Consider the following 40,972-nt stretch of genomic DNA (forward strand, 5'->3'; position numbering starts at 1 on the left):
GCGCTCCGTTTCGGTCCATCTTTCTCGTTTTTTTTAAGATTGTGGACAAACAATGACCAAGGCCACTAAAAGCCTCCGGCGGCAAGGTGTGCCACCTTGAAAGCGGGTCAAGAAGCCGGCGCGCCCGCAAACGTTGTTGGGCATGACCATCAGGAAAACCATGGAAAGGGGCCGAGGGACCCTTCACTGTTTACCAAGCATAGAATGCGCTTGCGCACCAAAACGGCTGGCACCCTACCTCCAAATTCATGTGGAAAATCATCGACACTCGCCCTGATTTTTATCAGCCGGAGCGTAGCGACCCCACAACCAAGAACCAAGCACCAACTTTAAGGAACACCCATGAAACTTCACATCTGGCCCCCGGTCTGGCTCACTCTAATGGCCACCCTGGCCTTCTTCACCGACCGACTGCTGCCCGGCCTTCGCCTCCCCGGAGCCCCCTTTTACCTCACCGGACCCATCTTGTGGATTCCGGCCCTCTGGCTGTTCTGGCATGCCTGCGACCGATTCCATTCAGCCCACACCTCCACCCACCCCTTTACGCGACCCAACGTCTTCGTTATTCGTGGGCCTTACACAAACAGTCGAAACCCCATGTACGTCGTGGCCCTTATGGTCCTGACCGGCTGGTGCGCGGTTCTTGGAAACCCCGCCACCCTGCCCTTTGTCTGGCTGCTGAAAAAAGTCCTGTACCAATTCGTTATTCGTGAAGAAGAGAAAATGCTCGAGGAGATGTTTAAGGGGAACTACCGGGACTATTGCCAAAGGGTTCCGAGATGGGTTTAAAAATGATTCGGCTGAGTGATTGATGATAATGTTGAGGTGTAACTCAAAACCGAGCATGGATCCCCGGCCTACGGCAATTCGGCGTGTAAGAGAAAGAGAAGGATGAGGTCAATAATTCGTCTTCGGTAGCCCCGAAAAGCCGGGGATGACGAACGCCTGAGTTATTCCTGTTAAAACCAATGGCTGAATTGGATTCTGCCCACCGACAGCTCGTGCACTTGTGACGCACTGTGCGTTTCCTTACACTTCACGCGAATGCGGACGCATTTCAGCCTTAATAAACGACGCCCGATGCGCAGTCGCAAACCCGCTTTCAAGGTGGCTCACCTTGCCGCCGGAGGCATGCTTTTATCTATCAATCGGGCCGCTTCTATCAACAGCGCCTCCTTTTCATTGAGTTCCGGGGTCTCGATGACCAGCTCCAGGAGGGCCTTTAGAAGGATTCCCACCTGGGGTCCCTGGGGAACCCCCACCTGGGTGATGAGGTCCTGGCCGCTGACGGCAAGATGGGCCAGGGAGAAGCCCCCTTTATGCCTGGCGGAAATTTCGGCGTAGACGGCACGGACCATAAGGCGCATCTCAGCAAGGGAGTACCCCCCCTTTTTCTTTCGATTGGCCTTGCCGTCGGCGAACACCCCACGCATCCAGTCCCGCCAGGGAAGCTCGCTGTCGTTCAGGTCCCTGAGGATTCGGCGCACCGCCTTGGGAGTGGTGTCCGCATCGATACGACGCATATGGTGGCGCACTATTTTAGAGACAAAGGCACGCTGTCGATTGCTGAATCCCAGGCGTTCCAGGGTTTCATCCACCAGGGGCTCCCCTGCCTTTTCATGACCGATAAAGCGGATGCCGTTTTTTCCCTGGTCCACGCACCGTGGCTTGGCCACATCGTGGAGGGCCATGGCAAGCCGCAGCAGGGGGAATTTGGGAGAAATGGCATCGGTCGCCATCATCATATGCTCCCACACCGTCTCCTCGTGATGAGGCCCCCCGTCGTGCCCCACACTCTTCAGCATCTCAGGGAAGAGATACTTAAGAAGGCCGCCTTTTCGCAGGGTTTCAAAAAAAAGAGAGGGCGTCTCCCCGGCCATGGCTTTCAGCATTTCATGATGAATCCGCTCCGGGGCCACAGCCGTCACCGCCTCGGCCCGGGCCACCATAGCAAAAAGGCTCTCTTCATCCATGGAGCCGGAAAGTTCCGAGACAAAGCGCGCCGCCCGCAAAAGCCGTAAGGGGTCCTCTTCGATCCGGGCTTTCGGGTCTCCGGTGAAACGAACGAGGCGGGCCTTCACATCGGCCATGCCCCCCCAGGGGTCGATGACATCAAGGGTCTCTGGACACCACGCCATGGCATTAAAGGTCAAATCTCTTCGCAGCAGGTCCTCCGTCAGACTCTCACCACGAAAGGTGGCCACCTCCACCCCATCCACGAGCACCAGGGGAAAGCTCCGGCCCACCGACTCGACCCGGCGGTCACTGAAAAGAGCCACAATGTCACGAGGGTGGGCATCCGTGGCAATATCGAGCTCTCGCACCGGACGGCCCAGCAGGCAATCCCGCACCGCGCCTCCAGCCACGACCGCTTCAAAACCCCGGCCCCGCAAGCGCGCCAGCACACGTAAAGCCGTCCCATGCGCCGAGAAGGCGTCCTGTTCAATCTTCACTCCATCCATCCCCGATATCCTAAATAAAGTCCCAAAAACCTGCCTCTGCGGCAAGGGTGGCAAAGCCACATTCGCCCTCAGCCTTTCGCCTCTCGCCTCTCGCCTTTAGCCTTTAGCCTTTAGCCCTTCGCCTTTAGCCCTTCGCCCTTCGCCCTTAGCCTTTAGCCTTTAGCCTTTAGCCCTTAGCCCTTAGCCTTTAGCCCTTAGCCCTTAGCCCTTCGCCTTTAGCCCTTAGCCCTTAGCCCTTCGCCTTTAGCCCTTAGCCCTTAGCCCTTCGCCTTTAGCCTTTAGCCCTTCGCCTTTAGCCTTTAGCCTTTAGCCCTTAGCCCTTAGCCCTTAGCCCTTAGCCCTTAGCCCTTCGCCTTTAGCCTTTAGCCCTTCGCCTTTAGCCTTTAGCCTTTAGCCCTTCGCCTTTAGCCTTTAGCCTTTAGCCCTTAGCCCTTAGCCCTATGATTTACAGCGGATCAGCCACAAATTCAAGCCGCAGAATCCCGGCCCATCCCTCCTTTCTTGTTGAATACGACGAAACGATTTTGTCGAGCCTAAAAAGTTGAGGTACAAAAAATCTTTTCCCTAATGCCTTGAAGAAATCTGGATTTGCATTATATTGGGACTTCCCCTGATGGACGGCAGGGGAAATACAACCGTTTTTACAGTCCCCACGAAACGAGGTGTGATCTTCATGTGTCGCTCGTGGAGAGTGTGAAAACCCGGACCATTTATCCGGTGACCTCATGACCCCTCGGGCTGAGAGCCAAGACGGCAAAAGCCTGTAGACTGAACTCACGAAGGAGCGTTAAGCACCATGATTCACGACAGTGTGGATAAGGCTAAAAAAGCCAAAGGCGGAAAATCCGACGCCGCCCAGGAACAGGAAAGGATGATCAAGGGCACTCTCTCCAAGATCAAAAACAAACTCTTTGTCATGAGCGGTAAAGGAGGGGTGGGCAAAAGCTCTATCTCCGCCAACCTCGCTGTAGGCCTGGCCGAAAAAGGCTTCAAGGTCGGACTCATGGATGTGGACCTCCACGGCCCCAGCATCGCTCAGATCATGGGACTCAGCGAACTTCTCGACATCAACGAAGAGAAAAAGCTGATCCCGGCCCAGAAAGGGCCCAACCTTAAGGTCATCACCATGCAGTGCCTCATGCGCGAAGCCGATCAGGCCGTCATCTGGAGAGGCCCGGCCAAGGCGGGGATGATTCAGCAGTTCGTCACCCAGGTCGAATGGGGCGAGCTTGATTTTCTGGTTATTGATGCCCCTCCCGGAACCGGCGACGAGCCCTTGACGGTGGTTCAGACCATTCCCGAAGCCAAGGCCATCGTGGTCACCACGCCTCAGGAAGTGGCCCTTGCCGACGTACGCAAGTCCATCAACTTCTGCCAGACGGTCAAACTTGACGTGGTTGGCCTGGTGGAAAACATGGGACCCTTCACCTGCCCCGGCTGCAACACCAAAATCGCCCTCTTCAAAAGCGGCGGAGGCCTGACCACAGCCACCAAAATGGGCATCCCTTTCCTCGGCACCATCCCCTTCGACCCGGCCGTAGTGGAAGCCTCGGATGCAGGCACCCCCATTTTTACCAAGGACAAAAACAACGAGTTCTCCGTAGCCATTGAGACAATTATCGCAAAAATTGTCAAACAGCTGTAAGAATGAAGCCTGCCGGTCCGTGATTTTCCGGGCCGGCCCGCCCAGCCTTACCCCAGATCCTCTTCAAATAGTGCGGTCATAAAAATATGGACCCATCCGGCGCCACAATCAGACACCGCCTTGAACGGGTGGAAGAGCACCTGGCCTCCTTTGCGTCCAGATCCCGGAGTGCCCTTCGCCGACGGCCCGACAAAGCCGAGTCCACCGGCTACCGACCCTCCTACGCCGTCGACGTGGACCGAATCATCAACTCCCAAGCCTACACCCGCTACATCGACAAGACCCAGGTTTTTTCCCTCATCCAAAACGACCATCTTACCCATCGGGTGCTTCATGTGCAGTTGGTGTCCAGGATTGCACGGACCGTGGGCCGAGCCCTGGGCCTGAACGAAGACCTCATTGAAGCCATCGCCCTGGGCCACGACATCGGCCACCCCCCCTTCGGCCACGAAGGAGAGCGTATCCTCTCCCTCCTCTCCAGGAATGCCGACCTCGGCCCCTTCCGTCACAACCTTCAAAGCGTCCGTTTTCTCGACACCATAGAAAAAGCGGGGAGAGGATGGAACCTCACCCTTCAAACCCTGGATGGCATCTTCTGCCACAACGGAGAGAGTCATGATGTGCCGCTCTCCCCGGATCTGACCAAAACATTCACCCGTTTTGATGAAGAGCTCAGGCGCATGGCGGAAGGCGAGCGTATCACGCCGATCCCCCTGACCCTGGAAGGGTGTGTGGTCAAATTTGCGGACACCATCAGTTACATCGGCCGAGACATCGAAGACGCCATCCGGCTTGGAATTATCCAGCGCACAGAGCTTCCCGCAGACTGCACACGGGTCCTGGGGCAAACCAACGGCACCATCGTCTACACCCTGGTCACCGATGTCATCACCCACAGCACCGGGGAGGTCATCCGCTACTCCCAGGAGGTGGCAGATGCCATGAAAGCCCTGAAATTATTTAACCTCGAGCGCATTTACATGAGCAAGGAGATCAAGAAACATCTCGGCAACCTGACCGATCTTTTTACCCTCGTCTTCGATCGTTGCCTCAGCGACCTGCACCAGCAACGCGGGGACTCCCTGATCATCAAAAACTTCGTCAAAAAAATGCCCCCCGAATACCTGCAGGCCACCCCGCCAGCCATGGTGGTTCGAGACTTTGTCTCCGGTATGACCGACAACTATTTCCTGCGACTCTGTCCGGAAGAACGACGCCCCACGGTCATTCACCTCAAGCCATAAACCCACATCCTGAGAAGCCTCGATCCATGAAAAATCCACTTTTTAAAAACCGGACCTATCGCCGTCTCTGTTCCAGGGAGAGCCTCATCTCCTTTCATGTCACCGTCAAAGAGACAGACCTGGCCATTTCCGCGGCCCGTGACCTCAGCCACGAGGCCATCCATGCCATCCTTGACTGCCGAACTCCCCTTGAGACATGGATTGCCGACCACCCCTCATTTGCCACCTCCCTGGCCCCCATCCCGATCACCGGGCCGGCACCGGCCCTCATCCGCACCATGGCGGAGGCCTCGCAAAAAGCCGGGGTCGGCCCCATGGCCGCTGTGGCCGGAGCCCTCTCCGAAGCTGTGGGGCGCGCGCTCCTCCCCCTCTCTTCCGAGGTGATCGTGGAAAACGGCGGGGACACCTTCCTGGCTGTCACCGGAAACACCACCGTGGCCCTTCATGCGGGAGACTCCCCCTTTTCCATGAAGGTAGGTCTCTCGTTTAAAGACGTGCAGAGCCCCTTTGCTGTTTGTACCTCCTCCGGAACCCTGGGACACTCCTTAAGCTTCGGTAAAAGCGACGCCGTCTGTGTCGTCTCCGCCTCGGGAGCCCTTGCCGACGCAGCCGCCACGTCCATCGGAAACCGGGTCAAGGATGCCGGGTCCATTGATCAGGCCATGGACTACGGAAAAACCATTGAGGGCGTCAAGGGCCTTGTGATTGTGGTGGGCTCCCGCATCGGGTTCTGGGGAAACCTTGAGCTGATACGCCTCTGAACGTGGACTCATTTCCTCCATGAACCGGCACGAAAGAGCCCGTCCGCCAAGCCCCTCCAAGAAAAAAAGGTTGAATTCTTCAGACAAAAAGCGTATGTGAATCGAACAGTATTTTTGTCAAATTGCCTGCCGATTCGATACGCCAAACCCGTCCGCCACCATCCGACGGACCGCGCCCCTTACGCAGGCCACGTAACCCCTGCCGACGGACAAAACCGGGCACGACACTATGGAGACACACCATGAAAAAATTCAAAATCGCTCTGTTATTTTTGATTCTCGCCGCTCTGTTTGTCGTTGTCTATCAAAACTGGACCTTCTTCAGTGCCAAACAGATATTGGCTGTCGATCTCAAGATGAAAACCTTTCAGACCCCTGACATCGCCACCGGGCTCTATTTCCTCGGGTCCTTTCTTATTGGTTTTCTTCTGGCATACACCGCCGGCCTCATGGCCCGATTCAAGACCAAGAAAGCGGCCAAAGAACTCAACGCCGTGATCGACTCTCAGCAGGAAAAAATTTCCACCCTCCGCGGTGAAATGGACCTCCTGAAAAGACGCCCTGTAGCACAGGAGACCACCCCTGTTGAAGAAGCCATGATACCCGGAGAGACGGAAGCGGCCCCCCAGCAGGGCTGATTTCCTCGTCCCGTTTCATCATTGTAATTAAACGCCCAGGGGATCCGCCCGTTTTAAGCGGCCGCTGATATATGAGGCCATTTCTTTCAGGTGGCCCCGGCTATAATCCATTCCAGAGCCGTTTACGCCGCGCCCAATCAGCGCGGCGTTTGTTTTCGGCGGGAAGCAACACCCAAAGCAAACATGACGCAAAACAAAACCACACCCATGATGGCCCAGTATCTTGAGATCAAAGCCAAGCACCCGGATGCGATCCTCTTTTACCGAATGGGTGATTTTTTTGAGATGTTCTTTGACGATGCCGAAAAAGCATCCAAGGTTCTTGAAATCGCTCTCACCTCCCGGGACAAGAAGTCCAAAAACCCCATTCCCATGTGCGGGATACCTGCCAAGGCAGCTGACAGCTATATCGCCCGCCTCATCGGAGCCGGTCTCAAGGTGGCCGTCTGTGAGCAGGTCGAAGACCCCAGGGAGGCCAAGGGGCTGGTAAAACGAGACGTCACTCGCATCGTCACCCCCGGCATGATCCTGGACACCGCTCTCCTGGATGAAAAGAGCAACAACTTCATTCTCTCCATCCATCGCAACAACGGCGCTGCCGGGTTGGCGTGCCTGGATATTTCCACGGGCTCCTTTCGGCTCTGCGAGTCTCGGGATCTCTCCGCCCTCTTTGATGAATCCATCAAACTGTCTCCTTCCGAAATTCTTCTGCCCGAGGCGCTTCGGGACGATGACGATCTGGGTCCCCTGAAAGAGGCTCTCCAGAACAGCTCCTTCACCTACCTGGAAAACCGGGAATTTGACCTCCGGGGAGCAAAAAAACGCCTCACCGACCAGTTCAACACCCGATCTCTGGAAGGTTTCGGCTGCGAAAATTTAAAGGCCGGTGTGGGTGCCGCCGGAGCGATCCTTGCCTACGTAAGCGAAACCCAGCTCCAGAAAATTGAGCACATAGACCGGATCGAAACGTATGGCCTCAACGACTATCTCATCATGGACGACTCCAGCCTGCGAAATCTGGAACTCCTTTCCAATTTGAGGGACGGCTCACGCAAGGGGACCCTCGTCGGAACCATCGACAAGACGGTCACCGCCATGGGCGGGCGCCTTCTCAAGAGCTGGATCCGCTCTCCCCTGCTGGTCCCTGCGGGCATCGAAGCTCGACTCGACGCCGTCTCCGAAGCCAAGGAGCATATGACGCGCCGCAGCCTGGCACGCGAAGACTTGAATGGAGTCTTTGACCTGGAGCGCCTGGCCAGCCGCATCGCCATGAATCAGGGCAACGCACGAGACCTTACCGCCCTGAAGAACTCCCTCTTCGCCCTGCCCCGACTGCTGGAGCAGCTCACCGACTTCCACTCTGCCCTTTACCGCTACGAAGGTGATCTCAGCCTGCTTTCCGAACTGGCAAATCTTCTCCACAAAGCCGTGCGAGAAGACGCCCCCCTGGGCCTCCAGGACGGGGGCATCATTCGAGAGGGCTATGATGAAGAGCTGGACGAATACATCCGTTTGACCACCGACGGCAAGAGCTGGATCGCCGAGCTGGAAGTTTCGGAACGGAAAAAAACCGGGCTTTCGTCCCTGAAAGTCAAATACAATCGGGTCTTCGGGTACTTCATCGAGGTCTCCAAGGCCCAGTCCACCCAGGTCCCGGACAGCTACATCCGCAAACAGACCCTGGTAAACGCCGAACGCTACATCACCGAAGAACTCAAGGAATTCGAAACCAAAGTCCTTCATGCCGAAGAGAAACGAAGCAGCCTCGAATATCAGATCTTCTGCGCGTTGCGAGATGCCGTCACAGCCCGCAACGCGGAGCTGGCATCCGCCTCTCGCTTTATCGCCCGGGTAGACGTGCTCCTGGCCCTGGCCGAGGTGGCCGATCACAATGGCTACACCCGCCCCCTCATGACAACCGACGGAGTCATTGATATCCGGGATGGCCGCCACCCCGTGGTGGAAAAAATGATCACCGCCGAACGGTATGTCCCCAACTCCATCCGCCTTGACAACACGGACAATCAGGTGATCCTCATCACCGGTCCCAACATGGCCGGTAAATCCACTGTCCTGAGGCAGGTGGCCCTCATCACGCTCATGGCACAGTTAGGCTCCTTTGTTCCGGCAGCCAGAGCCGTGATCAGCGTGACCGACCGTATTTTTACCCGCGTGGGCGCCCTGGACAACCTCTCCCAGGGCCAGAGCACCTTCATGGTGGAGATGGAAGAGACGGCCAATATTCTCAACAACGCCACCTCCGACAGCTTGATCATCATGGATGAAATCGGCAGGGGAACCAGCACCTACGACGGCCTCAGCATTGCCTGGGCCGTGGCTGAGTACCTCCATGATCTTTCAGGAGCCGGCGTAAAGACTCTGTTTGCAACGCATTATCACGAATTGACAGAGCTCGAAGGGCTCAAGCCCAGGGTGAAAAACTTCAACATTGCCGTCAAGGAATGGAATGAAAACATCATTTTCCTGCGAAAACTGGTTGAAGGCGGGACCAACAGAAGCTACGGTATCCAGGTAGCACGCCTTGCCGGCGTACCCCACAAGGTGATCAAACGAGCCAAAAAAGTGCTCTCCGTCATCGAAAGTGATGAAAATGGCGACCAGAAGAACCTGGGCCGTCGACTGGGTGAAGGCCTTCCGGAGGCCCGAGGCAGCAAAAAAACAAAGCCGCCAAGGAAAAAAAGCAAAAAAGAGAACGGTTTTGTTCAACTGGCTCTTTTCCCTTCCAGGGAAAATCCCATTTTAGAGAAACTTCAGTCGGTGGACATCAACGCCACCACCCCCCTTCAGGCATTGGCCCTGCTGAACGAGCTCAAGGCTCTTTCTGAAGAGGAATCAAAAAGTTAATACGGGAGACCGGTTGCAGCAGATCAGAGTGAGCCACCAGAGAGCAAACGCCCCCTCAAAATCCCACGGGTTCCCGTGGGCGGTCGCCGTGGTCCGTCTCCTGCTGCTGGTATGCCTGCTCACCGGACCGCTCACGGTCTCCGCCGCCCCGGCCCAGGACGAGGCAAAAAAAGCCTACCTATCGGCGGAGAGCTACCACCGCAAACTGCTGAAAAAAATATCCTGGAAAAACAGACGGGACAAATGGGAAGTCTGCGCCGATAAATATCTCGATGCCTGGCGAAAGGACAAACGTGGCCCCTGGGCCCCGGCCGGTCTCTTTCAGGCCGGTAAATTGTACATGGAACTGGAGAAATTTTCCGGCAGGCGAGCCGACCTGGAACGCGCCCGAGACCTTCTCACCCAAACCCGTGGCTTTGAGTCCAGCCGGTACAGCCAGGAAGCGACAAAGCTCTTAAGGCGTCTCCCAAAAGTCACCGTTAAACCGGCCCCGGCCAAGCCTCAACCGGTCGTCAAATCGCCTGAGACCCGAAAAACAAACAAACCGGTGACAGTCCCTGAAAAGAAGACCGCCCCCCCACCCGTCAATGGGGCCATCACCCATATCCGTTATGGCACCCTCCCATCACGCACCCGCATCGTGCTGGACACCCGAGGCGCCCTTGTCTTCACCCACGGCATGCTCCGTCACGACCCAAAGACCAAGAAACCCAAACGCATCTGGATCGACATCAAGGGTCATGCCCAAAATACGCTGAAATCAAGCATCACCCTTGAGAGCGATCCCCGGGTGAAACAGGTCCGCTCGGGCCTCTTCAAACCCGGCGTTGTCCGAGTGGTGGTGGACGCCGTCAACTTCAGTCACTACAAAGTCTTCCCGCTGAAAAAACCCAACCGCATTGTCGTCGACATCTGGAGTGGCTCTCAGCCCACGCATCCTCCGATCAAAAACGAGACGAAACCGGCAATCGATGAGCTGTTCACCCCCGAAGACCTGGCCCGACAACTGGCCCTGGGGGTCCGCCGCATCGTCATCGACGCCGGACACGGAGGCAAGGACAATGGTGCCCCGGGATATTACAAAGGGGTCTCTGAAAAAAACATCGTCCTGTCCCTCTCCAAGCGGCTGGCCGTCAAACTCCGCAAGGAGCTGAAATGTGAAGTGATCCTCACGCGAAGCAATGACCGGTACCTGAGTCTGGACGAACGAACCACCCTGGCCAACCGAAAACGGGCCGATCTCTTTATCTCGATCCATGCCAACGCCTCACGAAATAAAAAAGCCTATGGCGTGGAGACCTACTTCCTCAACCTCGCCAAAGATCGAGACTCCATCAACGTGGCCGCCCGGGAAAACGCCACCAGTGAAAAGAACATCAGTGACCTTCACACTATCTTGAACAGTCTGATGAAGAACGCCAAGATTAACGAATCAAGCCGCCTGGCTCAATACGTCCAGAGTTCTCTGGTTTCCAGCCTGAGCAAAAACTACACACGCATTCGAAACAAAGGCGTCAAACAGGCTCCCTTTTATGTCCTTCTGGGCGCACGCATGCCGGCCATTCTCGTTGAAACGGGGTTTATCAGCAACAAAAGCGAGTGCAAGCGGCTCACCTCCGCAACGTATCAGGATAAAATCTGCGAGGGCATCGTCAAAGGCGTCAAACGCTACATCGACTCCACCCACCCCTCTTCCATTGCCCATGGCACGCCTTAATTTCAGGGCATCTCGCATCAACACTGAAAGGCGACCCAGTGAGGAACACCCCAGCAAAAAAAACGCGAAAGAGTTGAAATTACCGCTAAGGTAAGATAACCATAGGTTATAAACACTCACACCATACAATAAACAACGCTCACAACCCCCTTTCCCGCCCCAGAGGAAGGGGTGGAATCCGTCACGCCGAGCAGCCTCAATTTATGGTGATCGGATCTCCGGGTGATGCGTCTGCCCATGCCTTTACCGGAGGATTGATCGTTGTCAGATTCCATGCAACATGAACCACCGAAGGAAGCCATCCCGCATGTGGAAACGGAGTTGAAGGAAATCAGGGAATCCCTTGCTCTGAAGAAAACGATGATTGAACACGCAAGTGACGGAATCGTTGTGGTCCAAGACGAGTGCTTCGTCTTCTCCAACCGCAAAGTGGTGGAGCATCTCGGGTGCCCGGTCAAGGATATCATCGGACACCCCATTGCCGAATTCATTCACCATGACGACACCCTTCGGGTCCTGGCCAACTATCGCCTCACCATCGGAGAGGCCTCCGGCGACGATTTCTCCCAGTATACCTTCCGCACTCAAAAAGCAGATGGCACCTTCGGCGTGGTTCGCCTTCGATCCTCCGGGATCCTCTGGAAGGGGCGCCCCGCCACCCTCTCTTATCTTCGTGACATCACCCGGAAAATAAAAAGCCAGAGCGAGCTGGAAGAGTACCGAAACCAACTCGAAGAGAAGGTGGAAAACCGCACCGCTGAGATGGTGTCCGCAAACCGAAAACTTCGGGAGGAGATTGCCAAACGCAAGCAGTACGAAGAAGAACTGATTAGAAGCCGGGACTCCTACCAAACCATCTTAGACAGCATCCAGGAGGGTTTTTTTGAGGTCAACCTCGGCGGCAAGCTGGTCTTTTTCAACAACTCCATGTGTGAGATCTCCGGGTACTCAAGGCAAGAGCTGATGGGGCTCCACTACAAAGATTACACCAGTAAAAAAACCGCCGATGAGCTTTTCACCGTCTTCAACATCATCTACAAAACCGGTAAATCTGGAAAAATAAGCGATTACGAGATGGTGGGGAAAAATAATTCCAGCGCCGTGCTTTCCATCTCCGCCACCCTCATCCGCAATCAACACGGCGAGCCCACCGGATTCCGGGGGGTGGCCCGAGACATCACCGACCGCAAACGAGCCGAAGATGCCCTTGCCACAGCACGCAATGACCTGGAAAAGCGAGTGGAGGAGCGGACGGCGGAGCTGATCCGGACCAATGAAAGCCTGACACGGGCCAAGGAAGAAGCCGACCAGTCCACACGGGCCAAAAGTGAATTTCTCGCCAACATGAGCCATGAGATCCGTACGCCGCTGAACGCCATCGTGGGGATGTCGGATCTCCTCATGAAAAACAACAGCACAGAAAAGCGAGGGGAGTATCTCAACATCATCCGCACCTCCTCCCTCTCCCTGCTGGAACTCATCAACGACATTCTCGATTTTTCCAAGATCGATGCAGGCAAGCTCACCTTTGAGAGCATCCCCTTCTCCCTGCATGAACTCATCGATGAAAGCGCCGACATGTTTTTAGAAAAAAACATGGCCAAGCAGCTGGAGATGATCATCGATATCGACCCCCGAATCCCCAGGCAGCTCATTGCCGATCCTCTGCGCCTTCGCCAGGTGCTCTCCAACCTGGTCAGCAATGCCTTTAAATTTACGGAAGAGGGAGAAATCTGCATTCGAGTCTCCCTGAAGGAGATGAACGGCACCAACGCCGTCCTCCTGTTCGAGGTCCGGGATACCGGCATTGGTATCGAGCCCAAGCTGGTGGAAAACAGCAAAGGAGATATCTTTGATGCCTTTGCCCAGGCCGATGGCTCCACCACCCGTAAATATGGCGGCACCGGGCTGGGCCTTGCCATCTGCCGAAATATTGTCCGCATCATGGGAGGCGACATCTGGGTCGAGAGCGAAAGGGGAAAAGGCAGTCTTTTTGCCTTCACAGCCCGTTTCAAGGCCGTGCTCCACAGCATCACCCCCACCCCGACCCTGCCGCCCAACATGCGTGAAATGTGCGCCCTCATCGTGGATGACAACCCGTCCACTCTCATGGTGATCAAACGGTACATGGAGTCCTTCGGGTTCCGCACCGAGTTGGCAGAATCCGGAGAAAAAGCCATCGATCTCTATCTGGCGGCTGCCGAAGGGCGCCCCTATGATTTGGTGGTTCTGGATGTCCGTCTGCCCGGAGTGGACGGCATCGAAGTGGCCCAGCGCATCAAAGAAACCCCCCAGATAAAAGCACCGCCCATTGTTATGATCAGCGCCCTGGGCAACGAATATGAAATCAGGCGGGCCAAACAGATCGGCGTGGACAGCTTTCTGCTCAAGCCCATCAAGCAATCCCTGCTCTTTGACTCCATCATGGAAATCTTCGGGTACGAATCCACACGAAAAGAGACGCCCTCCCGACAACCCGCCCCGTCCAACGAATTTTCAGATGTCACCATTCTTCTGGTGGAAGACAACCCCATCAACCGGATGGTGGCCATCGAAATGATGCGGGGCTCCGGCGCCCTGATCGACACGGCCGAGTACGGAACCGAAGCCGTGAAAAAGGTGGCGGCTAAAAACTACGACGTGGTACTCATGGACATTCAAATGCCCGAGATGGATGGTTTCCAGGCCACTCGGGCAATCCGCCACGACCTGAAACGCATCAGCCTGCCCATCATCGCCATGACGGCCCACGCCATGTACGGAGACCGGGAAAAATGCCTGGCCGCCGGCATGAACGACTACATTTCAAAGCCCATCGACAGAAACCGGCTTTTTTCCGCCATCCGGAAAAATATCCGCCTCTCCGAAGCCCTGAAGATGCAATCAAGTTACCCCGCCGAAAACCAGTCCAGTCATTCCCGCCAAGAGCTCCCCTTCACCCTGCCCGGGCTCAACCTGGAGGAGGGAATCCACCGACTGGGAGGCTCCTGGGAAAGCTACATACGGATTCTTCAGGAGTTCAAAACACAGTACGCCGTGTTCTCCACAGAATTTCGGACCTTTATCGCCGATAACGACTTAGAGAGCGCCAAACAATGCGCCCACGCCCTGAAGGGAGTGGCCGGCAACATCGCAGCTGGAGACCTGATGCTTGCCGCCCAATCCCTTGAAACGGCCATCCTCGCCGGAGAAAAGGACCCCATTCTCGGGAGGCTTCCCCTGGTCGAGTCCTCCCTGTCCGTGATTATGGAATCCATCAATAAACTCGGCCGAAAAGCACTCCAGGACAAGGACGGCACCCTGACAGTGGCCCCACCTCCCGGTGGACCCGAGACAGCGATTATCCTGATGCAGGAGTTGGCCTCTCACCTTGCCAAATTTGATCCCGTGGAATCCGAAGAATCCTTCCACACCATCAAACAAGCGCTTAAAGGAAGACGCTTTCTGGATGAAGAGCTCGGGGAGCTGCTCGCCTCGGTGGAAAAGGCGATTCACGGGTACGATTTTGAACGTGCCTCGACCCTGACGGATACCCTCGCAAGACACCTCAAGCGAACCCTCTCCCCCCAAACGAGAGAGTCATCTGAACCCAAGCTGCTCAAGGACCAATCCCATGATTGAACATGCCAACAGGAGAATTCTCCTCGTTGACGATACCAAAGCCAACATCGATATTCTCGTTGAGACCCTCAAGGATGATTACAAACTCGGTGTGGCCCTGGACGGTAAAAAAGCCATTGAATATTCCCACGCAAACCGCCTGGACCTCATTCTCCTGGACGTCCTGATGCCCGGAATGGACGGATTCGATGTCTGCAAACGGCTGAAAGAAAATCCCGCCACCTGCGATATCCCCATCATTTTCATCACCGCGATGGACGCCCCCGCAAACAAACGCAAAGGTCTGTCCATCGGGGCCGTTGATTACATCACCAAGCCCTTTGATATCTCCGAAGTGAAGGCACGGGTCAAAACCCACCTCACCCTCAAAGTGATCCAGGAGAGCCTCAAAAACAAAAACCTCATCCTCGAAGAAAAGGTCAAGGAGCGCACCCGCGAACTGAAAGAGACCCAGGTCGAGATCATTAACCGCCTCAGCCTGGCCTCCAAGTTCAGGGATTACGGGACAGGACAAAACGTCATTCGGATCAGCTACCTGGCTGAAATGCTGGGCCGACAGGCGGGCCTCTCCCCTGAGGAGATCGAACGGCTGGCCCTCTCCAGCACACTCCATGACGCGGGAAAAATAGGGATCTCTGATAATATCCTCATGAAAAAAGGAACACTCACCGAGGACGAATGGATGCTGATGAAAGAGCACACCACCATCGGCTCCCGCCTCCTGGCGAACAGCAACTCCCTGCTGATCCAGGAAGCCCAGATCATCGCCCTCACCCACCATGAATGGTGGGACGGGAACGGATACAACCGAGGACTGGCCGGCGAAGAGATCCCCCTCATCGGGCGCATCGTGGCCATCTGCGATGTCTTCGACGCCCTGATCTCCGAGCGCCCCCACCGAGCACCCTGGCCCGTAGAAAAAGCCTTCCAGGAGATTCAATCTCGAAGCGCCACCCAGTTTGACCCACGCCTGGTGAAACACTTCATGGAGATGAAAAAGGATATCATTGACCTCATTAATAAAACCGATTAAAATAGCTTCGTTTACCCACGGCCACTTGTTCACAACCCGCACGGGACACAACGGACTTCATGGATAAAAATCGACTCACACGTATTTTGGAAAACCTGCAGCGCGGTGACCTCTCTATTGAGGAGACCGCCGGCAAGCTCACCCACTTCATCAACGAAGACCTCTCTTTTGCCAACATCGACCACCACCGAAGCCTGCGCAAAGGGTTTCCAGAAGTCATCTTCGGCGAAGGCAAAACAAGCGAACAGATCATCGGCATCATGGAACGAATGATACCCCAGGAAGAGACGATCCTCGCCACCCGCGTCGATGAAGAAAAAGCCCAACGCGTCCTCAGCGCCCTCCCCGCCTGCCGGTATGAGGCGGATGCACGCATGATCATACTGGCTCCCAAAATCCCCGATCCCACCGGACACGGTACGGTTCTGGTCCTCTCTGCCGGCACCTCAGACATCCCCGTGGCCCGGGAGGCTCTTCTCACCGCTCAATACATGGGAAACCAGGTCCACTCGGTCTTTGACGTCGGCGTGGCGGGCATTCACCGCCTCTTAAGCCACCGGGAGACCCTGGAGCAAGCCACCGTCATTATCGTGGTGGCCGGCATGGAGGGCGCCTTACCCAGCGTGGTCGCCGGCATGGTCAAAGCCCCGGTGATTGCCGTCCCCACCAGTATCGGCTACGGGGTCAGTCTCGGAGGCATGACCGCCCTTTTCGGAATGCTCAGCAGCTGCAGCTCCAACGTCGCCGCTGTGAACATTGACAACGGCTTTGGCGCAGGCTACATGGCCTCAGCCATCAATCATATCCCCCTGCCCTCCTCGTAATCATCGCTTTTTAAGCCACGGTCTGGTCTTCCAAGGGCCCATGATTTTTTTTCATAAGAAAAAAACCGCTGAGCGAGCCTCTATAGAATCATTTTTTTGTTTTTTTACAAAGGGGGCGCATACCGCGTCCTCTTTTCTCTCGAGAATATCAATGATTTCGAATAATTAGCACCCATTCAACGCGACGATTCTATCTGCAGGCCTGCGTCTTTTCTAAAAAAAAGACGCGCTGTGCTTAACATATATAAAAGATTGCCCCCAACTTTTTTCCACATCAGCTACGAAGCCCTTGACAAGGAGGGGTGAAGAGTATATCAAGTGACGATCAAATGAATCTATTAGGAAACTCTGACTCATGAACGACGCCAAAGCGATTACCACCCTTATTATTGTGATTCTAATTCTTGTAGCGGGCATCGTACCCGTGATTAGGATTCGTCTACATAAAGGCGACTGGTAATGGCTTAACATAAATATCACACACCAAAAAAAGCCGTTATCAGTCAACACTGATAACGGCTTTTTTTATGGAGCACTTCATGAAAAGCGACAATGTCAAAAAAGGTATAGAGCGAGCCCCACACCGATCCCTTTTCAAGGCCATGGGCTACACCGACACCGAGATTGAACGACCCATCATCGGCATCGCCAACTCGGCCAACACCATCATTCCGGGCCACACCCACCTGAACCGCATCACCGAAGCGGTCAAGGCAGGGATCTATATGGCGGGCGGCATGCCGGTAGAATTCGGTGTGATCGGCGTCTGCGACGGCATCGCCATGAACCACACGGGCATGAGCTACTCCCTGGGCAGCCGGGAACTCATCGCCGATTCCGTGGAAGTGGTCGCCACCGCCCACGCTTTCGACGGCCTGGTGCTGATCCCCAACTGCGACAAGATCGTCCCCGGCATGCTCATGGCCGCAGCACGGCTTGACATCCCCTCCATTTTTATAAGCGGCGGCCCCATGCTGGCCGGCCGTCACCCGGAGCGCCCCCAGGAAAAGGTGGACCTGATCACCGTCTTCGAATCCGTGGGAGCTGTACTCTCTGGAAAAATGACCGAAGAAGAGCTCACCACCATAGAAGATTCGGCCTGTCCCACCTGCGGCTCCTGCTCCGGCATGTTCACCGCCAACTCCATGAACTGCCTCACCGAGGCCATCGGCATGGGTCTGCCCGGCAACGGCACCATCCCTGCCGTCATGGCAGCCCGGGAACGTCTGGCTAAAATGGCCGGGATGAAGATTCTTGAGCTGGTGGAAAAAGGCATTACCCCCAGCCAGATTCTGACCGAAAAAGCCTTTGCGAACGCCCTGGCCGTGGACATGGCCCTGGGCTGTTCCACCAACACCGTCCTTCACCTGAAAGCCATCGCCAACGAAGCAGGCGTGGAGGTTCCCCTGACCCTGATCAACGAGATCAGCAAAATCACCCCCCACCTCTGCTCTCTCTCTCCCGGTGGCAAGGACCACATCGAAGACCTGTACCGGGCGGGCGGCATCCAGGCCATCCTTAAAATCCTTGCGGATCAGGGACGCCTCAACACCGAATGCATCACCGTCACCGGAGCCACCGTGGGTGAAAACAGTAAAAATGCCCGCATCCTGGATCCCGATGTCATCCGTTCCTGGGACTCCCCCTACCACGAAGAGGGCGGCCTTGCGGTCCTTTTCGGCAACATCGCCCCGGACGGCTGCGTGGTAAAACAATCCGCGGTGCTTCCTGAGATGATGCAGCACAAAGGCCCTGCCCGGGTGTTTGAATCCGAAGAAGAAGCCTCCGGCGCCATCATGAAGGGCCAGATTCACAAAGGAGACGTGGTGGTCATCCGCAACGAAGGGCCCAAGGGCGGTCCGGGTATGCGAGAAATGCTCACCCCGACCTCTGCCATCGCCGGCATGGGCCTTGACGGCTCGGTGGCCCTCATCACCGACGGACGATTCTCCGGCGGCACCCGTGGCGCCGCCATTGGGCACGTCTCTCCCGAAGCGGCATCGGGCGGCCCCATCGGCCTGGTTCATGAAGGGGATCTCATCAGCATCAACATTGCCACCAAGAGCATTGACCTGATGATTCCCGAAATGGCCATTGAAAAACGCAAGGCCGAATGGAAGGCACCCGCGCCCCGCATCACCAAGGGATATATGGCCCGATACGCCCGACTGGTCTCCTCTGCCAGCGAAGGCGCTGTGGTCAAGTAAACATGGGCTTAACGGCCGCTTCGGCGGCCGTCACTATAGTTTATCGAGATTTTTTTTTGATGACGACAGCGTAACGGAAGACAAGGTTTCCCGTTACCAAACCAGCAAAGGACCAAGGAATGTCTGCAAAGGAACTGACAGGAACAAAAATCCTGATGAAAGTGCTGAAGGAAGAGGGCGTTGACACCATCTTTGGATACCCGGGTGGAGCCGTCATCGACATTTACGACGAACTCGCCAGGACAGAGTTCAAACACATCCTTGCACGCCATGAACAGGGTGCTGTTCACGCAGCCGATGGCTTTGCCAGGGCCAGCGGCAGGACCGGCGTCTGTTTCGCGACCTCCGGCCCGGGTGCCACCAACACCGTCACCGGCATCGCCACCGCCTACATGGACTCCATTCCCATGGTGATCATCACCGGGCAGGTCCCCACCCAGCTCATCGGAAACGACGCCTTCCAGGAAGTGGACATCGTAGGGATCACCCGTCCCTGCACCAAGCACAACTACCTGGTAAAAGACATCGAAAGCCTGGAACGCATCCTTCGGGAAGCCTTCTTCCTGGCCAGATCCGGACGCCCCGGACCTGTCCTCGTGGATATCCCCAAAAACATCCAGGTGATGAAAACCAAGGTCAACGGGCCGCAGGACATCAACATGCGGACCTACAAGCCCACGTACAAGCCCAACGTCAAGCAGCTCTCCCGTGTGGCAGGCCTCATCAAAAAGGCGAAGCGCCCCTTGATCTTTTCCGGCGGCGGCGTGGTACTGTCCGGCGCCTCCGAGGCCCTGGTCCAACTGGCCAGGAGCACCAACACCTGCGTCACAAGTACCCTCATGGGCCTGGGGGCTTTCCCCGGGACCGATCCCCTCTGGTTGGGGATGCCGGGGATGCATGGCACCTTTCGAGCCAATATGGCCATCAGCCAGTGTGACCTGATGCTGGCCATCGGCGTTCGATTTGACGACCGCGTAACGGGCCGAACCGATGATTTCGCCCCCAACGCTACCATCGTTCAAATCGACATCGACCCCACGAGTATCCATAAAAATATCGAGGTCGAAGTCCCCATCGTCGGCGACTGCAAGATCGCCCTGGAAAAACTGAACGATCTCCTGGAAAAAGAGCCGGAGCCGGAGAACGCGCCGGACCGCAGCGAGTGGAACCATCAGGTCGAAGCGTGGAAGAAAACCACGCCCCTTGCCTATGATCAAAAAGAGACCATCAAGCCCCAGTACGTCATCGACACCTTCTTCAAGATGACCAAAGGCGAAGCCATTGTCACCACAGAGGTCGGGCAGAACCAGATGTGGGCGGCCCAGTACTACCACTTCAACCGGCCCCATCAGTTCATCACCTCCGGTGGACTCGGGACCATGGGATTCGGTCTCCCTGCGGCCATCGGTGCCCAAATGGCCTGCCCCGACAAGCTCGTCGTGGACGTGGCCGGTGACGGCAGCATCCAGATGAACATTCAGGAGATGGCCACGGCGGTTGAGCATAACCTGCCCATAAAAATCATCATCCTCAACAACCGATACTTAGGCATGGTGCGTCAGTGGCAGGATCTCTTCTACGACAAATGCTACTCTGCCACCACCCTGGACCACAACCCCGACTTCGTCAAGCTGGCCGACGCCTACGGAGCCAAAGGGCTTCGAGCCACCCGGCCCGAAGAGGTGGAAGCGGTTCTTAAAGAGGGCCTTGAGACCCCAGGCGCCGTCATCATGGAGTTTGTCGTGGACCGTGAAGAGAACGTCTACCCCATGGTCCCGGCCGGCAAAGCCATTACCGACATGCTGCTTGTCTGATCCATGCCCCGGCTCCGCCTGTTGCCGAGCCGGGGATGTGTCTCTACCAACCTGACTCTTTACGGGCGGCCGAGCTCCGGCCTCCCTGACATAAGGAAATCGACCCATGAGCGAAAAACGACACATTCTCTCCATTCAGGTGGACAACGAACCCGGTGTTCTCTCCCGTATCGTCGGCCTCTTCTCCGGACGCGGTTACAACATTGACAGCTTAAACGTCGCGGCCACCAACGAGCCGAATATTTCCCGTATCACCATGGTCACCACGGCGGATACCGCCATCATGGAGCAGATCAAGAAGCAGCTGCACAAACTCATCAACGTGGTGACGGTACACGACCTCACCGAGTCGGACTACGTCCAGCGCGAGCTGGCCCTGATCAAGATCCATGTCAAAGCCGACAACCGAGGCGAATTAATCAACATCGTCGACATCTTTCGCTACAAAATCGTCGATGTGGGTCCAGAGCATGTAACCATCGAAGCGACGGCCACAGAAGAGAAGCTGAAAGCCTTCATTGAGCTCGTCACCCCCATGGGAATCAAAGAGATCGTTCGCACCGGCAGCATCGCCCTTTACCGGGGCAACTGATCAACGAACCTCCCGACGAGCCTCAGCAAAATCCTTTCGCACCGTCACGGCGCGAAAGGCAAGGCATCTCGTTTACACCCGCACCCGGAAGGTCCGGCTTTTCACGGTGCAATAAACCCGGAGCGACATGACATGGAACCGGTCCTGATATTCGATACCACCCTGCGTGATGGCACCCAGGGGGAGAACATCTCCTTTTCGCCAGATGATAAAATCAAAGTGGCACAACGCCTTGACGACATGGGGATACACTACATTGAAGGTGGATGGCCCGGTTCCAACCCGGCGGCTGATCGGTTTTTCGAACTGGCGAGAGACACCCAATTCGCCACCGCACGCATCACCGCCTTCGGTTCCACCCGCCGTCAGGGGGTTCCCGCCGGGGAAGACGCCAACTTACAGGCCCTGATTGCCTGTGGCTCACCGGCGATTACCCTCTTCGGAAAGACCTGGGATCTCCACGTGGTGGACATCATGGGAAACACTCTCTCCGAAAACCTGGCCATGATTGAAGAGAGCGTGGCCTTCCTGAAAAGCCACGGGCGTGAGGTGCTCTACGACGCCGAACACTTCTTCGACGGCTACAAAGCCAACCCGGAGTATGCGATCCAGACCCTGAAGGCCTCCCTTTCCGGAGGCGCCGATTTCGTGGTATTGTGCGATACCAATGGGGGAACTTTGCCCCACGAAGTCAGCGAGATCCTCGACACGGTGAAATCCAGGCTTGATGCAGAGTCAGGGAGAGACATCCGCATGGGAATCCACGCCCACAACGACTGTAACGTGGCCGTGGCGAACTCCATCGCCGCGGTTCAAGCCGGGGCAGCCATGGTGCAGGGCACCATTAACGGGTACGGCGAAAGATGCGGGAACACGGACCTCACCTCCGTCATCCCCATCCTCAACCTGAAACTGAAACGGCCCTGCGTGTCTGAGGAGAACCTGAAAAAGCTGAAACCGCTGTCACGTTTTGTGAGCGAGACCTCCAACATGATCCCCCTGGCCTCCCGCCCCTTTGTGGGCAAGAGCGCCTTTGCCCACAAAGGCGGGGTGCATGTCAGCGCCGTGATGAAGCAGCCCCTTTCCTATGAACACATCAGCCCGGAGGACGTGGGAAACAAACGCCGGGTTCTTGTCTCGGACCAGGCAGGCCGAAGCAACATCGAATACAAGGCCAGGGAGATGGGCATCAACTTGGACGCCCCCGAGTTTGATTCCAAACGCATCGTCAACGAAATTAAGATGCTGGAGCAGGAAGGCTACCAGTACGAAGTGGCCGATGGCTCCTTCAAGGTGCTCATGGACAAATTTCTGCTTAAGTATGAGCCGGTCTTTGACCTGGAATCGTTTCGAGTCACCATCGAAAAGGACAAAGATCGCCCCTGCACCTCCCACGCCATGGTCAAGGTGAATGTGGGCGGTGAAAGCGAAATCACCGCAGCAGAAGGTCATGGCCCGGTCAGCGCTCTGGACAACGCCCTCAGAAAAGCCCTGGGCCGCTTCTACAAAGAGCTTGAGACCATGCACCTGGTGGACTTCAAGGTCCGCGTCATGGACGGACGGGGCGGGACGGAATCCAAGGTACGCGTCCTCATCGAATCCCGAGACGGGGATGATATCTGGAGCACCATCGGCGTCTCCGAAGACATCATCGAAGCAAGCTTTGAGGCCCTGGCCGACAGCTTCCAGTACAAACTGGTCCAAAAAAAATAACCGGCCGTGCCCTGGTGGCACACTCGACGACCTTAAAAAAGACGTATGGCGATCCACCCGGTCGCCCGACCATCCACAAGGGGAGCAGGAGGCCCCGCCCAATGAAAGAGGTGATCAAGACCGCAGGAAACGCCGCAGGCATCCTGCGGTCCAGGCTCACTGGGTTTGCCTGAATTCAAGCGAATGATCCTTATGTCGAATGACCCACCGCAGACCCTTTTTCGGAGCACACATCATGACCAGAACCATCACAATATTTGACACCACCTTACGAGACGGCGAACAATCACCCGGCGCCAGCATGAACACCGCGGAGAAGCTGCGGATTGCCACCCACCTGGACACTCTGGGTGTGGATGTGATTGAAGCGGGCTTTCCCGCATCATCACCCGGCGATTTCGAGGCGGTCTCCCGCATTGCAGACACCGTAAAAAATGCCGAAGTGGCCGCCCTCTGCCGCGCCACCGCCAGTGATATCGACCGGGCCTGGGAGGCCATTAAAAATGCGGCCAAACCCCGCATTCACACCTTCATCGCCACATCGGACATTCACCTGGAGTACAAGCTCCGCATGGGACGCGATGAAGTGGTGACGCGCGCCGTGGCCGCCGTGACGCACGCTCGGCAGTACACGGAGAACATAGAATTCTCCGCCGAAGACGGCTCCCGCACCGACCCGGAATTTCTCTGCCGGATTTTCGGTGAAGTCATCAAAGCGGGTGCCACCACCGTCAACCTCCCCGATACCGTAGGCTACGCGGTCCCCGATGAGTTCGGTGAGCTGGTGCGCCACGTCATCGCCCACACCCCGGGCATGGAAAACGCCACCTTGAGCGTTCACTGCCACAACGACCTGGGCCTGGCCACGGCCAACACCCTGGCGGCCATCGTTGCCGGAGCCGGTCAGGCAGAGGTGACCATCAACGGAATCGGCGAGCGAGCGGGCAACACAGCGTTAGAAGAGGTCGTCATGGCGATCCACACCCGCCCCGGCACCTTTCCCATGGACACCCATATCGACACCACCCGCATCCATGCCACGGGTCGGCTGGTCAGCTCCATCACCGGCATCATGATCCAGCCCAACAAGGCCATTGTGGGGGCCAACGCCTTCTCCCACGAATCGGGTATCCACCAGGACGGCATGCTCAAAAACCCCATGACCTACGAGATCATGAGGCCTGAAACCGTGGGACTGACCACCAACAAACTGGTTCTGGGGAAACTCTCCGGACGCTTTGCCCTGCGCTCCCGTCTCGAAGAGATGCGCTACAACCTCACCGAAGAGGAACTCAACACCGTCTTCGAGAGTTTTAAAGCGCTGGCCGACCGAAAAAAAGAGATCGTGGACGAGGACTTGGAAGCCCTCGTCACAGACGTTATCCTGCGAAGCCATGAGGTCTACACCTTGGAGTACCTCCACGTCACCTCCGGCACCACGGTCTTTCCCATGGCCAGTGTGCGCCTCGGCATCAACGGCAAGATCAAGCAGGGGGCTTTTGAAGGCAACGGCCCCATTGACGCGGTCTTTAACACCATCGCAAAAATTGCCGGAAGGGAGCCCGAGCTCCTGCGCTTTTCCATCGGCGCCCTCACAGGCGGCACCGATGCCCAGGGTGAGGTGACCGTCCGCATGCAGGAAGGCGACTATGTCTCCCTGGGCCGCGGCGCCGACCCCGACATCATTACAGCCAGCGCCAAAGCCTATATCAACGGACTTAACCGGCTGGAGTACTTCAAATCCAACCCCGTCACATCCTGTGATGTGATATAAAGAAAATCGGGTCGCCTGCGGGCGGCCCCATAAAAAACCAAACCGACCCATTAATTATTTTTTACGATATGGAGCATCCAAAGATGAACTACTTCAACACCCTCCCCTTACGTCTTCAACTGGAACAGCTTGGCAAATGCAGCTTCATGGACTCTTCAGAGTTCAACGGTGTAGAGAAACTCAAAGGCAAAAAACTTGTCATCGTCGGATGCGGCGCCCAGGGCCTCAACCAGGGTCTCAACCTGCGTGACAGCGGCCTCGACGTCTCCTACACCCTGCGTCAGGCAGCCATCAACGAGAAACGTCAGTCCTGGCTCAATGCCACGGAGAACGGCTTTTCCGTCGGCACCTACGAAGAGATGCTCCCCACCGCCGATCTTGTCCTCAACCTTACCCCGGACAAGCAGCACACCAACGTCGTGGAAAAGGTGATGCCCCTGATGAAAAAAGGTGCCTGCCTCTCCTACTCCCACGGCTTCAACATCGTCGAGGAAGGGATGCAGGTCCGCGAGGACCTCACCGTCGTCATGGTGGCCCCAAAATCTCCTGGAACTGAAGTCCGTGAAGAGTACAAACGCGGTTTCGGCGTCCCCACCCTGATTGCCGTCCACAAAGAGAACGATCCCAACGGAGATGGCCTGGAGATCGCCAAGGCCTACGCCGCCGGAACCGGTGGAGACCGCGCCGGCGTGCTTCTCTCCTCCTTCATCGCCGAGGTAAAGTCCGATCTCATGGGTGAGCAGACCATCCTTTGCGGCATGCTCCAGACCGGCTCCATCCTCTGCTTTGATAAGATGATCGAAAAAGGGATCGACACCGGCTACGCCAGCAAACTCATCCAGTACGGCTGGGAGACCATCACCGAAGCCCTCAAGCACGGCGGCATCACCAACATGATGGATCGCCTGGACAACCCGGCCAAAATAAAAGCCTTCGATCTCTCTGAAGAGATGAAAACCATCATGCGTCCCCTCTTCAACAAACACATGGACGACATCATGGGCGGCGCCTTCTCCGAAGGGATGATGGCCGACTGGGCCGAAGGTGATGCCAAGCTCCTCGGATGGCGGGAAGAGACCGGCCAGACTGCCTTTGAAAAATCCACGGCGGGCGAGATGGAGATCACCGAGCAGGCCTTCTTTGACAACGGCATCCTCATGGTGGCCATGGTTAAGGCCGGGGTTGAACTCGCCTTTGAGACCATGGTGGCCGCTGGCATCAAACCCGAATCCGCCTACTATGAGTCTCTCCACGAGACCCCCCTCATCGCCAACCTCATCAGCCGCAAGAAGCTCTACGAGATGAATAAAGTGATCTCCGACACCGCAGAATACGGCTGCTACCTCTTCGCCAACGCCTGCGTGCCCCTCCTGGCCGATTTCATGAAAGGTGTGAACACCGACATCATCGGCAAAGGGCTGGCGTCCGAAGACAACGGCGTGGACAACATGGCTCTCATCGAGGTGAACGAAGCCCTGCGTAACCACCCCGTCGAAGTGGTCGGCAAAGAACTGAGAGGCTACATGACCGCCATGAAGGCCATCCTCTAAAAAATGCCCTCTCCGGCGCCTCTGCCGGGGACCCGCGTTTCAAAAAAACGCGGATAAAAGGCAGGCAAACGAACACAAAAAAGGTGGAACCGATGACGGTTCCACCTTTTTTTTACATCTCACATCGTGCTACCTCTCCCCACGGCCCTCCTCAAAATGAAATTTAATGGCCGTTCTTTGCCAGGGCACAAACCTGTGACATGACGTCAACATTTCATCATCTCGCGCCTCATTTATTTACCTAATAAAATTTTAATCTTATTTAAATTAAGTAATATAAATTTTCAAATACGAATAGATATGTCATAGTCATTTCATTTTTCCGTATAACAGGCGCGTCATGTTTTATTCACATTTTTGAAAGGATTGAGCCGATGAAATTATTCACCATGGGTGCCCTCATGGCCTGCATTATGAGCTTCAGCCCCAACCTCGTTCTGGCCACCGAAAGCACGGCCCCGGCCGAGAGCCTCTCTTCTCAAGAGATATTGCATGGCGATGAGTCGAAATACGCCACTCAGTTCAAGGAAATCACTGAGCAGATTAATCTACTTAAAAGCCAGTACAAAGGAATCAATCAGGCCACCCGACAGCTCAAAGAGGCGGGTGCCTCATACCAACATACCTTGACAGCCGACACGCACAAGGTGTCTCAGTACCTCACAGACGATCAATTGGGTACCATGGCGGGCGTATATACCATTGATGCCGGCTATGCCGCCCTCTTCCTGCGGAAAAAAGAGCTGAAAAATGTCATCTTGGCCCGAAGGGACTTAATGATAAAACTCGGGTTTCAGGCCCCCTTGTCCCCTAAAATGAAAAAGCTTCTTCAGAACCCGGAATCCATAAAGGATGGTCAGGCATGGACCGATGCCGTAAAGGCTGTGCACAAAAAATTTATGGCAAATGGAATAAACAGCGCTAAACAACTAAAAGTAATAACAAATGTAGGCTACGGCATGCTCGTTGAAGGCCTTTACATTGCCACGGAATCCATTGCCATGGCGGATTATTCACCGAAGATGCTGGAGCAGCTGAATATCCAGCATGAACGGATCCATTTCATGATCAAACTGCTCAATACCATGCGACATGACGAAGACCTGAAGCATGCTGTGGGCTTTCGCCATAGCCTTGACTTTATGGGCAAAATTCACGCCCTGCTGATCGTCACCGAATATACCAGACAGGACGTCGAGGCCCTCCGCGAGGTTATTCGCCCCGAACGTCAAGCCATCCTGGATGGGGCCATCGGAAACGTCGCCACAAAACAGTAACGTAGAAGCAAAGCGCAGGTGCCCGGATGATTGTTTCAGAGTTAACCTTAAATGGTATTTTGCATCTTTTTGCCCTGTTATCTTCCTGTTATCATGAATCCGGGCCGCTTAAAGCACGCGACATGGTCAAAGCCTATCTGTCCGACTATCTGCGGATTGTTCATACCGACACGTATCTTGGTCTATTCGACGGATTCTTAGACTTTTATGATGGAGACTCAGACCTGGATCTCCTCATCGCCCGAACCACTGAAATCTGTGGTCATCTGAAAGGCAACCTCCCGCGTCCTGAACAATACGCTGTGTTGCTCCGATTTTTTGAGCTTTCCCAAGCCGTTCCCCAGGCCCATCGTCATGAACTTTCCCGCCTCGCGGATGCCGCCGGCCAGGCCTTTGAAATCAGGCCGGATGTTATCCAGGATATGCTCGCGTTGCTCCATCACACCGAAGCCATGGAAGCCCTCGGTCCCAACCACCTCTTTATTCACTCTAAAAAGCCATGCGGCACGGCTCCCTGCCACGGGCTGGTTCGCGAGCACTTCGCCGGAGGCGTCACCGTTCTCCATATCGAAGATATCGACACTCTGTTTCTTGTGCCCCATACCCTTTCAGGGCAAACCCTCAACGGCACCCCCCTGCAACCGGGCGCGATTTATCCCCTTCCCACGGGATCGATCCTGAAAGATATTCATTCGAACCCCATCTATTACTCGGATATCGCCGCCTTTTTTAAACCACTCAACCCTGCAGGCGACATCCTCTTTACCGGTCACCATATTGATTTTCGTTTCCCAGGCAGTGACAACGGCCTCCACGATTTTTCTTTTGAGGCGACCGGGGGCCAGATGATTGGGGTGATGGGGGGCAGCGGGGTGGGCAAATCCACCCTTCTCAGTCTCCTGAACGGCTCCCTGCCCCCCCAGGAGGGTCAGGTCCTGATAAACGGAGCGGATCTTTATGGGAACAGGCAAACACTCGAAGGGGTCATTGGGTTTGTGCCACAAGATGATCTGCTCTTTGAAGAGTTGACGGTTTACCAGAACCTCTTTTACAGCAGCCGTCTCTGTCTGGCCGACCTCAGCAAAGAGGCTTTGGCCAAGCGGGTCATGGGGATTCTGGGTGAGTTGAACCAGGAGGAAATCCGCGACCTGACCGTCGGGTCCCCCTTGGATAAAACCATCAGTGGCGGCCAGCGTAAACGGCTCAATATCGCCCTTGAACTGATCCGAGAACCATCGATCCTCTTTGTCGATGAGCCCACCTCCGGGCTCTCATCTGCGGACTCATTAAATGTGATTTCCCTGCTTAAAGAACAAAGCAAGAAGGGGAAATTGATCATCGTGATTATCCATCAGCCCTCCTCGGATATCTTCAAAATGTTCGATCAGCTGTGGCTGCTGGACAAGGGGGGACGCCCTATTTATACCGGCAATCCCCTCGATGCCATCCTCTATTTTCGTAAGGCTGCCTGGCAGGCCGGCACCGACGAGTGCCTCTGCCCTCAATGCGGCAATGTCAACCCGGAACAGATCTTTGATATTATCGAGATGAAGGAGTTGGACGACCGGGGCTACGCCGCTGACCGGCGTCGATTCTCTCCAGAGGATTGGCATACGCGCCACCAGAAAACACGGACGACGGAGGACAAAAAACCTCCCACGGACATGCCCCCCCCGCAACGGGCCCTGAAACGTCCGAGCCTGACCGGTCAGTTTGTCGTTTTTTTTATACGCAACCTCTTGACCCGGTTCACAAATCGGCAGTACCTGGCCATCAATGCACTTGAGGCCCCTCTGCTGGCCTGGGCCATCGCATCCTTTGCCGGGTATGGGAAGGGTCCGGGATATACCTTTGGGGCCAACCACAACATCCCCGTTTACTTTTTTATGAGCGTGATTATCGCGTTATTCATGGGACTGTCTGTCAGTGCAGAGGAAATTATCCGTGATCGAAAGATATTAAGCCGGGAACGATTTCTCCATTTAAGCTGGTTCAGTTACATCAACGGAAAAGCCGGGTATCTGTTCCTGGTGGGAGCCCTCCAGATGGGCCTTTATGTCCTGGTGGGCAATACCATGTTGGGGATCCCGGAGTTCACCGCCAAATTATGGACGGTGCTTTTCTCCTGCTTCGTCTGCGCCAGTCTGATCGGGCTCAACATATCCGCAGCCTTTAAGACCGTGGTGACCATCTATATCCTCATCCCCCTTCTGCTGGTGCCCCAGATCATCATGGGGGGCATGGTGGTCTCCTTTGATGACCTGATCCCCCCCCAGACGCCCCACAACCGCGTCCCGGTCGTCGCCAACTTCATGCCCTCGCGCTGGGGGTTTGAAGCCGCCGTGACGGAACAGTTCTGGAGCAACCGTTTCCAGGCGCCCTACACCGACCTGGACAGGCAAATCAGCCATGCCGATTTTTGGGTAAACTATTATGTACCCGAGCTTTTCTCCCAGATCGATTTCCCTTTCATCGATACCCCGGACGCCTCTCATGCCCAAAAGACAAAGGCTGCATTAACATTATTAAAAACTGAATTTACAGACCTTGCTAAAAAACAGGGCATCGACCTCAAGCTGCCCTCCGATGCCTTTACCCCTCAGGGCTATTCACGCCACGTTGCCCGCCAGTTAAAAACGTCGTTGTCCAAGGTGCTCACCTCTTATCGCCAGAGGCGAGGCGAGGCCAACGACAAACGTCGAGACCTTGAATCCGCTCGAATCCAAGTCATGGGGATCGCAGTTTACCGGACCCTCGAAAAAAACAACCAAAACAAAAGCCTTGTGAACCTGGTCAAAAACCGCCGCAACCTCGACGATTACCGGCTCAGCCCGACCCGAATCGTCCGCGTCTCCGACCCTGTCTTCACCCAGGATGTCACCCCCTGGGGCGGAGCGCCTTTTTATGCAGGACAAAAGCGAATCGGGCGCGTCGTTGTGCCCACCTACTTTTTTAATCTTGGGGTTTTATGGCTCTTCTCGGGTCTGTTCTATGCGGCTCTGTACGGAAACCTGCTGGCGCGTCTGCTCTCTCTCGGGGCGTCTGTGCATCGACCCGGTTTTTTCCAGAAAAATAAAAAATCGAAATAATAAAAAAGGGGGCCCCTCAAACAGGTCCCCCCTCTCCCTCATCATACCCTTTGTGTGACAGGCTCACACAAAACAAATCAAACCCACCCAACAACACGCTTTCGCAACGCACGGGCGGGTCTATTTTTTAGCCCTTAGGCTGTCCCAGCATCCCGGCTTTCATGGTTTCCAGGGTGGGCTTGGCACCGAGCCAGATACCGAAAAGGGCCTGTTTGAACGCAAGGCCTTCGATGGTGGCCTTTTTCTCGCCCTGCTTGTAGATACAGGTACCGGCTCCAGGGACATAGACCATGTCGTAGATATCATCCACGTTGATCTTCTCTTTGAAGACGTCCATCATGGCATCGATCTCTTTCTCGATGGGCGCGGTGTTGCCGTTGGTGGAGAGCTCGAAACCCTCCCGGGTGGACTTGGTCATCTTGTCGGAAGAGATCAGTTTGCTGGTAATGTAAAGACGAATGGCCATGGGGGCATCGCCGCTGACCACCGCATCACCGTCCTCCGTCTTTTCTTGAAGAAACAGGGCCGCCACGTAAGGTTTCACCTTGATAAAACCAATTTTTTTAATCCGAATGCCGGACCCGTTGAAAACAAGCTCCACGTTCTCCAGTTTAAGCTGCTCCGGAAATTTGACATCCTTGGCATCCACGGCAAAGGCCGTCCCGGTGGCAAGACAAAGGGCCAAAAGCACCATCACGATTCGTTTGAACATATTTCCTCCTGTGAGATTATGGGTCGGTATGGAGCCAGCCTGAAAAACAGGCCGCCTCAACTCCCGTTATTGCCCTTTTCGCGTCCAGTACTCGTTGCGTCCCAAAAGGGCGACGCCGATAAATCCCCGAACCTTCAACTGCCGCCCGCTTTTTTTCAACTTCATCAGGCATTTATAGGTTTTACCGTTGTCGGGATCGTAGATGTGGCCGTTCTCCCAATCGTTTCCCCCCACATGAAAAAAACCCTGGGCGATTTTCAGGCCAATGACAGGCTGCCGGGCTTTTTCTGGATCGGGATTCTTCTTATCAAGGACCGGAGTGCCATCATCTTCCGTAGCCACGGACTCTGCAAGCCAGACAATCTTCCCGGTGTAGGTCTCGCCCTCTTTAAAAATTTCCACGAGGGCTTCATGATCCTTGGTATACCAATGCCCCACGATCGCATCCGCCGATGTTTCGCAGAAACCTGCCTGGGGCACACAAAAAGCGAAAAACAAAAAAAGAACATGAATGCTGCGTTTCATACAAAGGCTCCTTTCCATCGTCTCACAGTGGTTAACAATCAAACGACAAACCAAACAAAAAGACAGCCGCCATGCATTCTAACTATGTTTCATCTTATTAAACAAAGATAGGCATCAAAAGCAAGGACATTTACCATGACGTGGCTTTGATAAAAGAGTATTTACCAACAAAAAAAGCCGCGTATAAACGCGGCTTTCTGTTAATCTACGGGCTCTTTCGGCAACCGATATTTACACCTCAACGCTCCCGATCAGATCGTTGACATCGGTCATTCCCTTCTCCTTCAGAAAGGCCTCAATACCATCCACCACCTTTTCGGCGGCATCAGGGTACACAAAATTGGCCGTCCCCACCTGAACGGCAGAGGCCCCTGCCATCATAAACTCCACGGCGTCTTCAGGGGTCATGATCCCTCCCATACCGATGACGGGAATGTTGACCGCTTTCGCCACCTGGTACACCATGCGAATGGCCACCGGCTTCACAGCAGGCCCGGAGAGCCCACCCACCACGTTGGCCAGCAAGGGTTTCCGGGTATGAATATCGATGCCCATGCCGGTCAGGGTGTTGATCAGAGAGACTGAATCGGCCCCCTCCCCTTCCACGCTCCGGGCGATCTCCACAATATCGGTGACGTTGGGACTGAGCTTGACCATCACGGGCAAAGACGTTTTTGCCTTAACGGCCCTCACCACCGTAGCGGCCGCCACGGGATCCACACCGAAAGCAAGCCCTCCGGCGCTGACATTGGGGCAGGAGATGTTAATCTCAATACCGTGGATCCCCTCCACCCCTTCGGCCGTCTCGGCAATGGCGGCATATTCCTCGACGGTCTTGCCGTAAATATTGATGAAGACTTTGGTATCAAAGGGCTTCATCGCCGGCAGCTTCTCCTTGATGAACCGCTGAATCCCCACGTTCTCAAGGCCAATGGCATTCAGCATGCCACAGGAGGTTTCCACGATGCGTGGAGGAGGATTGCCTTTGGAGGGGAAAAGGGACAGGCCCTTCATAACGACGCCCCCCAAGCGGTTGAGGTTGAGGACCTCGTCAAACTCCATCCCGTACCCAAAGGTGCCCGATGCGGTCATCACCGGGTTGGCGAGGCAGACGCCTCCGATATCCACTGATGTTTTGATGGTCTCGCTCATGATCTCTTTCGTCTGTATTGATGGTGACTTATATAACGGCCCTGAAACACCGGGACGACCTCTTTCTCTCGGCGGAATCCATGGATGATTATCCGAAAGGCACTATAGCACAGGCAAGCGCCCGGCGACACCCCGGGTTCGCGAATGCTCCAATCCCTTGCTTGTCACGCCATAGCCCACGGAAACGGGTCAAAAGTTTAACAAACAGGTCTTAAATGCATATTCCCAATTTACGTCGGACAGAGGCTTTTTTGGCGCTGAATAGTTACGAATTTAATAGAGAGCAATTCTTAAGATCTGTTTGTTAAGCCCGTCTTTATAAAATCAGGCAAAAGTTTAGCCCCCGGCAGGGCCGCTGGAGGCATAAGCTGAATAGTTACTTAAACGAAGGCATAGAGCCCTTGTTGCAATGGGCTCATTACCTGCCGTTTCGGTTAATCGCCGCTTGAAATATAAAAGCCCGACATATCGTATGGCAGCCATGGAGCGCCGCACTCCGGTGCGGCTTTTTTATATGCCGGTCGAGCGTAGCGACTCCATGGCCTTTCGCCTGTCTTTTATCTGCCTTTAGCCAGTCTTTTATCTCCATAAATCACTCTCACGCCATGTCGCCATTCAAAAGCGCCTGCATGGCCTCCGGGACAAAGACGAATGACGCAACCCGCGTCTCCTCGGCCTCCCCCGGGGGACAAAACGTAATCGCATGGGCATGCAACCCCAGACGCCCGTACCCGAATCGTTCCTCCAGAACAGCCAGGGAACGCTTCGACCCGTACCGCCGATCCCCGGCAATGGGATGGCCGACCAGCTTGGCATGGCGACGAATCTGATGTTTTCGGCCGGAAAGGGGGCTGCACCGCACCAGCGTGTAGCGCGTGGAGCGATCCATAACAGAAAAAGTCGTCGCCGAAGGCATCCGCTTCCCGCTGCCCGCTGGATTGTTGCGTCCTCCGGCTTCCTTCGAAAGGGAGGCATCCCAGGTTCCACTGTCCGGCACCAGGTTTCCATGAATCAGGGCGATATACTCCTTGGTCACCCGCTTCTCTTCAAACTGCCGTGTCAGGTGCCTTGCCGCCTCTTTCCCAAAGGCAAAGAGCACCACACCGCTGGTGTCCCCATCCAACCGGTGAACGGCATGAACGGTGGTCTCCTCCTTCGGCGTGCTCTGCCTGAGAACCTCTGGGGATGACCTGAGAGCCTGGGTCACCACGGAAACAAGGTCCCGCCCCGGCTCGTTGTGAACCGAGACCCCGCAGGGTTTGTCCAAAGCCACCCACCCTGCACCGCCTGCTATAACGCCAATTCCCAGCGCCTCGAGGGTCGGAGCCCCATGCTCTTTACTATGATCATTTTTACTCAAGGGTGTCTCCATTAAAATAAAACTGACGAATATACGATTCCTGATCGTCCAGTGACCAGTGGGTTGTCTTCAGGAAGTGTGCAGCCCCCTGGGCGTCACCGCTGCGAATCAGCTCAATAAAGGCCCGATGCTCTTCGCAGTGTTCCGCTTCCCACTGAGGAATGTGCTTCCGGTTCAAAAAGTCATAGAGACGCTGCTTATTCAATTGAATGATGCGTCTCATCTGGCTGTTGCTGGAGAGATCAAGAAAGATATTATGAAAGGCCACGTTGTTCTGATAAAAGCCATAGGTATCCTTCATCTCGGTGGCCCGCTTCATCTCTCGGGTCAGTCGCTCCATCTCCAAAAGACACGCCTCGTTGAGTTTGTCGAAAACGGGCACAAGAATCTCTGACTCCAAGGCCCGACAAATCTCCCAGGCATGTTTGACATCCTCAAGGGAAAGCTTGTTGATCCTCACCCCCCGCCGCGGAAGAATCGACACAAACCCGTCGCATTCAAGCTGAATCAATGCATCTCGCAAGGGGGTCTTGCTGATGCCGAGTCTCTGGCTGATTTCGTTCACATTCACTAGAGACCCCGGTAAAAGGTTCCCCCTGCCCATTTCGTCCCTTAAGTATTCGTAAATCTGTTCCCTCAACGGCTTTGCTATAATGCTTATAGTCTGTCCGTTCCTCTGATCCCCCATCACACATCTCCTTCGCCATATTCAGAGCCTTTTCCCGGGGCACGACAGACAAACGCCGCCACCGGAAAACCCTTTCCAGGACTCTCTTAAAAACCGTCTTAATTCGTTAAATAAAACCGGACTGATCCCATTGAATACCCTGCCACTGGATCGTTCAACAAAGGACGAAAGGTACACGCAAACACCCTGCCCCATCAACTTTTGTTCGATCCACCTCATAAATAAAAGCTGTTCACAATGCGATAACAGGCGTCCATAAACACAAAAAACAAATAACCGGCTTGCAAACCATACAGTTCCTGCGCATCACCGGCATCAACTAAGGAATGACTCGTCTTCAATAAAACGATTTCAACCCGGATATTTCGCAGTAACCAGCCGTAATAAAATCTTATTTCTTTGGCATGCTCGTTTTCTCATGCAATATTCGGGTTAAGGTGGCAACAGGACACTCACGGCATGTCGGCCATCCACCTTCATCACACACGGGGTTTCAAAGGTGGCAAGGGCTGTGAATTCCCCATCAACGGCCACCGGCTGTTTAAGGAGCCACGCCATATCAAAGTGGTCTCCCCTCGCCTCTATAATGGAGATATAATTGATCCCCAACGCGGTGATGTTATGAAAAAAATGTGACCCCTGGGACGGATCCGCTTTTAAATCTTTGTGACTGCTTTCCACAATACCGCACACCTCAGAGATCTCCTCCCAGGTCACGGGAATGCCCAGCCACCGGTCTGCAGAGCCCCACCGCCCCGGCCCAAGCAACACATACTTCTCCTGCCGTTTGGCCATTTCCGCATTCATCCGACCGATCTCCCGGGCTATTTCCCGGGTCTTCTTCAAATCAAAGGCATCGGGCTTCACGTAGAGAATATGATGAACAGGCAACCCCTTCACATGCCCCAAGGCATGGGAAGAGACGCTCACGGCGGCGGCTTTTTCTGCCTCTGAAATGCCCACATCTGCCAGGGCCTCCCGATCGGTCATGGGCCGAATCTGGAGCAGCACGAACCGCCCCTTCTCCCCAGGCTGACAGGGCAGGTCAACGGCAAATTCGATCTCAACCGATGAGCCCATGCCCTGGGCTCCAATGTCCAAAACCCGGGAAAGCAAGGCCGGGAGGGGAAAAATGTTGTACTTGAGAATTTTATCAAATGTCAACACCCTGGGTCCGCGGAGCTGAGGCCCGTACCGAATGGTATTCTCATCTCGAACGTAGGTTCCTGCAAGATGCTTCAACGGGCTGTTGTCATCGAGATCACGAACAGAGAGCTTATCGATTTCCGAATTCAGAGAGACCACGGAAGCCGGTGCTTTTCCGCCAACCTTCAGGGCATATAAACTTTGCTGAGCACTCTTGAGGATTTCTTCCACCCGAGAAAACTGCGGCAGAATATGGGGCCGTTTGGGAGAAAAACGCAAGGCCTGTTCCCCTTCCACCACCGTACGCCCCAATCCCATGGCAATGGCGGCAATCCCCTCTTCCGCCTTCATTTTTCCAAAGGGATAGTAATTGTAGGATTGGGCCACCCCCGAAATCGCAGGATAATAATAATCGCCCCACCGACGCCCGGAGACCGCCTGGATGATCACCGCCATCTTCTCCTCTTCGGTGCGATGCCCGACCCTCCTCGCAAAACTCTTGGGGCCCTGAAAATAGGTAGAGGCGTAGACCAATTTCACCCCAGAGATCAGCTGATTCACCCTCACCTCCAGATCCGGGTGATCATTGGACATCATGCAGGTGTGATAAAGGCCCGCATAGGCCATAAACTGGGCGTCTTCAAACAGCGCTGACGAACGGACAGCGAGGGGATGATGAATCTCATTTAAAAAAACCCGCAACTCTTCGCCAATCCATCCAGGGAAGACGGCCTTCTGAAAGTGCTCAATCACCTCCTCATCTGGAAGGTCGGCCTTGGCAAGCCACAAGAGATTGTTTTCCTGCACAAAGGCATCAAACCCTTCGGTGGAGATCACCAGGGTCTGGGGAAGAGCAATCTCCACATCCTCAAAGGCTTCGTTCAACTCGGGGTGGTGCCTGAGAAGCGTTGAGGCGAACACAAGCCCCCGGGCTTTGCCCCCCAGGGACCCGTTTCCAATTTTCAGAAAATCGGTCTCCGGGTCAAACTCATCGGCATCGAATTGAACCACCACACCCTTCTGCCGACTGCGCCGACGCTCTTGAATATTCCTCTGAATAAAGGCCTTCATGTCGGAGATATTCCCGAAGAAATCCTTATCCGTGGCGGGCCTCAGGCGATTAGCGAGCAGGGTCTCCGAGCGGGCATAGAACCACCGGGAGAAATCATTTTTCCGCCAGTGGTGATAAAAACACTCATCCGAGATATCGGCCAACCTCTTTTCAAGAGCCCGAAAGTTGGGGGCTCTCCCCAGCTCGCGCCCGTCGTCGCCTCGGAACACAAAATCACCAAACCCCAGTTGATTCACAAAATAGTGGTGAAAATCACCGGAAAGTGAGGGGGAATTCTTGTCCACAAAGTAGATGCCCAGGGCATCTGCCATGCGCCGGTTGGAAGATTCCGTGCTGGCCATCATCAGAGGAATATCGGCCTGGTGAGCTTGAATATGGGACAGGACACGGTATCCGGAGTCATCACAAACAGCGCCCTCCCGTGGGAAACTGGCGTCAGAGATAACCCCCAGAACATAATCCTTGTATGTCTCATAGATCTCCATGGCCTCTTCGTAACTCTGGGCCACAATAATTTTGGGCCGGGCCCGCATGGTCAGGAGCCGATGTTCATGGTTTAAGACCTCCTCCATCACATTCTGAACCTGAGTGACCACCTCTTTATATAAGATTGGAAGAATGGCCGAGGTATAAAGGGGAGAATCCTCCACCATCAGAATCACCCGGACCCCGGCTTTTTCCGTGTCATGCGCCACATTAAGTCGATCCTCTTCGCTTTTAATCAGGGCAAGGAGAATGTCGGCATTTCCGCTCCAGACGTACATGCGATCCACGCCCCGGGATTTGGAACGTGCCAGATCGAATTGACTCGGCAACTGACTGTGAGTCAGCAGAATAACTGGGATGCAGGGGCACTTACGTTTGATCTCCTCCCCCAGGGTGAAGGCGTCCATGTCCACGAGCCGAAGCATGGTGACGACCATGTCAAAGGGGCGTTTTTCCAGCATAGCCAGGGCCTCTTCAGCCGTAGAAACCCAGGTCAACCGAGGAGGCCGACTCAAGTTAAGGCCCCGATACTCGGTGACGATCTTCTCCGAAAGCCGCCCGTCCTCTTCCATGATGCAGGCATCATACAGACTTGAGACCAATAAAATCTCCCTGATTTTATTGGGCATCAGCTCATAAAATATCTTAAACCGAGAATCAAAATCTTCCATCGATAACCTGCCGTTCAATGTCAAGCCACACCCTCCTTCGTACCCACCAAAGAGATAAAAGACCCATTCCAAAAATGACAAAGGGGTACTGTTTGATATATCAGACACCTAATACCAAAGCAAGCTCAGGCTGAAGGTTCCGCCCCACACCAACCCCCTATTTTTCCTGTCATTCCGGATAAAAAAGAGTTCACCCCCTCGGGATTGCGCCCCCTTTCCTCTCTTTTATCTACTGAAAACCCTTCTTCAGATTGACTTTTCATCGGGACTGGACTAAGGCCAATGCAGACAAAATTGGCGTCAAAATGACGCCATAAGGCACACGGATACAGGTCCGACCAAGCCGGACAAAATGCTGAACACTCAATGAAATGAGGCCATCCACATGGACGTCATCGGTTCAATTCAAGAGATGCAGAGCTTAAGCAACACGCTGCGACAGGAAGGCAAGCGAATTGCCTTCGTCCCCACCATGGGTTTTCTCCACGACGGACACCTCTCCCTGATGCGGGAGGCAAAGAAACACGCAGATGTTCTAGTCACCAGTATCTTCGTCAATCCGGCCCAGTTTGGTCCCAGCGAAGACCTGGACGCCTACCCCCGAGCCATGGAAAGTGACCTGGCCAAATCCAAAGAGGTGGGCGTGGATGTGGTCTTCACCCCGACAAACGACCAAATTTATCCAGACGGATACGAAACCTACGTCCAACTGGAGACATTGCCCAACCATCTCTGCGGCCTCTCCCGACCCGTCTTTTTCAAAGGGATCACCACCGTCGTCACCAAACTGTTTAACATCATCAAGCCCCACGTGGCCGTCTTCGGTGAAAAAGACTTTCAACAGCTTGCCATCATTCGACGCATGGTGAAAGATCTGAACATGGACGTTGAGATCCTCGGCGGAACCCTGATCCGGGAAGCCGACGGACTCGCCATGAGCTCTCGGAACGCCTACCTGACCGAGCCCCAGCGTAAAGAGGCGCTCCGCCTCAGCCAATCTCTGGATAAAGTACGAGACCGGGTCGCCCAGGGAGAAACCAGCGTTGCGGCCCTTCGAACCCTGGCAGAAAAACACCTCACCGAGTGCCCCATGATCCAGATCGACTACATCTCCTTGTGTAATCCCGAGACCCTGGACGAGGTGGAGACCCTCACCGGCCCCACGCTCATGGCCCTGGCGGTGACGATGGGCGCGACTCGCCTCATCGACAATCGAGTGCTGGTTCCTTAAGGGCCGTCAAGGCCTGCCTCAGGCGTGTCAATGCATGATTATTTATGTCCATCCGCCTTACCAAACAAAAAAACCGACCCCGGCAGCTGCCGGGATCGGTTTTTATTTTTGTAACCTCATGAAATATCCGGGTTAGGGGGTGGGACGCATTACCCGATATGAAGCACATTGGCAAGAATAATAAACACACCGGTGGCCAAAAGCACCCAAAAAACAATCTTTCGAAAAAGCGCCGCATCGACCCTGTGATGGACCACTTCACCGATGAAAATCCCCACCAGAAGAAAGGGAAGCGACCAGACCAGATTGAGCAGGCTCTGGCCCATGGGAGCGCCTTGGGTGGCCACCGCTGCGATGTTGGATAAAATAGGATCAAAGGTGGTATCGGTGGCAATCAAAAAGGTGTTCAAAGAAACCCACAGAAGACTCAATGTTGCCCTGAACTCGCCTTTGTCCAGAAGTTTCCGTGTGGCATAAAGCACCACAAACGGCCCGCCGGTTGCAAACGCTCCGTGAAGAACACCACCCAGGACCAGCAACACATAATAAATCCATTCTGGAACCGTGACGCCGAGATCCAGCCCCCCGTACTCCTTTTTCAATTGAAGCACCGAGGTAAAAATAATAAATATACCAAGAAAAAGTTTCAGCGTATCGCTGGGGAAATGGTTAAACAGATAAATCCCTGCGGGCATCCCCAAACCCACAAGCGTCACGATAATCCCGAACTGACGCCAGTTGATGTGTCGAAATTTCGTAGAGACAAGATAAGCGCCCAGCACCCACGTCAAGACGGCCAAAAGAACCTTGGCCTCATAAATTCCCAGAATCCATGTAATAAAGGGAAAGGCGAGAACAGTGCACCCAAAGCCGGTGATTACTTCAAGGGTGTGGGTAAGAAACACCACAACACCGGTCAAAAAAAAGGTCATCATGCGTTAAACATCCTTCGTACATAAAGGTCGGGGTCGATTTCCCAAAATATGCTGCCCCCTGCCCCCCTTCCGGCTCGGTACGACAGCAGACTCCCACCAGGTTTCAAACAATACACGATTCACAAATTAAGCGTCGCATCCCCCCTGGACCTGGAAACCAACCCCTTG

The 40,972-nt window shown here is 54.9% G+C and carries 27 protein-coding genes; 19 read left to right on the top strand and 8 right to left on the bottom strand.

Annotated features, from left to right (window positions below; all coding sequences use genetic code 11):
* Positions 1 to 342: 342 nt before the first annotated feature.
* Positions 343 to 789 carry an isoprenylcysteine carboxylmethyltransferase family protein gene (locus Q1Q75_RS15925; RefSeq protein ID WP_300672624.1) on the top strand — a complete coding sequence of 149 codons (447 nt, stop codon included), beginning with the start codon at positions 343 to 345 and terminating at the stop codon, positions 787 to 789.
* 323 nt (positions 790 to 1,112) lie between these two features.
* Here Q1Q75_RS15925 and Q1Q75_RS15930 read toward each other — a convergent pair whose 3' ends face one another.
* Positions 1,113 to 2,462, bottom strand: coding sequence for a CCA tRNA nucleotidyltransferase (locus Q1Q75_RS15930; protein ID WP_300672626.1), 1,350 nt, complete (start codon positions 2,460 to 2,462; stop codon positions 1,113 to 1,115).
* Between the two features lie 796 nt (positions 2,463 to 3,258).
* Between Q1Q75_RS15930 and Q1Q75_RS15935 the strand changes: the two genes are divergently transcribed.
* The 17 genes from Q1Q75_RS15935 (at position 3,259) to Q1Q75_RS16015 (ending at position 30,826) form a co-directional block, all read left to right on the top strand.
* A complete protein-coding gene (locus tag Q1Q75_RS15935) occupies positions 3,259 to 4,107 on the top strand; it encodes an Mrp/NBP35 family ATP-binding protein (RefSeq protein ID WP_300672628.1) in 849 nt (282 codons plus the stop codon).
* 86 nt (positions 4,108 to 4,193) lie between these two features.
* Positions 4,194 to 5,351: an HD domain-containing protein gene (locus Q1Q75_RS15940; RefSeq protein ID WP_300672630.1), complete on the top strand. Its 1,158-nt coding sequence runs from the start codon at positions 4,194 to 4,196 to the stop codon at positions 5,349 to 5,351.
* A 26-nt stretch (positions 5,352 to 5,377) separates the two neighbouring features.
* Positions 5,378 to 6,112: a UPF0280 family protein gene (locus Q1Q75_RS15945; protein WP_300672632.1), complete on the top strand. Its 735-nt coding sequence runs from the start codon at positions 5,378 to 5,380 to the stop codon at positions 6,110 to 6,112.
* Positions 6,113 to 6,354: 242 nt separating this feature from the next.
* Positions 6,355 to 6,750, top strand: a complete 396-nt coding sequence (locus Q1Q75_RS15950; protein ID WP_300672634.1) for a LapA family protein — start codon at positions 6,355 to 6,357, stop codon at positions 6,748 to 6,750.
* A 183-nt stretch (positions 6,751 to 6,933) separates the two neighbouring features.
* The gene (gene mutS, locus Q1Q75_RS15955; protein ID WP_300672636.1) at positions 6,934 to 9,615 is read left to right on the top strand and encodes a DNA mismatch repair protein MutS; all 2,682 of its coding nucleotides are present in this window, start codon (positions 6,934 to 6,936) and stop codon (positions 9,613 to 9,615) included.
* A gap of 13 nt (positions 9,616 to 9,628) precedes the next feature.
* Positions 9,629 to 11,332: an N-acetylmuramoyl-L-alanine amidase gene (locus tag Q1Q75_RS15960; protein WP_300672638.1), complete on the top strand. Its 1,704-nt coding sequence runs from the start codon at positions 9,629 to 9,631 to the stop codon at positions 11,330 to 11,332.
* Positions 11,333 to 11,605: 273 nt separating this feature from the next.
* Positions 11,606 to 14,953, top strand: coding sequence for a response regulator (locus tag Q1Q75_RS15965; RefSeq protein ID WP_300672640.1), 3,348 nt, complete (start codon positions 11,606 to 11,608; stop codon positions 14,951 to 14,953).
* Entirely contained in the window at positions 14,946 to 15,986 is a 1,041-nt protein-coding gene (locus Q1Q75_RS15970; RefSeq protein WP_300672642.1) for an HD domain-containing phosphohydrolase, read from the top strand. Before Q1Q75_RS15965 ends, Q1Q75_RS15970 begins: the two co-directional genes overlap by 8 nt.
* Positions 15,987 to 16,045: 59 nt before the next feature.
* On the top strand, positions 16,046 to 16,810 hold the full coding sequence (gene larB / locus Q1Q75_RS15975) for a nickel pincer cofactor biosynthesis protein LarB (protein ID WP_300672644.1): 765 nt from the start codon (positions 16,046 to 16,048) through the stop codon (positions 16,808 to 16,810).
* A 539-nt stretch (positions 16,811 to 17,349) separates the two neighbouring features.
* A complete protein-coding gene (gene ilvD / locus Q1Q75_RS15980; protein ID WP_300672648.1) occupies positions 17,350 to 19,017 on the top strand; it encodes a dihydroxy-acid dehydratase in 1,668 nt (555 codons plus the stop codon).
* A 119-nt stretch (positions 19,018 to 19,136) separates the two neighbouring features.
* Positions 19,137 to 20,831 carry a biosynthetic-type acetolactate synthase large subunit gene (gene ilvB, locus Q1Q75_RS15985; protein WP_300672650.1) on the top strand — a complete coding sequence of 565 codons (1,695 nt, stop codon included), beginning with the start codon at positions 19,137 to 19,139 and terminating at the stop codon, positions 20,829 to 20,831.
* Between the two features lie 106 nt (positions 20,832 to 20,937).
* Positions 20,938 to 21,423, top strand: coding sequence for an acetolactate synthase small subunit (gene ilvN, locus Q1Q75_RS15990; RefSeq protein WP_300672652.1), 486 nt, complete (start codon positions 20,938 to 20,940; stop codon positions 21,421 to 21,423).
* Between the two features lie 132 nt (positions 21,424 to 21,555).
* Positions 21,556 to 23,136, top strand: a complete 1,581-nt coding sequence (gene cimA, locus Q1Q75_RS15995; protein WP_300672654.1) for a citramalate synthase — start codon at positions 21,556 to 21,558, stop codon at positions 23,134 to 23,136.
* A gap of 235 nt (positions 23,137 to 23,371) precedes the next feature.
* On the top strand, positions 23,372 to 24,910 hold the full coding sequence (locus Q1Q75_RS16000; RefSeq protein ID WP_300672656.1) for a 2-isopropylmalate synthase: 1,539 nt from the start codon (positions 23,372 to 23,374) through the stop codon (positions 24,908 to 24,910).
* A gap of 83 nt (positions 24,911 to 24,993) precedes the next feature.
* Entirely contained in the window at positions 24,994 to 26,460 is a 1,467-nt protein-coding gene (gene ilvC / locus Q1Q75_RS16005; protein WP_300672658.1) for a ketol-acid reductoisomerase, read from the top strand.
* A gap of 374 nt (positions 26,461 to 26,834) precedes the next feature.
* On the top strand, positions 26,835 to 27,737 hold the full coding sequence (locus Q1Q75_RS16010; RefSeq protein ID WP_300672660.1) for a hypothetical protein: 903 nt from the start codon (positions 26,835 to 26,837) through the stop codon (positions 27,735 to 27,737).
* Between the two features lie 26 nt (positions 27,738 to 27,763).
* Positions 27,764 to 30,826 carry an ATP-binding cassette domain-containing protein gene (locus Q1Q75_RS16015; RefSeq protein WP_300672662.1) on the top strand — a complete coding sequence of 1,021 codons (3,063 nt, stop codon included), beginning with the start codon at positions 27,764 to 27,766 and terminating at the stop codon, positions 30,824 to 30,826.
* A gap of 127 nt (positions 30,827 to 30,953) precedes the next feature.
* Here Q1Q75_RS16015 and Q1Q75_RS16020 read toward each other — a convergent pair whose 3' ends face one another.
* The 6 genes from Q1Q75_RS16020 to Q1Q75_RS16045 form a co-directional block, all read right to left on the bottom strand.
* On the bottom strand, positions 30,954 to 31,538 hold the full coding sequence (locus Q1Q75_RS16020; protein ID WP_300672664.1) for a chalcone isomerase family protein: 585 nt from the start codon (positions 31,536 to 31,538) through the stop codon (positions 30,954 to 30,956).
* A gap of 66 nt (positions 31,539 to 31,604) precedes the next feature.
* Complete coding sequence (locus Q1Q75_RS16025) at positions 31,605 to 32,063, bottom strand: DUF2147 domain-containing protein (protein WP_300672666.1); 459 nt, start codon at positions 32,061 to 32,063, stop codon at positions 31,605 to 31,607.
* 231 nt (positions 32,064 to 32,294) lie between these two features.
* Positions 32,295 to 33,215, bottom strand: a complete 921-nt coding sequence (locus tag Q1Q75_RS16030; RefSeq protein WP_300672668.1) for a dihydroorotate dehydrogenase — start codon at positions 33,213 to 33,215, stop codon at positions 32,295 to 32,297.
* Between the two features lie 598 nt (positions 33,216 to 33,813).
* Positions 33,814 to 34,575, bottom strand: a complete 762-nt coding sequence (locus Q1Q75_RS16035; RefSeq protein WP_300672670.1) for an RluA family pseudouridine synthase — start codon at positions 34,573 to 34,575, stop codon at positions 33,814 to 33,816.
* Complete coding sequence (locus Q1Q75_RS16040) at positions 34,568 to 35,263, bottom strand: GntR family transcriptional regulator (protein ID WP_300672672.1); 696 nt, start codon at positions 35,261 to 35,263, stop codon at positions 34,568 to 34,570. Before Q1Q75_RS16040 ends, Q1Q75_RS16035 begins: the two co-directional genes overlap by 8 nt.
* A gap of 432 nt (positions 35,264 to 35,695) precedes the next feature.
* Positions 35,696 to 38,638 carry a PEP/pyruvate-binding domain-containing protein gene (locus Q1Q75_RS16045; protein WP_300672674.1) on the bottom strand — a complete coding sequence of 981 codons (2,943 nt, stop codon included), beginning with the start codon at positions 38,636 to 38,638 and terminating at the stop codon, positions 35,696 to 35,698.
* A 385-nt stretch (positions 38,639 to 39,023) separates the two neighbouring features.
* Between Q1Q75_RS16045 and panC the strand changes: the two genes are divergently transcribed.
* Entirely contained in the window at positions 39,024 to 39,869 is an 846-nt protein-coding gene (panC, locus tag Q1Q75_RS16050) for a pantoate--beta-alanine ligase (RefSeq protein ID WP_300672676.1), read from the top strand.
* A 149-nt stretch (positions 39,870 to 40,018) separates the two neighbouring features.
* On the opposite strand, the gene Q1Q75_RS16055 is transcribed toward panC, so the two are convergent.
* Positions 40,019 to 40,804 carry a sulfite exporter TauE/SafE family protein gene (locus tag Q1Q75_RS16055; RefSeq protein WP_300672678.1) on the bottom strand — a complete coding sequence of 262 codons (786 nt, stop codon included), beginning with the start codon at positions 40,802 to 40,804 and terminating at the stop codon, positions 40,019 to 40,021.
* Positions 40,805 to 40,972: the final 168 nt, after the last annotated feature.

Origin of the sequence: Desulfoluna sp., from assembly GCF_030145185.1 — a bacterium.
Taxonomy (GTDB): Bacteria; Desulfobacterota; Desulfobacteria; order Desulfobacterales; family Desulfolunaceae; genus Desulfoluna.

What these genes read in the sequence shown, in the direction of transcription:
- panC (WP_300672676.1), top strand. Translation starts at nt 39,024, where the DNA reads ATGGACGTCATCGGTTCAATTCAAGAGATGCAGAGCTTAAGCAACACG.
- Q1Q75_RS15940 (WP_300672630.1), top strand. Translation starts at nt 4,194, where the DNA reads ATGGACCCATCCGGCGCCACAATCAGACACCGCCTTGAACGGGTGGAA.
- Q1Q75_RS15930 (WP_300672626.1), bottom strand. Translation starts at nt 2,462, where the DNA reads ATGGATGGAGTGAAGATTGAACAGGACGCCTTCTCGGCGCATGGGACG.
- Q1Q75_RS16010 (WP_300672660.1), top strand. Translation starts at nt 26,835, where the DNA reads ATGAAATTATTCACCATGGGTGCCCTCATGGCCTGCATTATGAGCTTC.
- ilvN (WP_300672652.1), top strand. Translation starts at nt 20,938, where the DNA reads ATGAGCGAAAAACGACACATTCTCTCCATTCAGGTGGACAACGAACCC.
- Q1Q75_RS16000 (WP_300672656.1), top strand. Translation starts at nt 23,372, where the DNA reads ATGACCAGAACCATCACAATATTTGACACCACCTTACGAGACGGCGAA.
- ilvD (WP_300672648.1), top strand. Translation starts at nt 17,350, where the DNA reads ATGAAAAGCGACAATGTCAAAAAAGGTATAGAGCGAGCCCCACACCGA.
- ilvC (WP_300672658.1), top strand. Translation starts at nt 24,994, where the DNA reads ATGAACTACTTCAACACCCTCCCCTTACGTCTTCAACTGGAACAGCTT.
- larB (WP_300672644.1), top strand. Translation starts at nt 16,046, where the DNA reads ATGGATAAAAATCGACTCACACGTATTTTGGAAAACCTGCAGCGCGGT.
- Q1Q75_RS16045 (WP_300672674.1), bottom strand. Translation starts at nt 38,638, where the DNA reads ATGGAAGATTTTGATTCTCGGTTTAAGATATTTTATGAGCTGATGCCC.
- Q1Q75_RS16025 (WP_300672666.1), bottom strand. Translation starts at nt 32,063, where the DNA reads ATGAAACGCAGCATTCATGTTCTTTTTTTGTTTTTCGCTTTTTGTGTG.
- Q1Q75_RS15970 (WP_300672642.1), top strand. Translation starts at nt 14,946, where the DNA reads ATGATTGAACATGCCAACAGGAGAATTCTCCTCGTTGACGATACCAAA.
- ilvB (WP_300672650.1), top strand. Translation starts at nt 19,137, where the DNA reads ATGTCTGCAAAGGAACTGACAGGAACAAAAATCCTGATGAAAGTGCTG.
- Q1Q75_RS15935 (WP_300672628.1), top strand. Translation starts at nt 3,259, where the DNA reads ATGATTCACGACAGTGTGGATAAGGCTAAAAAAGCCAAAGGCGGAAAA.
- Q1Q75_RS16015 (WP_300672662.1), top strand. Translation starts at nt 27,764, where the DNA reads ATGATTGTTTCAGAGTTAACCTTAAATGGTATTTTGCATCTTTTTGCC.
- Q1Q75_RS15950 (WP_300672634.1), top strand. Translation starts at nt 6,355, where the DNA reads ATGAAAAAATTCAAAATCGCTCTGTTATTTTTGATTCTCGCCGCTCTG.
- cimA (WP_300672654.1), top strand. Translation starts at nt 21,556, where the DNA reads ATGGAACCGGTCCTGATATTCGATACCACCCTGCGTGATGGCACCCAG.
- Q1Q75_RS15945 (WP_300672632.1), top strand. Translation starts at nt 5,378, where the DNA reads ATGAAAAATCCACTTTTTAAAAACCGGACCTATCGCCGTCTCTGTTCC.
- Q1Q75_RS16020 (WP_300672664.1), bottom strand. Translation starts at nt 31,538, where the DNA reads ATGTTCAAACGAATCGTGATGGTGCTTTTGGCCCTTTGTCTTGCCACC.
- Q1Q75_RS16040 (WP_300672672.1), bottom strand. Translation starts at nt 35,263, where the DNA reads ATGGGGGATCAGAGGAACGGACAGACTATAAGCATTATAGCAAAGCCG.
- Q1Q75_RS15965 (WP_300672640.1), top strand. Translation starts at nt 11,606, where the DNA reads ATGCAACATGAACCACCGAAGGAAGCCATCCCGCATGTGGAAACGGAG.
- Q1Q75_RS16030 (WP_300672668.1), bottom strand. Translation starts at nt 33,215, where the DNA reads ATGAGCGAGACCATCAAAACATCAGTGGATATCGGAGGCGTCTGCCTC.
- Q1Q75_RS15925 (WP_300672624.1), top strand. Translation starts at nt 343, where the DNA reads ATGAAACTTCACATCTGGCCCCCGGTCTGGCTCACTCTAATGGCCACC.
- mutS (WP_300672636.1), top strand. Translation starts at nt 6,934, where the DNA reads ATGACGCAAAACAAAACCACACCCATGATGGCCCAGTATCTTGAGATC.
- Q1Q75_RS16055 (WP_300672678.1), bottom strand. Translation starts at nt 40,804, where the DNA reads ATGATGACCTTTTTTTTGACCGGTGTTGTGGTGTTTCTTACCCACACC.